Here is a 57671-nt window from a genome sequence, read left to right as displayed (position 1 = left end):
GTAACGACAACTACTCATAAAACACTTCGCGGACCACGCGGCGGAATGATCATCTGTAAAGAAGAATTCGGTAAGAAGATCGATAAATCCATCTTCCCTGGAATTCAAGGCGGTCCATTGATGCATGTTATATCAGCTAAGGCTGTTGCATTCGGAGAAGCGCTTCAAGATGATTTTAAAGTGTATGCACAACAAATCATCGACAATGCTAAACGTTTGGGCGAAGGTTTGAAGAAAGAAGGGTTCACACTTGTTTCTGATGGAACGGACAATCACTTGATTCTTCTTGATGTTCGCTCTACTGGGTTAACGGGAAAAATCGCAGAGCATGTTTTGGATGAAATCGGTATTACCGTTAACAAAAATGCGATTCCTTATGACCCGGAAAAACCATTCGTTACAAGTGGTATTCGTATTGGGACTGCGGCAGTGACATCACGTGGCTTCGGATTGGAAGACATGGATGAAATAGCTGCAATCATCGGACTTGTTTTGAAAAATAATGAGGACGCAGCTAAACTTGAAGAAGCAAAACAGCGTGTTGAAACATTAGCGAACAAATTTGAATTATATCCTTCATTGTAATATTCTTGAGCCGCTTCCTTCTAAAGGGAGCGGTTTTTTTATACTTTATGGGAGTCAGTATGTGAGAAGAATCCGAATAGTGAAAATAGGTCTGACATCTAAACCTTTATTGAAGATTGAATCGTTTTTCTGTAAAATAGGTTGAAGTGAATTTAAAAAGACACGAAAATTTTTCTATTCGATTAGGGAAATCATAAAAAAGCGCAAAACTAAGCAATGGAATTGGAGAGATGCTAAATGGGAAAAGTTTATGTTTTCGATCACCCGTTAATTCAACACAAATTAGCCTATATACGTGATATAAATACAGGAACAAAAGAATTCCGTGAACTAGTGGATGAAGTCGCTTCATTGATGGCATTTGAAATCACGAGGGATATGCCGCTCGAAGAGGTGGAAATCCAAACGCCTGTAAGCACGGCGAAAGTGAAAATGCTTTCTGGTAAAAAAGTGGGAATCGTCCCGATTTTACGTGCAGGCATCGGGATGGTGGACGGAATCATTAAGCTGATTCCTGCTGCAAAGGTCGGACATGTTGGCCTTTACCGTGATCCTGAAACTTTGAAACCTGTTGAATATTATGCGAAAATGCCAAGTGATTTGGCAGAAAGGGAATGCATTGTCGTTGACCCGATGTTAGCCACTGGCGGATCAGCCATCGAAGCGATCCATTCCATTAAAAAGCGCGGTGCAGTGAATATTAAATTCATGTGTTTGATTGCAGCTCCAGAGGGTGTGGACGCATTAAAAGAAGCCCATCCAGATGTTGATATTTATATTGCTGGCCTTGACGAAAAACTGAATGAACATGGTTATATCGTTCCAGGTCTTGGAGACGCAGGAGATCGTTTATTCGGCACAAAATAAGGAAAGAAGCTGAGGTGTCACGAATGAACAAACCGATAAAAGTCATGACCATTTTCGGGACGAGACCAGAAGCTGTCAAAATGGCTCCCTTAGTACTCGAATTTCAAAAACACCCAGAACATTTCAAGCCGATCGTTGCTGTTACGGCTCAGCATCGTCAAATGTTAGATCAAGTTCTCGAACTATTTTCCATTCAGCCGGATTATGACTTGGACATAATGAAGGAAAGGCAAACGCTTGCTGACATTACAACAAGGGCATTAAATGGTCTTGATTCCGTAATGAAGGAAGCTAAGCCTGATATTGTTCTTGTACATGGAGATACAACCACAACGTTCGTCGCAAGCCTGGCTGCCTTTTATAATCAGATTGTCATTGGGCATGTAGAAGCAGGGCTGCGCACCTGGAATAAGTATTCCCCTTATCCGGAAGAGATGAATCGACAGCTTACCGGTACGCTGGCGGATTTGCATTTTGCACCGACTTCGAAGGCGGAGGAGAATCTGCTTAACGAAAACAAGAAGGATAATATTTTCGTGACGGGAAATACGGCAACCGATGCATTAAAAACGACTGTACGGTCCACTTATTCACATCCGGTTTTAAATGGACTTGGAGAAGACAGGCTCATTTTGCTTACCGCCCATCGCAGGGAAAATCTAGGTGAACCCATGAGGAATATCTTCAGGGCCGTGAAGAAAATCATTGCTGAGCATGATGATGTTCAAGTGGTATACCCTGTCCATTTAAATCCTCTTGTTCAGGAATTGGCGAACGAAATTCTCGGCGACGATCCGCGGATTCATTTGATCGAGCCGCTGGATGTTCTGGATTTCCATAACTTCGCTTCAAGAGCCTATCTGATTTTGACTGATTCTGGAGGAATCCAGGAAGAGGCACCGTCACTTGGTGTACCTGTCCTGGTTTTAAGGGATACGACGGAACGTCCTGAGGGGATTGCGGCTGGAACCTTAAGGCTGGCGGGTACTGATGAACAAACTATTTATAATTTGGCACATGAATTGCTCACGGATCAAGAGGTGCACGAAAAAATGTCCAAAGCTTCAAATCCATATGGGGACGGAAACGCTTCGGTCCGCATAGCTGAAGCCATCCGTTACTATTTTAAGCAAATAAATATGCCACCAACTAGATTTGACTCATAAAAAAGGAAAAGCCATGCGCTTTTCCTTTTTTTATTTGCATACTCCAAGGTTGTTGAGAAAAGATAACTGCTAAGGGGATGATTATGTTGGGAAAGAAAACGTTTCTAGTGTTTGTTTTCCTTTTTGTATTTATTTATCAAAATGAAAAGGGATTGGCATCCGTCATTCTAACGCCTTTACCAAAACTATCAGAATCTAAGGAAGTAACGGTTGTTGTCACGATGGATAAGGCGTTTCAACGGGAAAAGATCGAAAAACTGCTTGAAAAATACCCATCCCTCCAATTACGGAATGTTTATTCGGTTGCCCTGAATGGATTTTCCCTTCACGGGAAGATGAATGAGATAGAACAACTTAAAAAGGAGGACGAAATTCAGGCTGTAACGGAAGTATCCGTTTATCAAGCCGTGTTGGATGAAAGTGTCCCGTACATAGGAGGAGGCAGGGTCAGGGGTTTCTTTGATAAGGAGAATCACCGGATAACCGGGAAAGGGGTAAAAGTAGGGATAATCGATACTGGCATTGATTATACACATCCAGATTTGCAACGAGCATATAAAGGTGGCAAGGATCTGGTTGATGGTGATGAAGACCCGATGGAAACCAAAAATCAAGGCGACCTGAATACATTACACGGTACTCATGTGGCAGGCATCATTGCAGCCAATGGAAAAATGAAAGGTGTCGCACCAGAGGCGGAGATATATGCATATCGAGCTTTGGGACCAGGTGGAGCAGGAGATACGGATCAAGTCTTGACGGCTATTGAGTCAGCCATGAAGGATAAGGTGGATGTATTGAACCTCTCTCTTGGCAATAACGTCAATGGCCCTGATTTGCCTATCTCCCTTGCATTGAATAAGGCTGTGGAAAGCGGAATAGTTGCCGTGACATCAAATGGGAATTCCGGTCCGGCTGTATGGACCGTCGGCTCACCCGGAACAGCGGAAAAAGCGATTTCCGTTGGGGCATCGACTCCTCCCTTAAGGGTTCCGTATATGATTTACGGACTTGGATCGAAAAAGCATCAATCGCATTTAACCTTGTTTCAAGGCTCTAAAAAATGGAACCTGACGTTTTCCGAGGATGTCATATATGGGGGACTGGGTAATGAAAAGGACCTGAAACATGTTCGGGATAAGATTGTTTTGATGGAACGAGGCACACTTACCTTCCAGCAGAAAGTATCCAATGCAGAAAAGGCAGGTGCAAAGGGGGTAATTGTTTATAATAATACGAGCGGTACCTTTACTGGAAGCTTGGAAAAGGAAATGAACATCCCAGCTGCTTCTATTAATAGAAGAGATGGAATGCAGCTTAAGCAAATCATGGAGCAAGGGCAAAGCAAAACCGTTCAATTTGTTTATAAGAACGAGCAGGATAGGCTCGCTGATTTTAGCTCAAGGGGACCGGTAACTGTATCATGGGGAATAAAGCCTGACGTATTGGCACCGGGAGTGGAAATTGAAAGCACCGTTCCTAAAGGATATATGTCCTTGGATGGAACAAGTATGTCCGCACCGCATGTTGCAGGAGCAGTCGCGTTAATCCTGCAAAAACACCCGGATTGGACTCCTGATCAAGTGAAATCTGCATTGATGAGCACTTCAAAGCCATTGAGGAAATCTGCAAATCAATTTTATCACACATATGAACAGGGGGCTGGACGCATTCAGGTCGACGAAGCATTAAAAGCGGACACGCTCTTGAATCCTAGCTCATTGTCCTTTGGAATGTACACAAAGAAAGAAGGAATTGAAGAGCATCATGAAACGATAGTCATAGAAAATACCGGAACGAAAATGAGAAAGTACTCTTTTATGGTCCCATTAAAAGAGACAGGGCTCACTTGGGAATTGCCGAAATCCCTTACATTAAATCCAAAGGAAAAGAAACAGATTAAAGTGGGACTGCAGGTCAACCCAGCCGAGCTTAAAAAGGGAGTCTTTGATGGATACCTCATAATAATGGAAGGAACCAAAAGAATATCACTTCCTTATTTATATGTAAAAGAAGAGCCTGATTATCCAAGGGTAATGGGATTTGATTTTGGCCAAGGGGACCAGGCTGGCACATATCGATACGAAATGTACCTTCCGCGGGGGGCTGAAGAATTCGGTATTGCCCTATATGAGGAGGATAGCTTGAAATTCGCTGGATATTTGGATTGGTCGAGATCGGCACCTTCCGGTTTGATCAAAAAAGATGTATTGAAAAAGGACTTGCCGCCTAAAGGAGTGTATAAAGCGATAATATTTGCGAGAAGGGGCGGAAGGGAAGATCGGATAGAAAAGACGTTACTTATTGAGTGAACAGAGGACAATAAGTAAAATAAAACGGATGTCAATAGAAGAAAAAAGATAATTTGTGAACAATTCGTTAATAATTACAAACCTGTGACAAATTTCACTAACCACTCATTGACATTGATTCTAGCCTATTGTATGCTAACAAAGGATGTAAAATGAGAGGGTTTTCAGTAGCCCGGCATGCAGATTTTTACAGCATGAAATGTTTTCTATCCTCCACCAAATTCAACCGCGAGGATGCAACTTGCGTCAAATGATTTGCCGGCTAAAATGGCTATGACTTTGATGTCAGCGATTCTTTCTCAAATAGTCGGATCAGTTTTGTTCGGTATCTTCATTTACTTGTCAGAACCTAAGATTCGAACCGCTGCTATTAGTAATTGGCCTTCTTTGTGGACTTGCTATGTTTACAAGCAATGCTTCATTCAGTACGAAAATATTTCTCAGGAGATTAAATGAAAAATGCCAGAAATGAAAATCATGTTCAACAGGCAGAGTAAATATATAATTTTTCTTCTGGCGGTTTATGTTGTTGGATGGGGACTTACGAGTTATCAAGCCGTTTTTGCTGGGCTTATACTGGGTACGGGTTTGAGTTTATACAATTTATGGCTGATCAATCAGAAAATGAAAAAGTTCAGTCAGGCGCTCGATGAAGGAAAGAAAACTAAATCTCTTGGGACGATGACTCGAATGGCATCCGCAGGTCTAGCGGTACTCATTGCATTGGAATTTCCGGAGCATTTTCATCTGATAAGTGTTGTATGGGGATTAATGACAGCTTATATTGTCATTTTTATAGATTTTTTCATCCAATTAATACGTCGATAGCGGGGAAGAGAGGTGAATATAGTTGAATCATGAAGCACCCTTACAAGAATTTATGGGTCTTACCTTTAACTTGAGTAACGTCCTAATGATTACAGTTGCCAGCCTAGTTGTGTTCATACTTGCTGTGCTTGGTACACGTAAGCTTGCAATGAAGCCAACTGGCATGCAGAATTTCATGGAATGGATTATGGATTTCGTTAAGGGTATTATTAATAGTAACATGGACTGGAGAACAGGTGGTCAGTTTCAACTGCTTGGTATGACTTTGCTGATGTACATTTTTGTGTCCAATATGCTAGGTCTTCCGTTTGCAATTAGTTACGATGGTGTGCTTTGGTGGAAATCACCAACAGCCGACCCAGTTATCACATTGACTCTTGCAGTCATGGTTTTAGGTTTAACGCATTATTATGCTATAAAAATGAAAGGCGCCAAGGGTTACTTTAAAGCTTATAAAAACCCAATGACACTTGTAGAGGAATTTACAAACTCCTTGACACTTGGTCTGCGTCTATATGGTAACATTTATGCTGGTGAAGTTTTGCTTAGTCTATTAGCGGGATCTCTAGCATTTAGTGGAGCTGCCGGATTTATTGGTGCAATTGTGCCTACATTAGTATGGCAAGGCTATAGTATTTTCGTCGGTAGTATCCAAGCGTTTATCTTTGTCACGTTAACAATGGTTTATCTGTCTCATAAAGTCAGTGACGACCATTAATTATAAGTTCATTTAGAACTAAAAAAATAATAAATTTTGATACAATCTAAGGAGGATATTTATAATGACAGGTTCAGTAGGTCTTCTTGCAGCAGCAATTGCAATTGGTTTAGCAGCACTAGGTGCAGGTATTGGTAATGGTCTTATCGTTTCAAGAACAGTAGAAGGTATCGCTCGTCAACCAGAAGCTCGCGGTATGCTTCAAACAACAATGTTCATCGGGGTAGGTTTAGTTGAGGCGATGCCTATCATCGCGGTAGTAATTGCGTTTATGGTATATGGTGGTTAATAGAACCTTCAAAAAGTTCAAAAATGGCGAAGTTCGTTCCATGTGAACCTTCGCCTTTCCTTTATGTCCACAATCCTGTTTTTATACAGTTTAAGAGCATAGTTTTCTAAAGTTCATATATAATGAACGCTTTAAGAAGTGAAACTCGTGAAGGGAGTGAACCAAGCGTGTTAACAAGCAGCTTTGTACTTGGGTCAACGTCTCATGGCTTTAATGGCGGAGACATGTTATACCAATTAGTAATGTTTATCATTTTGTTAGCGTTGCTGAAGAAATTTGCATGGGGTCCTCTAATGGGCATCATGACTCAACGTGAAGAACATGTTGCAAATGAAATTCAAGCAGCTGAAGCTAGCAGACAAGAAGCACTTAAATATTTAGAAGAACAACGTGAAATCGTAAAACAATCTCGCACTGAAGCGGGACAACTTATAGAAAACGCGAAACTTCAAGGTGAAGCACAGCGTGAAGAAATCGTGAATCAAGCACGTCTTGAAGCAGAACGCGTCAAAGAAACAGCTAAGCGCGAAATCGTACAGGAAAAAGAAAAAGCCATTACGGCATTACGCGAGCAAGTGGCATCTTTATCCGTACTTATTGCTTCTAAAGTAATAGAAAAAGAATTATCCGAAGCAGATCAAGAGCAATTGATTAATGACTACATTCAAGAGGCAGGAGAAGGGAAATGAGCGATATAACAGTAGCAAAGCGTTATGCCGTTGCCCTTTTCCAAATTGCGAAAGAGCAAAATCTCATTAACCAACTTGAAGAAGAGCTTCGCATAGTGAATGAAGTTTTTACAAAAGATAATGAGCTATTAAGCTTTCTGGCTCATCCTAAAATGACTAAAGATGCAAAAGCCGCTTTGATTGCAAATGCATTTGCAAGCCTTTCTTCTTCCGTTCAAAACACTGTGATGTTAATGGTGGAGCGTCATCGTACAGATGAGGTGACAGCAATGGCACAAGAGTTCATTGAACTTGCGAATGAAGAAAACTCAGTAGCTGATGCAACGGTCTATACAGTACGTCCATTGACTGAAACGGAAGTGGAAGCTGTGTCTTCATCTTTTGCAGCGAAAATAGGCAAAAGAAATTTACGCATTACTAATATTACGGATAGCAATATCCTTGGCGGCATCAAATTACAAATCGGTAACCGCATTTATGACGGGACGATTAGCGGTAAGTTAGATCGCCTTAGCAAACAACTATTAGGTTAATATTCACAGATAGGGGTGAAATTCATGAGCATCAAAGCTGAAGAAATCAGTGCGCTGATTAAAAAGCAGATTGAAAACTATCAGTCGGAAATTAAAGTAAGCGATGTTGGTACGGTTATCACTGTTGGTGATGGTATCGCACGCGTTCATGGTTTAGATAATGCAATGTCTGGGGAGCTCTTAGAATTTTCCAATGGTTCAATGGGATTAGCACAAAACCTTGAGCAAAATAACGTGGGTGTTGTTATTCTTGGACCATTCAGAGACATTAAAGAAGGCAGTGAAGTACGCCGTACTGGCCGCATCATGGAAGTGCCAGTTGGAGAAGAATTAATCGGACGTGTCGTGAATCCGCTTGGACAGCCTTTAGATGGCCTAGGCCCGATCGCTACGACAAAAACTCGTCCAATCGAAAGCCCTGCAACAGGTGTAATGGACCGTAAATCGGTACATGAACCTTTACAAACAGGTATTAAAGCAATCGATGCATTAGTTCCAATCGGTCGTGGACAACGTGAGTTGATCATTGGTGACCGTCAAACTGGTAAAACATCAGTTGCGATCGATACAATTCTTAACCAAGCTGACCAAGATATGATCTGTATCTATGTGGCTATCGGTCAAAAAGAATCTACGGTTCGTGGAACTGTTGAAACGCTACGTAAAAATGGTGCTTTGGATTACACAATCGTTGTATCTGCATCAGCTTCTCAACCAGCACCACTTTTATACCTAGCTCCATATGCTGGTGTGACTATGGGTGAAGAGTTCATGTTCGCTGGCAAGCACGTTCTTGTGGTTTACGATGATCTTTCTAAGCAAGCATCTGCATACCGTGAACTTTCCTTGCTACTTCGCCGTCCTCCAGGTCGTGAAGCATTCCCAGGGGATGTATTCTACTTGCACTCCCGTTTACTTGAGCGTGCAGCAAAATTGAATGACACTTTAGGTGCCGGTTCGATCACTGCGCTTCCGTTTGTTGAAACACAAGCAGGCGACATCTCTGCTTACATTCCAACAAACGTAATTTCCATCACTGATGGACAAATCTTCTTGCAATCCGATTTGTTCTTCTCAGGTGTACGTCCTGCGATTAACGCTGGTCTATCCGTATCCCGTGTTGGTGGATCTGCACAAATTAAAGCGATGAAAAAAGTTGCCGGTACATTACGTCTTGACTTGGCTTCATACCGTGAATTGGAGGCATTCTCTCAATTCGGTTCTGATTTGGATGCTGCTACACAAGCAAAACTTAACCGTGGTGCCCGTACAGTTGAAGTCCTTAAGCAAGATCTAAACAAACCGATCAAAGTAGAAAAACAAGTCATGATTTTCTATGCATTGACTAAAGGTCATTTAGATGATATTCCAGTATCGGATATCCTTCGTTTTGAAGAAGAGTACTATGTGTTCCTAGATCGTTCTCATCCGGAATTATTAGATCACATTCGCACAACAAAAGGTCTTCCTGAAGACGCTGCTATCGTTGCTGCAATTAACGAATTCAAAAAGAACTTCGTTATTTCTGAATAATAAGGTCTAACTAATTTATAAAGGGTGGTGAGAATGAATGGCCTCTTTACGCGATATTAAGTCTCGGATTACTTCAACGAAAAAGACGAGTCAAATTACAAAAGCGATGCAGATGGTATCTGCTTCTAAAATGAACCGTGCAGAAGCTAATGCTAAAGCATATGTTCCATATATGGAAAAAATTCAAGAAGTGGTATCTAGTATTGCGAACGGAAGCACGGATGCATCTCATCCAATGCTTACTTCACGTCCAGTTAAGAAAACCGGTTACTTGGTAATCACATCGGACCGTGGATTGGCTGGGGCTTACAATAGTAGCATCCTTCGCCACGTTCATAAAACTATTCTTGAACGCCATAAATCCAATGATGAGTTCGTCATTATCGCAATCGGAAGGGTTGGCCGTGATTTCTTTGTCAGCCGTAACATGCACGTAGAGCTTGAAGTAATTGGGGTTCCTGATCAGCCGTCTTTCGCTGACATTAGCTCCCTTGCAAAATCGACAGTGAATTTATATCTGAATGAGCTGTGTGATGAGCTTTATATGTACTATAACCATTATGTCAGCCCAATCCAGCAGGATGTAACGGAAAAGCAAGTCCTTCCGTTAGCTGACTTCAATACTTCCAATGCAACATTGACTTCTTATGAATTTGAACCGAATGCAGAAGAAATTCTTGAGGTATTACTGCCTCAATACGCAGAAAGTTTGATTTATGGTGCTTTATTAGATGGTAAAGCAAGTGAGCACTCTGCACGTATGACTGCAATGAAAAATGCGACCGATAATGCAAAAGAGTTGATCGACTCACTTTCATTACAATATAACCGTGCACGTCAGGCAGCGATCACTCAAGAAATTACAGAGATTGTCGGCGGTGCAGCAGCTTTAGAATAAAATCATTAAAGGGGCGGTCGGCCCGGACGAAGCTTGGCCGTTCCATAAACTCGATAGTCGTTATAAGCAACGTTAGGAGGGAAAACGATGAATATAGGACGCGTTACTCAAGTTATGGGTCCGGTTGTTGACGTGAAATTCGAAGACGGACAACTTCCTAAGATCTATAACGCGTTAAGAATCGAAAATACAGCGTCTGGTACAGGACTAACTCTTGAAGTGGCCCTTCAACTAGGTGATAATACAGTTCGTACTGTAGCAATGTCTTCCACTGATGGTTTAACTCGTGGTGCAGAGACTGTTGATACAGGAGCTCCAATTTCAGTACCTGTAGGTGAAGTTACTCTAGGTCGTGTTTTCAACGTATTAGGGGAAAACATTGACCTATTTGAACCACTTACAGCAGAGGTGCGTCGTGATCCAATTCACAGACAAGCACCAACTTTCGAGGAATTATCAACATCAGTTGAAATTCTTGAAACGGGTATTAAAGTAGTAGATTTACTTGCACCTTACATCAAAGGTGGTAAGATCGGTCTCTTCGGTGGAGCCGGTGTTGGTAAAACTGTACTTATTCAAGAACTTATCAATAACATCGCACAAGAGCACGGCGGTATCTCGGTATTCGCTGGTGTAGGTGAGCGTACTCGTGAAGGGAATGACCTTTTCTACGAGATGACTGATTCTGGTGTTATTAAGAAAACGGCGATGGTATTCGGACAAATGAACGAGCCACCAGGTGCACGTATGCGTGTTGCCCTAAGCGGTTTGACAATGGCTGAATATTTCCGTGACGAACAAGGACAAGATGTTCTTTTCTTCATCGATAACATCTTCCGTTTCACACAAGCAGGTTCTGAGGTTTCCGCCCTACTAGGACGTATGCCTTCAGCGGTTGGTTACCAACCAACGCTTGCTACTGAAATGGGTCAATTACAAGAACGTATCACTTCAACAAATAAAGGTTCTGTTACATCCATTCAAGCGATCTATGTACCTGCCGATGACTATACGGATCCGGCTCCAGCTACAACTTTCGCTCACTTGGATGCTACAACTAACCTTGAGCGTAAGCTTTCTGAAATGGGTATTTACCCTGCAGTTGATCCATTGGCGTCTTCTTCTCGTGCCCTTAGCCCAGAAGTCGTTGGCGCTGAGCACTATAAAGTTGCTCGTCAAGTGCAATCAACTTTACAGAAATATAAAGAACTTCAAGATATTATTGCCATCTTGGGTATGGACGAACTAAGCGAAGACGAAAAAGTAATCGTTGCCCGTGCTCGTAGAATTCAAAACTTCTTGTCACAAAACTTCCACGTGGCTGAACAATTCACTGGTCAAAAAGGATCTTATGTACCAGTTAAAGAAACAGTCCAAGGATTCAAAGATATCCTAGCTGGAAAATATGACGAACTTCCTGAAGATGCTTTCCGTCTAGTTGGCCGCATCGAAGAAGTTATTGCTAAAGCAAAAGAAATGGCTTAATTAAAGGGACCTAGGAGGGAATGAAATGAAGACCATTAAAGTCAATGTTGTTACTCCCGATGGCCCAGTATATGATGCAGAAGTTGAAATGGTAAGCACTAAAGCTAAAAGCGGTGAGCTGGGAATCATGGCTGGACACGTTCCAACTGTAGCCCCGCTTACCATTGGTGCTGTCCGTCTTAAAAATGGAAGCAACACAGACTATGTAGCTGTAAATGGTGGCTTCTTAGAAGTTCGCCCTGATGTGGTAACCATTTTGGCTCAATCTGCTGAAAGAGCTGAAACTATCGATCTTGCACGTGCTCAAGCAGCAAAAGCCCGTGCTGAACAAAGATTGCAGAACAATGATGGATCAAATGATGCCAAAAGAGCTAATTTAGCGCTTAAACGTGCCATCAACCGAATCCAAATTGCAGAAATGCGATAACTTTAATTGATGAAAACACCTGATCGAGCCATTCGTGGTAAGATTAGGTGTTTTTTTTTACCAAAAGGTTTTTGAGGATAGTAATTTTAATAAAAAAGGTTGTAGGATGAAAAAAAAGTCGAATTATTGAGTAAAGTATTTTCCATTTTAATCCTTAACTCGTCGACATGCTTTTAGCCTAATGTTATAATGTATACGCTTACAATTATTGCTTCATACCCCCTCCTTTCACGTTGCTTCTAAAAGAATGTCACCCTGCATAATATTTAAAAGGTATCCAAAAAGAAGACAAGCAAATCTAAATTGAACCCATTTAACATGATTTATCCATAAAGGGAGATGAACATGGGACAGCTGCATATTTACCAAAATAATTATTTAATTGTATTTGTTTTCCTTTGTCTCGGCATTTTATTGCCTGTGATTGCTTTATTTCTTGGTAGACTGCTAAGGCCTTATAAACCGACAGATATGAAATATACGACTTATGAAAGTGGAATCGAACCTTTTCAGGATTCGAGGGTTCAATTCAATGTCAGGTATTATCTTTTCGGATTGATGTTCGTCATATTTGATGTGGAAACGGTTTTTCTTTACCCATGGGCGGTCGCTTATGATGAACTCGGACTGTTTGCATTGATTGAAATGCTGTTTTTCGTCCTGATCCTTATGCTCGGGCTAATCTACGCTTGGAAAAAGAAGGTGTTAAAGTGGAATTGAAATTGGATGAACTTACCCCCGCAGAAATGGAAGAAATGCGACACAGTATTTTTTTATCCACACTTGAACAAATAAAAGGCTGGGCTAGAAGTAACTCACTCTGGCCAATGACTTTCGGTTTGGCATGCTGTGCAATTGAAATGATGGGTGTCGGCTCATCACATTATGATTTGGACCGATTCGGTTCATTTTTTCGGACATCACCCAGGCAATCGGATGTCATGATTGTTTCAGGAACTGTAACGAAAAAAATGGCTCCAATAATAAGTAGATTATATGAACAAATGCCAGAACCTAAATGGGTAATTGCAATGGGATCCTGTGCAACTGCTGGGGGGCCTTATGTTCACTCATACTCAGTGGTCAAAGGGGTAGATCAAATTGTACCTGTCGATGTATATATACCGGGTTGTCCCCCAAACCCAGCCGCACTTATTTATGGAATCAATAAGTTAAAAGAAAAAATCCGTTACGAGGCGAAAACCGGAAAGCGGGTGATATAGATGAGTGAAAAGGAAGACTTAGCGAAACAGAAGGCAGCGGCAGCGGCCAAGGCGAAGGCTGTAGCTTTGGCCCGAAAACAGGCGAAAGCTGAAAGTGCGGATGCAGAAGATGAAACGGATATTGCGAAGCAAAAGGCAGCGGCAGCTGCCAAAGCGAAGGCTGTAGCTTTGGCCCGAAAGCGGGCGAAAGATGAAGCTGCGGAGAAGCCGGAAGATGAAATGGATATAGCGAAGCAAAAGGCGGCGGCAGCGGCCAAGGCGAAAGCGGCAGCATTGGCCCGAAAGCGGGCGAAAGAAGAAGCTGCGGAGAAGCCGGAAGATGAAATGGATATAGCGAAGCAAAAGGTGGCAGCGGCGGCCAAAGCGAAAGCAGCAGCATTGGCCCGAAAACAGGCGAAAGAGGATGCGACTGAAAAACCGGAAGGCGAAATGGATGTAGCGAAGCAAAAGGCGGCGGCAGCGGCCAAGGCGAAAGCGGCAGCATTGGCCCGAAAACAGGCGAAAGCTGAAAGTGCGGAGAAGCCGGAAGATGAAATGGATATAGCGAAGCAAAAGGCGGCAGCGGCGGCCAAGGCGAAAGCAGCAGCATTGGCCCGAAAACGGTCGAAAGAGGATGCGACTGAAAAACCGGAAGGCGAAATGGATGTAGCGAAGCAAAAGGCAGCGGCAGCGGCCAAGGCGAAGGCAGAAGCGGCGGCCAAAGCGAAAGCTGCTGCTGCTGCAAAGAACAGGACTGCTGTAAAGGAAAGTGAAGAAGTTATCATCCCTAACGAGCTTTCCCCAAATCAGTCAAAACTCGATCAAATTGTTTCTGCTATTGAAAGCCATTTAGGACAAGGGGCATTATTAGAGCACTATATTAATAGATTATCAAAAGATGTACCCACTTTAGTGGCTAATCCGGATACATATTTCTCAATAGCAAAATTTATGCGATACGATGAACAGCTTGACTTTTCGTATTTATCGGAACTTCATGGTACGGATTTTGAATCCCATATGGAAATTTATGTACATTTACATTCATTTAAAATGAACCAATCAGTTGCCTTGAAAGTGAAGCTTGATAGGGAATCTCCCGTTATTCCATCTTTGGTCTCATTATGGTCAGGAGCAAATTGGCCAGAATGTGAGGCATATGATTTATTAGGGATTAACTTTTATGAACACCCTGATCTAAAACGGATTTTACTTGGTGATGATTGGAAAGGGTATCCCCTTAGAAAAGATTATCAGCCTTATGATGTGGAGGTGTAAGCCCAATGTTAAGGACGGAAGAAATGCTTCTCAATGTCGGGCCGCAGCATCCGAGTACACATGGTGTTTTTCGGCTTGTCATCAAGATTGACGGTGAAATTATAAAAGAGGCTACACCTGTTATTGGGTATCTGCATCGCGGTACGGAAAAATTAGCGGAAAATCTGCAATATACACAAATAATCCCATATACCGATCGGCTCGATTATCTAGCGGCAATGACAAATAATTATGTGCTTTGCCATGCTGTTGAGACAATGATGGGGGTGGAGATCCCCGAAAGGGCAGAATATTTGCGGGTTATCGCAATGGAATTGGGCAGAGTTGCAAGCCACCTTGTCTGGTGGGGTACATACTTGCTGGATATAGGTGCGACGAGCCCTTTCCTATACGCCTTTCGAGAACGTGAAATGATCGTTAATTTATTGACTGAATTGTCAGGGGCACGCCTTACATTCAATTATATGCGTGTTGGAGGCGTGAAATGGGATGCTCCTGAAGACTGGATTGCGAAGGTTGCCGAGTTTGTCCCTTATATGAGGGAGCAGCTTACCGGTTACCATGAGCTTGTGACAGGGAATGAAATCTTTGTTAATCGGGTTAAGGGGGTGGGCATCTATACGAAGGAAGAAGCCCTGCAGTATTCGCTTAGCGGTGCCAACTTAAGATGTACAGGTGTGAAATGGGATTTACGAAAAAATGAGCCATATTCCATTTACGACAGGTTCACATTTGATGTTCCTACAAGGGAAGAGGGTGATGCCTTTTCTCGCTATCACTGTAGAATGGAAGAAATCGAGGAATCACTGAAAATCATCGAGCAGGCGGTTGAGCAATTTCCAGAAGGGCCTATCCTCGCTAAGGTCCCTAAAATAATAAAGGTTCCTAAGGGTGAAGCATTTGTCAGAATTGAATCGCCAAGAGGGGAAATAGGCTGTTATATCGCGAGTGAAGGGAAAAAGGAGCCATACCGTTTGAAATTTCGCAGACCTTCATTTTATAATCTGCAAATTCTTCCGAAATTATTGGAAGGGGAAAATATGGCGAACTTGATAACGATATTAGGTGCAATCGATATCGTTTTAGGGGAGGTGGATGGATAAATGATCAAGGACCTTCTCCACTCCGCTCCAAGCCTGCTGAATTTTGGCATTTTTTTTGGTTTGGCAGTCCTGCTCCTGTTCGTCGTATTAGGGTTTGTAACCTATGGAATCCTTTCAGAGCGAAAAATCATGGGATTCATGCAGATGCGTGTCGGCCCAAACCAAATTGGGGGGAAATGGGGTCTCTTGCAGACCGTTGCCGATGTTTTGAAACTTCTGATCAAGGAAGATACGATACCCAAAAAAGCTGATAAGCCGTTATATATTTTAGCTCCGGTAATTGCTTTTGCTCCTGCTTTCATGGTCCTTGCCACCTTGCCGTTCACCGATGCCTTCCAATTTGCGGATATAGGTGTCGGACTGCTTTATTATATGGCAATTTCCGGCATATCGACCATCGGCATCGTCACTGCGGGTTGGGCATCCAATAATAAATATTCTTTGATTGGCGGAATGAGGGCAGCCGCGCAAATGATATCTTATGAAATCCCATTGGTGATGTCACTAGTGGGAATCGTCCTCCTAACAGGCAGTTTAAACTTGAATGATATAGTTGCAGCCCAGGAAAGGGTTTGGTTCATTTTTCTTCAGCCGATTGCGTTCATCGTGTTTTTCATTGCATCGGTTGCCGAGTTGAACAGGGTTCCTTTTGACCTTCCGGAAGCGGAATCCGAACTTGTTGCAGGCTATCATGTTGAATACTCTGGATTTCGCTGGGCCTTCTTTATGTTATCTGAATATGTGTATATGTTTGCAATGGCAACGCTAACCACTGTATTATTTTTAGGGGGATGGAATTCTATTCCGTTTTTGGATTTTATTCCGGCAGCCATCTGGTTCGGTCTGAAGTTCAGTGCCGTATTCTATGTATTGGTCTGGATTCGTGTAACCTTTCCTCGTATAAGGGCCGATCAATTGATGGAATTCGGATGGAAGGTGCTGCTTCCGGTTGCATTGGCTAATATATTTTTGACGGCACTTATAAAAGAATTGATTAACCTTTTTTAGAAACTTAAGCTGGTCGGAAAGCGAGGGATTTATATGCTTGGTTTAGCAAAAGGTTTAACCTATACATTAAAGAACTTGACGAGGAAAAAAGTGACCTATGACTACCCGAATGAGCCGCTTCCACTTCCTGACCGATTCCGCGGAATCCAGAAATTCTATCCTGAAAAATGTATTGTATGCAATCAGTGCGTGACGATTTGCCCAACGGATTGTATTCAATTAACAGGTAAGAAGCATCCGGACCCGTCGAAAAAAGGGAAAATCATCGATACGTATGACATCAATTTCGAGATTTGCATTTTATGTGATTTATGTACGGAGGTCTGCCCTACAGAAGCAATCGTGATGACGAATCAATTCGAGCTGGCCGAATATAGCCGTGATCATCTATTTAAAAATCTGGAGTGGCTGGATGAAAATGATGAAAATGTCCGGAAGGTGAATAAAGTATGAGTTTGTCGGGTGAATTAATTGCCTTCATTGGTTTGGCACTCGTCTCGATAGTAGGCGGGGTGCTGCTGATTACCTTAACAAAAGTGGTGCACATGGTAATTGCACTTGTTTTTACTTTCTTGGGCATTGCAGGCATTTATATGTTGCTTTCGGCCGAGTTTGTCGCCATTGTTCAAATCCTTATTTATTCAGGGGCTATTACGATCGTGATGCTATTCGGGATTATGCTGACAAAACACCAAGAAAATGATGCACCCGCTAAAGGGGGCTGGGGGAATTTCTCCTTGCTGGCGGCGATTGCTGGATTTGCCGTGGCGGTGTATCTGGGGATTTATAATCTTGATATACCTGTACAGCCAACGGCCTTGCATGAGGAAAATACAAAGCAAATAGGAATCGAACTTTTTTCAAAATATGTAATTCCATTTGAAGTGATGTCGGTACTCCTGCTTGTTGCTTTAGTCGGTGCCATCGTATTGGCTAAAAAAGATGATGAGGAGGGAGATCGATCATGACGGGAGTTCCCTTGTCGGCTTACCTTGTATTGGCACTCGTTTTATTTTGTATAGGGCTGTATGGTGCCTTGACGAAAAGAAATGCGGTCATTGTTTTGATTTCAATCGAGCTGATGCTGAACGCTGCAAATATCAATTTAGTTGCCTTCAGTAAATTGGGGGTAACACCATCCATTACGGGTCAAGTTTTTTCCTTATTCACGATTACGATCGCTGCGGCCGAGGCGGCTGTAGGGCTGGCTATACTAATGTCCCTTTATCGCAATCGGAAGACGGTCAATGTCGATGAAATGGAAATTATGAAGAATTGAAGGTTTATATAAATGAAGAAGGGGATTTGATACGATGATGGAGTACGCATGGCTCATACCGGTCTTTCCACTCGTCACGTTTCTGGTTCTGCTTCTATCAGGCGGGCGGTTGCGGGAACGAGGGGCATTTATAGGAATAATATGTACATTGGCTTCGTTTGTTTTATCGTTGCTCGTCCTGATGGAACGATTTAAAGAACCTACTTATAATATATCGATAGATTGGCTTTCCTTCGGGGGGACGCAACTTTCAGCTGGATTCGAAATCAATCAGCTTAATGCCTTGATGCTTGTGGTCGTTTCCCTTGTCAGCCTGCTTGTCCAGATATATTCGAAGGGGTATATGAAGGGTGAAGTGCGATTCTCCATTTTTTATGCTTATCTGGGCTTCTTCACCTTTGCCATGCTTGGACTTGTCATGGCACCCAATTTATTACAACTTTATATCTTCTGGGAATTGGTCGGGGTGGGTTCTTTCCTGCTCATTGGGTTTTACTTTTATAAACATGAAGCTAAGGCTGCAGCGAAGAAGGCATTCATCATGACCAGGATTGGGGATGTAGGGCTCTTAATCGGCATCATTCTGCTATTCTGGGAAACAGGCAGCTTTGAATATGGAGAGATCTTTCAAGCCGTTCAATCGGGCATGATATCAAGCGAAAAACTGACTTTAATCGCTATTTTGATTTTTATCGGAGCGGTTGGGAAGTCTGGACAATTTCCTCTTCACACGTGGCTTCCGGATGCAATGGAAGGACCGACTCCGGTTTCCGCATTGATACATGCAGCAACCATGGTTGCTGCAGGGGTTTACCTGGTGGCGGCCATGTTTCCGCTATTCATGGCAAGTTTTGCTGCGATGCAGGTCGTAGCGATAACAGGTGGAATTACAGCCATATTCGCCGCAAGCATTGCCATCGTGCAAAAGGATGTTAAGCGTGTATTGGCATATTCGACAATCTCTCAGCTTGGCTTTATGATGCTTGCTTTGGGTACTTCGGGATATGTGGCCGGGGTGTTCCATTTAATGACCCATGCCTTTTTTAAAGCATTGCTGTTTTTGGCAGCAGGCAGTGTTATTCACGCTATACATACACAGGATATGGAAAAGATGGGCGGCCTATGGGGTAAGTTGAATTGGACTGGGCCGCTGTTCTTGACTGGCACGTTGGCGATATCGGGGTTTCCGTTACTCTCAGGTTTTTTCAGTAAAGATGAAATTCTAATGGCAGCCTGGGAGAATGGTAGTTATATATTGTTTGGTCTAGCGGTGGTTACCTCCTTTTTAACTGCTTTTTATATGTTCCGGCTGTTTTTCATGATGTTTGCAGGCGATTCGCGCAGTCAAGTAAAACAGGTCAAGGAATCACCTTCCATCATGCTAATTCCCATGCTCGCATTGGCTTTGCTTGCTGTAATTGGCGGGTATATCCAAACACCGTGGTTTGGAACTTTCCTTGGGGAGTGGCTTGTGGAGGGAAATGAAGCTGCTCTAGGCGCCAGCCATAGTGAGGGACCCGTTTGGATAATGTTGCTGGCCGTGCTTGTATCGCTGGCCGGGATATACCTTGCTTATATGATATACGCTAAAAAGAAGTTACCTCGGGACTGGCTTGTCAAAGAAAACTCCGGGGTATATCGGGTTTTGGAAAATAAGTATTATATTGATGAGATTTACTATTACACTGCAGGCTATGCAGTCAAGGGCTTTAGTATATTCCTATCTTATATGGAAAGGTTCATTGTCGGCGGCCTGGTTTCCACTGTAACAAGTTCGATAGAAGCATTAGGAAAAATAGGGTCTAAACTGCAAACAGGACAGGTACAGCAATATGGCATGATAGCCTTTCTGGGACTTGCGGTACTGTTGGTGATTTTTGCAGTAACTGGGGGGTATCTAAGATGAATGTCTATTTGCTCTCGCTTTTAGTGTTTTCACCGCTGCTGGGCATAGTGATGGTTGCCCTCATGCCGAAAAAAGAGGGAAGGACGATTAAACAATTTGGCTTTTTCGGAACACTGCCTCCTCTTTTCATATCGTTCTTTCTATGCAGTCAATATTATTCGGGTGTGGGCCTATCCTTATTTGACATTAAGTTGAATTGGATCAGGTTTGGGAATTTGGAGATGTATGATCCCAAGCTCTTCACGGTTGACTTTGAGTTGGGGCTGGATGGATTAAGTCTCATCTTCATATTACTGACAACAATCATTTCAACACTGGCCGCAATCGCATCCATTTATATAAAAAAGGAATGGAAAGGGTATTATTTGTTATTTTTGATCCTGGAGATTGGGATGCTTGGTGTCTTCACCGCAGAAAATTTAATCCTTTTTTTCATCTTTTTTGAAATGACTTTGATTCCTGCTTTCTTTTTAATTGGCAGATGGGGCTTCCTGGAGAGGGAGAAAGCTTCTTATAGTTTTCTGATTTATAATGGCATTGGTTCGGCTGTTTTATTAGTGGCTATTTTGATTTTGTTTGCCAGGACGGGTACGACCAACATTGCAGCATTGACACAGATGATGACAATGGGCGGTGTTTCACTTTTTGCACCAATATCCGGTTCGATGAAATATGGTTTATGTCTCGCCTTTCTCGTAGCATTTGCGATAAAGCTGCCCGTCTTTCCCTTTCACAGCTGGATGGTGCGGGTCCATGCAGAAGCACCTCCATCCATAGTCATGATACATGCGGGTGTCCTATTGAAAATAGGGGCGTACGGAATCATCCGGTTTGGAATGGGGATATTTCCTGAACAATATAAAAGCTTGGCCTTTACCATTGTCCTATTTGGGGTCCTCAGTTTTTTATATGGTGCATTTCTAGCTTTGGTACAAACGGATTTCAAGCTCGTTTTAGCCTACTCATCAATCTCACATATGGGTATCGTCATGATGGGGCTGGGAGCCTTGAATGAAGCGGGCATTCAGGGAGCTATTTTTCAAGTCATCTCACACGGGCTAATTGCTGCTTTGTTGTTTTTCTTGGTGGGAGTGTTGTATGAGCGTACGGGAACCACGATGCTTCCTAAGCTTGGGGGGCTGGCCAAGTCGATGCCGATTTTTTCAGGGTTTATGTTAGCTTGCGGGATGGCTTCACTCGGTTTGCCTGGCATGTCGGGCTTCATCAGTGAATTCATGGTATTTCTTGGCTTATTCAAGAGTCAGCCGTTGCTTGCGGCAATTGGGGTGATCGGGCTGGTTTTAACAGCTGTTTATGTATTGAGGGCGGTCATGCAGATGACTTTCGGGAAAAATGATAGTTTGATAGAAAAAGAGAAATGGGACCTAAGGGGCTGGGAGTTTTTTCCCGCGTTGGTTCTTCTCGCTTTGATAATATCTGTTGGGGTATACCCAAATTTGTTAGGCGGGCCTCTTCAAGGAACGATTGAAGCCATGATGCTTGCTCTAGGGGGGCGATGAAGGATGGATTGGAACACGATGCTTTCTTATGATTGGGGAGCGATGATGCCAGAATTCATCATCCTTGGAACAACCATGATTCTTTCGATATTGGATTTATTCTGGCCAAAGCACTTTAATCGGAGAAAACTGGCATGGCTCGCGCTAACCGGAATCATTTTGGCATGTTTGTCACTGATTAGCCTGCTATCCTTTGAGACAGTCAGTATCTTATCCGATACGTTTCGTTTGGATTCATTTGCAAAAGCTTTTAAGCTGCTGCTGTTATTAGGAGCGGCCCTAATCATCCTTCTGGCTGAAGGATATGAACCGCAAGAGGGGCTGCGGGAGCACCGGGGGGAATTTTATTATCTGTTCCTGACCGCTTTGCTTGGAGCGATGGTCATGTCCTCAAGCGGTGATTTGATAACGCTGTTCGTTGGACTGGAACTGCTTTCACTTTCATCTTATATATTGGTCGGAATACGCAAGCATGATCGGAAGTCCAACGAAGCGTCCATGAAGTATGTAATAAACGGAGGCATTTCCACAGCGATCACTTTATTTGGGATGAGCTATTTATATGGAGTGACCGGTTCCGTCAATCTAGGCGAAATGAGCCGGACGATGGCTGCGATGACGGACGGACAGCTGCAATACATCATGGGCCTCGCTTTCTTCATGGTGTTTGTAGGTATAGCCTTCAAGATAGCTGCCGCTCCATTTCATATGTGGGCGCCGGATGTGTACGAGGGGGCACCGACACCGGTCGCAGCCTTCTTGAGTGTAATTTCGAAAATGGCGGGTTTCGTCATCATCCTGCGCATTTTTCTCTCATTGTTCCTAACAGCTTCCGGTGATACGTTCGGAGCGCTCGACTTTTTGGAAAAAAATAATATCTATATAGCTTCGTTGGCGGGCCTGACGATCATCATTGGAAATGTGGTTGCGTTAAGGCAGCAAAATTTAAAACGATTATTCGCTTATTCAAGCATCGCCCATGCGGGTTACCTGCTTGTAGCAGTGGCCACATTGGGCGGGGGATATTTTCTCCTGGATACTGTCTGGTTTTACCTGATGGCTTATGTATTAATGAATATCGGTATATTCGCAGTCATTCAGCTTCTATCCAGCCAAAGTGGGTCAGAAGATATTAGCATTCTTGCAGGAATGGGGAGGAAATCACCTTATCTTGCCATGGCATTCACCGTATTTATCCTGTCGCTTGCTGGAATCCCTGGTACGACAGGTTTCATTGGCAAACTTAATATTTTTCTTGGAACATTCATAACGGAGCCTGGACATTTTGTCCTTGCGGGAATCATGATTGCAGGTACCATTGTATCCTATGTGTATTATTTCGGCTTATTGGTTCAGGTCTTTTTCCGACCGATTCATTCAGAGAAGGTCATTAAAATCCGTCCGGGTCTTTACATTGTGTTGATCATTTGCGTAATAGGCACCATACTTTTCGGGGTGGCGCCCAATATTGCCTTTGATTTTATTCATGATCAATTTGGCGAATTTACAGACTTTATTTCAAGTAAATGATATAATGCCTGTATCAGAGGCTTGTTCCATTGGATCAAGCCTCTATTTACAGTTTTAAAAAGATATTTTGCAATTCTTCCTTTTAAATTCCAAATATGAAGGGGTTTTGTGTTAGAATAGAATTCGGGTGTCTTTTAGGAGGTATGTACATGTTTTCAGCAATGGGACAGCAGGCTTTAACAGGAATAATTGCACACTTGTTTTTCATCGCAGTTACCTGGTGGGCTCTCCAGGCATTACATTTTGATAAAATATTAAGATCCAATTCTGTCATCAAGGCAAGGGTTTTATATATTTTATTAACGGTTGCCATCGGTTCAGTTGTAAGTAATTTCTTCCTCGACTACCTGGGATTTGCAAATCAACTTCCGTATATGTTTAGTAATGACTGATATGCTGTAAGAATTTTCTTATAGCAAAATATGATTCTACTCTTGTATTCGCTTTTGCTTCCTGCCAGTATAAGGGGAAGTTGTCACCAATTGTCGGAAAACTCGAAGTATGATCTCTCTCCTTATGGAAAGAATGTGTAAAAGGGGAGGGATTTAACATGTTTAATTTAAACAAAAAAATGTTATCATACATAGTATTTCTCGGTTTGATGGTGATTTTAATAGGGAATAGTACGATTGTGGCAGAAAGCAAACCAGATATAGTTAAATTGGTGGGACTGTTACAAAAAGATAAAGATTTAGACATAGGCGATTGGTCTGTACTCACTAGAGAAATAAATAAAGAGATTACAACTAAACAAGAGTTTGAAAACGAAGTTACAGCTTTAAAACGAAAATACCCTCAATTTCAATGGCACCGGAAAGATGATGCTTCCGGCTGGAAGGCAGAGGCGTTAACTTACAATGTCGATTCAGGTCTGACCGAGTCTATCAAAATAATGACAACGGAAGAGAAATTTGATAAAGTTACCTATGTTATTTACGAAGTGGAGGGGAAAAAGTGGAAGAAAGCCAATGCGGCATTTTTTACTGCTACGTTCCAAAACAGGGTGAATGACCTATTTATAGGAACTCCTTCAATTTTTTCTTGTATTAAAGGGTCTATCAATGATAATATGGATTCGGTTTTAAGCTCTAAAACTGAAGACCTGTTAGATATGTTCCAAGCAAGGGAAATTGAGAGTGTGCATGAAACAAACTTTACATCTATATCTGCACATTCAACATTGTTTAAACAACCTTTGACAAAAGAAAAATTAAATTTGCAGTTTGGGCTACGGACAGAAGGATTGGGTGACCGAACGAACTTTGTAGTTGGCACACCAATCATAACGTTTGAATATTAATATAGAGAAAATGGACGCGGAGGGGAATACTTTTGGAAAAAATCATCGTCCGCGGCGGAAAAAGGCTTAGCGGGACAGTTAAAGTAGAAGGTGCTAAAAACGCCGTTTTGCCAGTTATCGCTGCAACATTATTAGCAAGTGATGGGAAAAGTATCATTAAAGATGTTCCTACGCTCTCCGATGTATATACAATCAATGAAGTATTGCGCAACTTAAATGCAGATGTTGCCTTTCATGACAATCAAGTAACTGTAGATGCATCAAGAGAGTTATTAGAAGAAGCACCATTTGAATATGTACGCAAAATGAGAGCTTCCGTTTTAGTGATGGGCTCATTACTAGCAAGGAATGGCCGGGCCCGCGTTGCTCTTCCTGGTGGCTGTGCCATCGGATCACGTCCTATCGACCAGCATTTAAAGGGCTTTGAAGCGATGGGAGCAAAAGTGAAGGTCGGCAATGGTTTCATTGATGCCGAGGTTGAAGGCAGACTTAAGGGTGCAAGAGTGTATCTTGACTTCCCGAGTGTGGGTGCCACTGAAAACATCATGATGGCAGCAACACTTGCTGAAGGTATAACTATTCTTGAAAATGTGGCCAAAGAGCCTGAAATTGTAGATCTTGCGAATCTCCTTAATAAAATGGGTGCCAAAGTCAGAGGTGCCGGTACTGGTACGATGAGAATCGAAGGTGTCGATAAATTATATGGCACTGAACATACGATTATACCTGACCGTATCGAAGCTGGTACATTCATGACTGCGGCCGCTCTTACTGGCGGAAATGTTCTTGTTCAAGGAGCTGTACCTGAACACCTTACTTCCCTTATTGCCAAAATGGAGGAAATGGGTGTTGAAATTCTTGAAGAAGAAGATGGATTACGCGTTATCGGTCCAAAAACCTTGAAGGCCATTGATATCAAAACAATGCCACATCCTGGTTTCCCGACTGATATGCAATCGCAAATGATGGCATTACTACTTCGTGCTGAAGGAACAAGCATGATTACGGAGACCGTTTTCGAAAACCGTTTTATGCATGTTGAAGAATTCCGTCGCATGAATGCCAATATTAAAATAGAAGGTCGTTCCGTTATCGTTAACGGACCAACTAACATTCAAGGTGCTGAAGTAGCTGCAACAGATTTACGTGCCGCGGCAGCGCTCATCCTGACTGGATTGGTTGCAGATGGCATTACACGTGTTACAGAATTGAAGCATCTTGACAGAGGGTACGTGAATTTCCATGGTAAATTGGCATCTCTAGGTGCTGATGTGGAACGTATTAACGAAGATGTACCTGCTGAAACAAAAAAAATCGCAGATTTAAACGCATAAGTTAGCTTATGAAACCATTCACGTTCGAGTCATTGAACCGTGAATGGTTTTTTTTGTCTTGTTCCTGGTTCATCGCCTACAGTTAAATAGTTGTCGTTTTTCTATTCATAAAAGCTTGTCCTTCGACATACATTTGTTATGTAAAGATGATACCTGCTGAATGCGATTTACGGCAGAGAAAACAAGTGTAGGGAGGCTCAGGAATTTGAAAGCAATCAAACCGATGATCGTACTATTCATAGCAGTAGCATTCGTAATTATCATGATTCCAGCAGTGCTTGTGCTTCCATTTTCAAATGAAAAGACAAGTGGGCAATTGACCGAAGAGTTGGAAAAGAAAGTGAAGAATGAGGGTAAAGAGGTAGCTGCAAATGAAATGAGTTCCGTAGAAGTTGCCGTTTACCGCACATCTGCAAAAAAGATTGAAAAACTGCCGATTGAATCGTACTTGACTGGTGTGGTTGCAGCTGAAATGCCAGCAGATTTTGAAGAAGAAGCGCTGAAGGCACAAGCATTGACAGCGAGAACCTACATTGTCAATCAGCTCATAAGCGAAAGTCGATTAGGCTTGCCTGAAGGTGCCGATGTAAGCGATACGGTCATGCACCAAGTTTATAAGAATAATGATGAGCTGAAAAAACAGTGGGGCTCTGATTATAAATCGAAGATGCAAAAAATCAACAAGGCTATAAAGGAAACGGCCGGTCAAATCTTAACCTATGAAGGAAAACCGATTACTGCCACTTTTTTTTCGACCAGCAATGGCTATACGGAGAATTCAGAGGACTATTGGCAAGCTGAATTTCCCTATTTAAAAAGTGTATCCAGTCCATGGGATAAAGAAGAATCACCAAAATTTTATAATAAAGTTGTTGTCGATACTGCAGATTTTGAAAAAAAGCTGGGTGTAAGTCTTTCTTCGGGAACATCTATAGGGACTGTCATTGAAAGAACATCGGGTAATCGCGTAGGTGTAGTGGAAATCGGAGGAAAGAAAATGACAGGAAAACAGATTCGTGAGAAGCTCGGGCTGACATCGTCCGATTTTGACTGGGAGCGTCAAGGCAACCAGATTGTCATCACGACAAAAGGATCCGGACACGGAGTTGGAATGAGCCAGTACGGTGCTAATGGCATGGCCAGGGAAGGAAAAACCTATGAAGACATCGTTAAATATTATTATAAAGGCGTCAAAGTTCAGTCTTCAAGTAAGTGGCTGAATACGATGACGGCAAAAAAATGAGAGATGGGGATCCCATCTCTCATTTTTTTTCGTTTAATTTTTCTATAATCGTCAAAAAGCCCCGTTTACGCTTGAAATAATGATATTGGACATGAAAATAGACTGCAGCCACTCCAATGATATCCTTAATGACATCTATTAAGGTAGAGGAGCGGTATGGGACGAAAGATTGGTGGTATTCATCAATAACACCGTAAAGGCAAGCTACAAGGGCAGCCAACAGGCTTAAACCTGCTTTCATTTTTTGGTTTGCGGCAAGGGCCGAAACTAATAATATATACAAAAGGGCAAATTCGACCAGATGAAGTGCCTCTTTGATAAATCGGTCAATTGAGGATGAGGGAAGATCAAGAATCATATCATCGGGGTTGCTCGACATTATCCAAATGGCAATCATATATAGGAAAGGCAATAACGTTAACACAAGTTTAAAAGCTTTTTTCATGATTTAAACATCCTTCAACAGTAAGATATCAAACATTTTACCATTCTGCGAATAAAATCGGTTTCATTTCCACAAAATAAATCTAAAAAATTTTTTTCCTGAATGTATATAATCTTGGCAAAATGTTCAGAATGATTGCTGAGGTGATTAATATGAGAGAGGAAGAAAAGAAACCAACTTCCACAATCCGACGTATACTAAAACAACGTTGGGCATTATCAGCAATCTATATCGCAAGTGCAGCCATAATCTTAGCCGCGGCCTTCTTATTACAAAATAGTTTTAATGATTCAGCTAAAGATGGCAATGAGGAATCAGCTGAAACAGGAAAAAACTATGGTGAGCCTTCTGTAGAGGTTAATAGTAATCTTGAGACAATCAAGATGCCTGTAGCCAATGCAGATAAAACGGTTATCAAGAAACAGTTTTATGATGTGAATGCGGATGAAAAGGCACAAGAAGAAGCATTGGTTTTCTACAACAATAGATATGAGCAAAATAAAGGTATAGACATTGCAATGGAAGATGGAAAGTCTTTCGATGTAAAAGCTTCCTTAAGTGGAAATGTAACGAAAGTTCAAGACGATGCGTTGCTTGGAAATTTAGTTGAAGTTGAGCATGAAGATGGTGTCGTTACCCGTTATCAATCTGTTAAAGACATTAAGGTTGCAGTCGGTGACAAAGTGAAACAAGGACAAGCAATTGCTACAGCTGGAAAAAGCCAAATCAATGAAGAGGCTGGCGTACATGTCCACTTCGAAATCAGAAAAGATAACATTGCGTTAAACCCACTTGATTTTGTTGATAAACAAGCTTCTGCGATCCAATCGGCAACTGAAGCCGAGGGCAGTGAACTTGAAAATTCAGGTAATAAAGAAGAAACACCTGCAGTCGAAGGATCTGAAGCTGATAAAGAAGAAACGCCTGCAGTCGAAGAGTCTGAAACTGGCACAGAAGAAGCTCCTGCAGTCGAAGAGTCTGAAACTGGCACAGAAGAAACTCCTGCAGTTGACGAATCTGAAGAGGGCACTGATTTAGAGAATGGCACTGATGAGGAAGGCTCTGTCCCTGGTGAAGATACAACTGAAGAAAGCGATTCCTTAAAAGATTCGTTAAATCAATCTAATTAAAATTAAGATTTTTAATAAAATCAAAACAAAAACCTAGAACGTTACGAATGACAACAACTGAAAATTTGGTAAAAGGAAGCCGTTCACTTTGAACGGCTTCCTTTTTTTCTTTCGAGGAAATATTGGACAATATGCTGAAACCTTTGAATTTCTGACAAATTTCTCGGGAAATAATTTGCTCTTAAGGAAAAGAAACAGATGAAAATCATAAATAAATCCAAACCTCCTGTCCCATTAGGCATATATTCTTAACCAAGCTAATAAGATGTTATAAACCATGCAAAGAGAGTGTTTGAGGTGAGGAATCGTTTATTACAAATTATCTAATAGGTGAATAATTCTATCTTTCATTGTTTATAGGGCAGCGGTATTCGATTCGAAAAATACGAATCTCATTTCACACTTCTCACATCCAATTTGGGGAGGTCGAGTGGTGTGCACGATTACATCAAAGAAAGAACTATCAAGATAGGAAAGTATATCGTGGAAACTAGAAAAACAGTCCGCGTCATTGCAAAAGAGTTCGGGGTCTCTAAAAGCACAGTGCATAAAGACTTAACTGAGAGGCTGCCAGAAATTAATCCTGATTTGGCTAACGAAGTGAAGGATATATTGGATTATCATAAATCCATTCGTCACCTTAGAGGCGGAGAAGCGACAAAATTAAAATATAAACGTTCTGAAAGAGAAGAAGAAATCGTTAAATGATACTTGAATCATTCCGGCAATTGGAAGTGAATCGGGCAATCGGGTAATGAATGAGGGGACATGAAAGTGAGTGTCAGCTCTTTTCTCAACCTTGTTGCGGTTCCGTGCCGGGATTTTTTTATGGGTAAATAAGGAAATGTAGTACATAAGGCACCGGATTTTTTTACATATTGGCAAATTAGGAAATAATAGTCTATATTAGTGTTTATTTATAATTCATACTTACTTGTGTCAATGCAATATGGTAAAATAAACAATTAGGACAGAAGTAGGTTATATGTGAGGATATTCAAGGAGGATTTAAGAAATGTTTGCTAGAGATATTGGGATAGACCTTGGAACAGCCAATGTTCTTATACATGTCAAAGGTAAAGGAATTGTGTTAAATGAGCCTTCGGTAGTTGCGATTGATAAGAATACGAACCGTGTTCTTGCCGTCGGTGAGGAAGCTCGTAAAATGGTAGGCCGTACTCCAGGAAACATCATCGCAATCCGACCTTTAAAAGACGGTGTCATTGCGGATTTTGATGTAACAGAATCGATGCTTAAGCATTTTATCAATACATTGAATGTGAAAGGCTTCCTTTCAAAGCCTAGAATTTTAATCTGCTGCCCGACCAACATAACAAGTGTCGAACAAAAGGCGATTAAAGAGGCTGCCGAAAAAAGCGGTGGAAAGAAAGTATTCCTTGAAGAAGAACCAAAAGTGGCTGCAATCGGTGCCGGCATGGATATTTTTCAACCAAGCGGCAATATGGTCGTGGACATTGGCGGAGGTACAACGGATATTGCCGTTCTTTCAATGGGGGATATCGTTACATCTTCTTCTATCAAAATGGCCGGTGACAAATTCGATAATGAAATTTTAAATTATGTCAAACGGAAGTATAAGCTCCTCATTGGTGAACGTACAGCGGAAAACATTAAAATCCAGGTTGCGACCGTCTTCCCTGGATCTCGTAATGAAGTCATCGATATCCGTGGGCGCGATATGGTATCGGGATTGCCTAGAACCATTTCGGTCAATTCAGAAGAAATTGAGGAGGCTCTCCGCGAGCAGGTTTCCATCATTGTACAAGCTGCAAAAAGCGTACTTGAGCGGACGCCGCCAGAACTTTCTGCTGATATCATCGACCGCGGCGTCATTTTAACAGGCGGGGGAGCATTGCTTCACGGGATTGATTTACTTCTTGCCGAAGAGCTTAAGGTCCCAGTACTCGTTGCCGAGCAGCCAATGGATTGTGTAGCAATCGGAACCGGTATCATGCTTGATAATATGGATAAATTGCCACGGCACAAGTTCAACTAAAAAGCGGATGGAAATCCGCATCATAAGATAGGGGTCTAAGGTTCAGACAAACGTGAGGCATAGTGAAAGTCGTGCAGTTCTAGTACTGATGAGCAATAGGCCCTCTTCTTTTAGTCGAAAATTTAACACCATTCCTTTAAATTTGACCTTGCCTACGATATAGACAAATTCTTCTGCCTAATGCTTTTCCTTTTCCTTAACATACTGATGTTCATGTCCGATAAGATAGATATGAGAAATCGAACGGAATAAGTTATGTAGATTGAGGAGTGAAGAAGATGTTAAGAGGTTTTTATACGGCTGCTTCCGGGATGCTTACACAGCAAAGGCGCACAGAATTGCTCACAAACAATATGTCCAATGCGAATACAACAGGGTATAAAGCGGATCAAATGAGCGTAAGGTCTTTTCCGGAAATGCTCATAAGCAACATAGGTGGTAAAACGGTTCCTACGGAGAACAAATTGAACATGACTAACTTATCCCAGGTTGGAGGGCTCAGTACGGGTGTTTACGTACAGGAGGCGAATCCTTTATTTACCCAGGGTACATTGGAGGAAACTCAGCTTAATACGGATATTTCCTTAGTTGATGACAATCTGCCGATCAATGTAGAAACGGGTCGGCAAGGATCGGTGTTTTTTACTGTCCAGGATGGGGATGGTGCTATCCGTTATACGCGTAACGGCAGTTTCACCCTGGATGGGCAAGGTTATCTGACCACGCCTTCGGGTCATTATGTATTGAACGAAAATAATGAAAAGATCAAGCTTGATAGCGATCAGTTCACAGTAGCGGAAAACGGTGTTATTTTAGAAGGAAATGTTCAAACCGCACGTATGGGCATCGGTTATTCGAATGCTCCGTCATTAGAGCTCATGAAGGATGGGGAAGGCCTATATAAGGCTGTGAATGATGGGGATTTACCTAGCGCATACGTGGCTGCAGATGTCGGTTTTTCTACTAAGCAAGGCTTTCTTGAAGGCTCCAATGTTGACCAATCGAGAACGATGACAGAAATGATGTCGGCATACCGCTCTTTTGAAGCGAATCAGAAGGTTCTTCAAGCCTATGATAAAAGTTTGGATAAAGCAGTCAATGAGGTTGGCAGGCTTTAATTGAACAGTAGAAAAAATGATTTTGGAAATTTGAACATGTAAGGGGAAAAACCATGAATCGGACGATGATGACGGCGACGAATACGCTGAGCCAACTTCAAAGTAAAATCGATCATATAAGTAATAATATCGCGAATGTGGACACGACTGCCTACAAAAAGACCCAAACGAGCTTCAATGACTTATTGACACAGAGTTTCAATAATCAACCGAGTGAGACCAAGGAAAAAGGAAGGTTGACCACACCGGGCATCCGGCAGGGAACAGGTGCCAAGATAAGCCAATCTCAATTGGTGCTTTCACAGGGACCCTTAAAGACGACGGATCGCAACCTTGATGCTGCATTCACCCGTGAGGACCAATTCTTCACAGTAAGCGTTCAGGGTGAAAATGGGGTCAATACAAGGCTAACAAGGGATGGTGCCTTTTATTTATCTCCTAATGGTAACGACCAAATGTTGCTCGTTACCTCTGCAGGACATAAAGTCCTTGATGAAAATGGTGAACCGATCCTCATTGAGGGAAATATTAAAGACATTAAGATTTCGGAAACTGGTTTATTGATAGTGGATACAGAAGAATATGGAAAACGTAGTTTTGGTCTCGGGATCGTCTCGGTAAAAAACCCCCAATTTCTTGACCGCTTAGGCGGAAATTTACTTGGTATGCCCGAAAACTTCAATGCCTTGGGTGTTACTGAAGACGATATCATGACTGCGCTAACAGGGGATTCCCGTAACCAGGCAGCAGTTCAACAAGGCACTCTGGAGTCCTCGAATGTCGATCTTTCCAAAGAAATGACGGATCTAATCAATGTTCAGCGGTCTTACCAATTTCAATCCCGAGCGGTAACGATGGCTGATCAAATGAGCGGATTAGTCAATGGAATACGTTAAGGTATCTGGTAAATAAAATGTCTCCCTGCGGAATTAGAGCAAATCGGTTATAATGAATTCATAACAAATGAAATCATCGTGCCGATCATTTTGCATAGCTGCTGAATTTCTGATTGTGAAAATCAGTCGGCGAGTTTTCTTAAAAGGAGCTTTCACATTCTATATGGAACAAAATCGTGTAATGAGACAACAAATTGAAGAAGAGATAAAGGAAGTTGAGGCGAAACCGAATCGAAGAGTCAAGGTCCGTCTTTTACCGATTTGGCTTCGTTTACTCATTGTTATCGGATTGATTTTCATTGCTGTATTATCCGGGGCACTATTAGGATACAGTGTGATTGGTGGAGGACATGCAATGGATGTTTTCCAAAAATCCACATGGACCCATATTATTGATATAGTGAACAAGGGCGCGTAGTTCCATGTTTTTTTTGAAGTAGTTGCTGTCGTTAGCGGATTTATATTACATGGCAACTACGCCTCTGTCTTCATGACAGGGGCGAGTTTACGTTATGTTTGAAATATTTAAGTCATAGGAGGAACAAGTATGCTTGACATCACACAAATAAAGGAAATTATTCCGCATCGTTACCCATTCTTATTAGTCGACCGTATCATTGAAATAGATGAAGGGAAAAGAGCGGTAGGATTGAAGAATGTCACAGCAAATGAAGAATTCTTTAATGGCCATTTCCCCGATTATCCAGTTATGCCTGGAGTTTTGATTGTAGAGGCATTAGCGCAAGTTGGCGCTGTAGCCGTTTTAAAACAGGAAGAATACAAAGGGCGGCTTGCATTTTTCGCTGGGATAGATAATTGCCGCTTTAAAAAGCAAGTAAAACCAGGTGATCAGCTGCGTCTGGAAGTGGAAATAGTGCGTATGAGAGGTTCAATGGGTAAAGGGAAAGCAGTGGCAACGGTAGATGGAGAAACAGCATGTGAAGCCGATATCATGTTTGCTTTTGGTGACAAATAGGATTCATTTTACGCGAAAGGGAAATGGGGTATTTTAACTATATATTTCAAATTTCAAAAATGGTTTAAGGAATCGTGAAGCGGTGTATATAAATAGCGCCGCATGCTTTTTTAAAGCAAGCGTGGTTTTAAGAACTATCTATCTCCCTTTGAATGCCGGACATTTTTATGTCCGGCATTTTTTAATGATTAAATTCAAATTAGAGGATTTTCTTTTTAAATTTAAAATAGGACGCAAGTTATTTTCACATTCGGGCAAAATAACTAATGATAAAGAAAGAAGGGAGGTTGCCAAAAATGATGAAGAAAATTTTTGCACTAATTGGGGGATCTTTATTATCTATTATGTTCCTTGCTGGATGTGGAACGGATAATGATGACAACAACAATCCCGCTCCAGAAGAAGATAACAACATCATTGAAGATGATAACAACAACGATAACGATGATGGCATGCTTGATAACGACAACAATAACGATGATGACATCCTTGAAAACGACGATAATAACAACGATAATAACGTCGATAATGATGCTGATGACTTGATTGAAGACGCCGAGAAAAAAGGCGACAACAATAAGTAATTAGCACGGAATGACAAAGACTGGCTTAGGTAAGAAGAGGATTAATATCCTTCTTCAGCTAAGTCAGTCTTTTTATATGCATTCGTTTAGGGGATGGGAATTAAAGGAAGGTTTTTATTTATTGGTTGCTAATTTAGGCTTTGAGCGGATTTTTTGCTTGAACTCATTTATTAATTCATCGCCGACGAGACCTTTTTGAACCAAATCTTCAAGAAGAAGTTCTGCATATTTGCTCCGTGTTTTTTGGATGTGACCAACGAATAGAAGGCTATAATGGCTGCCGACTTTTCTTATTGTGCGTAGTACAGTGTGAAACAAAGCCGGTTCATTATCCTTGTTGGTAATGACGGCCTGGATATACACCTCTCCGTTTATATCGGGAAGTGAAGGTTCAAGCTCTTTGAAATGATTTTCATCTACAAAGGCTTCCAGTAACCACGATCTAGCGTCGTTTTCTTTATTTATAATCAATCCATCTGTTAATACAATATCAATCAAGTTAAAATTTTCAGTTACAATTTGCAACGAGATCAATTTAAATGATTTCATCTAATTCCTCCGTTTCTTGCAAGAAAGAGCGGTAATTACCTCTCTTAAACGTAAATTTTGAAATAGTACATATCGATAAATCCTTTTAAAGGTAATTATATCATACTAAAAAAAAGTTCCTTAATGAAATGAATACCCAACATTTGTCTAAATTATGAAGGATAGAATAAAAATTTGCAAAATATTTAATTTTGTTAACTATTCGTTTTTCACTTAATTTTAATCAATAAAAAATGGTTTTGCATCATTTCAAACGGTTTTTTATGAAGAAAAATGGTGTATTAAGGCTATTTCCTTCATTTTTAGATTGATGGAAGAAAGAGTATGATAAAAGCATATTAAAGAGGAAGGAGTGAAAAAATGATTAACCAAGTTACCCTCGTCGGCAGGCTTACGAAGGATCCCGAATTAAGACACACACCTGATGGCAAGGCTGTTTCCAATATCACTTTAGCAGTCAACCGGAACTTTCGTAATACTGTCGGTAACTATGAGGCCGACTTTGTACAGTGTATCATATGGAAAAAGTCTGCTGAAAATACTGCTCAATATTGTAAAAAAGGTGCCATAATCGGCATAACTGGCAGAATACAAACAAGGAGATATGAAAATCAGGAGGGTAAATATGTATATGTAACTGAAGTGGTCGCCGAGAGGGTTCAATTCATTGGGTCTAAACAAAATGATGTTAAGCCCAAGGAATTTGAACATATTGGTTTATAGTTTTGGGCATGACGACAGGACAGGAGCAAGATTGTTATGCAGTAGTGGAAAAAAACATTAGTGATATATTCCGTCAATAATAGGAACGATCAATTTATGCTTAAAACATAGGAACAAAAAAAGTATTTATATGACCATAATGAAAAATAACTGTACAGAATTTCAACATTATTTATAAAATTCATTTTCATCAATTCATTCCCCCTAAGCTAATATAGCCTCTTCCTCGCCTGGAAACCCCGATTTACCCTCAATAAAATCGATTTATCTGTTTCCCCTCTTGTAATGACTGTGAATTTGCAGTCATTTTTTTTGTGCCAAAAAGTGCGTAAATAGGAAAAAATAAAAAATAATTCTGTTAAATTAGAATTTTTAGAAAATATATTGTAATATTTTAATTTTGATGCAATAATAAACCCAATAATATAATTGGAAAAAAAGTTATATATAGGAAGTGATTTGATGGACGAACCAATTATTAAGGTGAATGGGCTGCAAACCAGTTTTCGTACGGACGATGGGGTGATCCCTGTCGTGAATTCAATCGATTTTCATGTCAATCCTGGTGAGGTTTTAGGGATAGTGGGAGAATCGGGGTGCGGAAAAAGCGTTACTTCTCTGTCCATCATGGGTCTCGTTTCTTCACCGGCTGGTAAGGTGGAGGGAGAAATCCTTTTTAAAGGAGAGAACATCGCAAATGCCTCTGAAGCAAAAATGAGAAAAATTCGCGGGAATGATATAGCGATGATATTTCAGGAACCGATGACAAGCTTGAATCCCGTGTTCACTATTGGCGAGCAGTTGGTTGAGACGCTTCGGATACATAAAAAATGGAACAAAAAACAGGCCCGCCAAAGAGCGGTGGAAATGTTGAAGCTGGTTGGGCTTGGCCGTGCCGAGGAATTGCTCGATGAATATCCTCATCAGCTTTCAGGCGGAATGAGACAAAGGGTCATGATAGCAATGGCCATGATCTGTGAGCCGAAACTCCTAATAGCCGATGAACCGACAACGGCTTTGGATGTGACGATCCAGGCACAAATTCTAGAATTAATGAAGAATTTAAATAAAGAAACAGACACGGCAATCATGATGATTACCCATGATCTTGGGGTAGTTGCGCAAATGTGTGAACGTGTCATTGTCATGTATGCCGGCAAGGTAATAGAGGAAGGAAATGTGCAAACGATTTTCCAAAATCCTAAGCACCCTTATACGGTCGGTTTACTACAATCGATTCCGGATATGCGAATAAAGAAAGAGCGCCTTTACTCAATACCTGGTAATGTGCCAAAACCTGGGACAAGCAACCTCGGGTGCCAGTTTGCCCCTCGATGCTCACATGCCATGGAGCAATGTATAAATGAGACCCCGTCTCTATTGAAATTCGATGAGGGTCAGCATGTTCGCTGCTGGCTGTATGAAGATGGGAAAGGAGCTGCCTTGCATGAGTCAAACATTGGTTAAGGTAGAAAACCTAAAGAAGCATTTTCCGATTAAAGGAGGGGTTCTGGGAAAGACCATTGGAGAGGTCAAGGCAGTTGATGGTTTGTCTTTTTCCATTTATAAAGGGGAAACTTTAGGCCTTGTCGGTGAAAGCGGTTGCGGAAAGTCGACGACGGGAAGATTATTGCTTCGATTGCTTGAGCCAAGTGAGGGTAATGTTTATTTTGAAGGAAAGGACCTGACGGCTTTATCTGCCGGTGAAATGAGAAAGATGCGCCGTGAAATGCAGATGGTCTTTCAGGACCCATTCGCTTCTCTCAATCCCAGGCATACAATTGAAAAAATATTGGAAGAACCGCTCATCGTTCATGGGGTTAAAGATAAAAAGGCACGAAAATCCCGTGTACAGGAACTTCTTAGGGTTGTTGGCTTAAGCAGTTACCATGCTAAAAGGTATCCTCATCAATTCAGCGGGGGCCAGCGGCAGCGTATTGGCATCGCGAGGGCACTTGCAGTCAACCCTAAACTGATCATTGCAGATGAGCCGGTATCTGCACTGGATGTGTCGATTCAGGCCCAGGTCTTGAATCTGTTGCAGGATTTGCAGGAAGATTTTGATTTGACCTACTTGTTCATTGCCCATGATCTTGGGGTGGTAAGGCATATCTCCGACCGTGTCGGCGTCATGTATCTTGGACATATAGTTGAATTGACGGAAAGTGAAGGACTTTATGAAGATCCGCTTCACCCATATACGCAGGCTTTATTATCAGCGGTGCCGATCCCGGATGTGGAATACAAGGGGGATAGGGTAATCCTGCAGGGAGATGTTCCAAGCCCATCAAACCCGCCCGGCGGCTGTCCATTCCATACGAGATGTCCGAAGGCGATGGAAGAATGCAAAACGGACAAGCCAATTCTGAATGAACATAAACCTGGTCACTACGTTGCTTGTCATTTATACAATTGACACGACGTATACATAAATTCGCAAATAATAAGGGGGAAGAATATGAAGAAAACATGGGCATTATTGCTGACTGGTATCCTTGCTCTTTCACTAGCGCTTGCGGGATGCTCCTCGTCTACATCAAAAGAGAAAGATGATGGTAAAGGGGGATCGAGTGAAGCGAAGGGCGGCGTATTGATATACGGTAAAGGCGGAGACGCTGTCGGTCTTGACCCAGCCATCGTAACCGATGGTGAATCATTCATCGTCACACAGCAGATCTTTGAAACGCTTGTGAAATATGGGGAAGATGATACGGAAATCAATCCGGGTCTTGCAGAATCATGGGAAGTGTCCGATGACGCAAAAACATACACATTCAAATTGAAAACCGGAATCAAGTTCCATGATGGTACGGATTTCAATGCAGATGCTGTCGTAAAAAACTTTCAACGTTGGGCAAAAAGTAAGGATGAGGGTAAATTTGCGTACTATGCCTCCATGTTCGGAGGATTTGAAGGTGATGAAGGCCATGTTATCAAAGAAGTAAAAGCGATCGATGCCAGCACGGTGGAATTCACTTTGAACCGTCCGCAGGCGCCGTTCCTGAAAAACCTTGCCATGCCTACATTTGCAATAGCCAGTCCGGCTGGAATTGAAAAAGAGGGTGACGATTTCACTAAAAATCCATCTGGTACAGGTCCTTTCAAATTCAAATCATGGAAACCTGGCGATACGATTGAAGTGGTGAAAAACGATGACTATTGGCAAGATGGACTGCCAAAACTTGATGGTATCACGTTTAAGGTCATTAAAGATAACTCTGCGCGTTTAAATGCTGCAATCAAAGGTGAAATCGACCTGATGGACGGGTTGAACCCAAGTGATATCAGTAAAGTTACAGGAGATGAAAACCTGCAAATATTCGAACGTGCATCCATGAATGTCGGGTACTTTGCTTTCAATGTTGAGAAGGCACCATTCGACAAGAAAGAAGTGCGTCAAGCCATCTCGCATTTGATCAATAAAAATGAAATCATTGATAATTTTTATGAAGGCACAGCAGAGCCTGCCAAGAATCCTATGCCGCCATCCGTTTCTGGCTACAATGACAAAGTCGAAGACTATGATTACGATGTAGAAAAAGCGAAGGAACTGCTGAAAAAAGCTGGACTTGAAGACGGATTTAAAATGGACCTATGGGCAATGCCGGTACCGCGCCCATATATGCCAGATGGTCAAAAAGTGGCTGAAGCCATTCAAGCAAGCCTAAAACAAGTCGGCATCGAAGCGAATATCGTTTCATACGAATGGGCTGCATATTTAGAGAAAGTGCAGGCCGGTGAAGCCCAATCCTTCATGATGGGCTGGACAGGCGATAATGGGGATGCGGATAACTTCCTTTATACATTATTGGATAAAGATAATATCGGCTCCAACAACTATGCCCGTTACGCTAACGAAGAAGTCCATAAACTGCTGATCGAAGCTCAGTCCACGGCAGATGAAGCCAAGCGTAATGAGTTGTATGGAAAAGCCCAGGAAATCATTCATGATGAAGCTCCATGGGTTCCGCTTGTACATTCTTTACCGCAGTTAGCCGGATCTAAGACGGTCAAAGGGTTTGTTCCACACCCAACTGGTTCACAATCCCTTGTTAATGTTTCTCTAGAAAATTAACCGTACGAACCGGGTAGTATGGAGTCTTGCATGCTTCCCGGTTTTGTTATGGAATGCATTTCAAAATGATCGAGGGCGCTTTTAAGGCCCCTTATTTAAAAGGCGGGTGATTGTTTTGTTTTCCTATACCGTACGACGTTTAGGATCTCTCATTCCAGTGTTACTAGGAATGGCGTTTATTGTATTCATGATGATCCGGGCTATTCCAGGAAATCCAGCACAGGTAATTTTAGGGCAGCAAGCAACGGAAGAGGCAGTCGCTGCAATGACAAAGGAACTTGGTCTGGATAAACCTTGGTTCATTCAATTTTGGGATTACTTATCAGGCCTGTTAAAGGGAGACCTGGGTGTTTCCTTAAAAACGAATAGTCCGGTTTCCGAAGAAATTGGGCCATACCTCATGGCTACGATAGAACTGGCCTTGATCGCCATGATCATCGCCGTGGTCATAGGCGTTAATGCAGGGATTATATCAGCTTGGTTCCAAAACTCATGGTTTGATTATGTCGCCATGGTGATTGCGTTGATTGGTTTGTCCATGCCTATTTTCTGGCTGGGATTAATGGAACAATATATCATTTCAATTCAATGGGATTTACTTCCGACGACAGGGCGGGACAATATCAGGGATCCCGTTGATGCCATAACCGGACTGTATTTGATAGATACACTCATGGCGGGCAGGGTGGATCAGTTTTTCGAAGTGATAAAACATCTCATCTTGCCGGGAATTGCGCTGGCGACCATTCCGATGGCCATTATTGCAAGGATGACACGTTCTTCCATGCTGGAAGTTATGAGATCGGATTTCATTCGTACGGCTCGTGCTAAAGGAATGAGAATGTTTTGGGTTGTTTACAAGCATTCCTTTAAGAATGCCCTGATTCCAGTGGTGACGGTTATCGGACTGCAAACAGGATTACTTTTAGGCGGCGCCATATTGACGGAAAACATTTTTGGGTGGCCAGGTATCGGTACATATATTTATGATGCAATCCTATCTCGGGATTATCCGGTGATACAGTCCGGAATTCTCGTCATCGCCTTTTTGTTTGTCATGATCAATCTAGTTGTGGACTTGTTGTATGCAGCGATCGATCCTAGGATTAAGTATAAATAGGGAGGGAAACTCATGCCTGAAATAGCAACGAATACTTCGCCAATCCTTCCTCCAAAAGAGGCAGAGGAAAAAGTCATCTCTCCCTGGAAGGAAGGCTGGAAAAGTTTTAAGAAAAATAAGGTAGCCCTTGTGGGTCTGGGGATTGTTTCATTTTTCATCCTAATCGCCATCTTCGCACCCGTTATAGCACCTTATTCATTTGAGGGGCAAAAGCTAAGTGATAAACATTTGGCCCCGTCTGCGGAGCATTGGTTCGGAACGGATGAATTTGGCCGGGATATTTTGAGCAGGGTCATTTATGGCTCGCGCATATCAATAGGGGTCGGCTTTTTATCTGTTGCCGGATCTGTTGTGGTCGGGTCTTTTTTAGGAATCATTGCCGGTTATTACGGCAGGTGGATAGATACGATCATATCGAGGATCTTTGATATTATTCTGGCCTTTCCAAGTATCTTGCTTGCCATTGCTGTCGTTGCCGTTTTGGGGCCCTCCCTTCGCAACGCACTTATCGCCATAGCCATCGTCAATGTCCCGATATTCGGCCGGCTTTTACGTTCACGGGTCTTAACGGTGAAAGAAGAGGAATATGTAACGGCTGCAAAGGCAATTGGAATGGGGGATGGCCGCATTCTCCTTCACCACGTCCTTCCGAATAGCCTTGCACCGATTATCGTTCAAGGTACGTTAGCGATTGCAACTGCCATAATTGAGTGTGCAGCACTCGGCTTTCTCGGTCTTGGTGCACAGCCGCCAGCACCAGAGTGGGGAAAAATGCTCGCCGATTCCAGGGCGTTCATCATTCAAGCACCATGGACGGTTCTTTTCCCTGGGCTTGCAATCATGCTTACGGTACTCGGCTTTAACCTAATGGGGGATGGGCTGCGCGATGCTTTGGATCCAAGAATGAAAAACTAGAAGTTAAAGGGTGATGTTAGATTAACATCACCATCTTTTTGTCGTTTATCTGTAAATATATCAAAATATGAAAAATAATAACAAAATCCTAGTTCGGAATAGGAAAATAGTGACTATTATCTCTTAAAATCACCCCAAAAGTTGTGATACTTTTATACTCAGTAAGAATATTCCAAAAATTGCTTATTTTAGAGGAGGAAAGTTCATTGATTAAACGTAGCTTGTCCATTCTAGCAATCTTTCTATTAGTATTTACTGCAAGCGTTTCCGCAGCCAAGCTCCCAGACCCCCCGGCAGGTTCGGGCGGTGCAGGTAAGAAGAATCAGGAAAGTATTATAAAGCTGAAGAAAAATGATTTGGATAAGAAATACAAAAGCAATGAGAAGGTCAGGGTCATCGTAGAGATGAAGGAAGCCCCGGCAATAGAAACAGCTTCAAAGGAAGGGAAACTTTTTAAACAGTTATCGAAAAATAAGAAACAACAATTAAAGTCCGAAAAGCTAGCTAATCAGAAGAAATTGAAAAAAAAGGTGAAAGAGAAAAAAATAGCTTTCAAGGAGCTTGAAAGTTTTACGACAGTCGTCAATGGATTCAGCGGTGAACTTCAGTATGGTGAAATCAAAAAGGTGGAAGCCATGCCGGAAGTTGCTGAAGTACATATTGCGAATGAATATGAACGTCCTGTAGAAAAACCCGAAATGCTTTATAGTAAAGAACTAGTCCAAGCCCAGGAAGCTTGGCGGGAATATGGATATAAAGGGGAAGGGATGGTCGTCGGGATTATCGATACTGGAATCGACCCATCTCACCGTGATATGGTCCTGAATAATGATAATAAGGCAGAACTGACTGAAAATGAAATTAGCGGAATGAAGGAATCTAACCATCTATTAGGCAATTATTATACGGCGAAGGTTCCTTATGGATACAATTACATGGATGAAAATGAAGAAATCCTTGATCTTGGTGAAGGGGCGTCAATGCATGGAATGCATGTAGCAGGTACAGCCGGTGCCAATGGAGATGAAGAGAATGGCGGCATTAAAGGGGTTGCTCCTGAAGCCCAGCTGCTTGCTTTAAAGGTCTTCGGGAATGATCCCGACATGCAGACAACATGGGGCGATATATATATCAAGGCAATTGACGATGCCATCATCCTTGGGGCGGATGTGTTGAATATGAGCCTTGGCTCCACTGCAGGTTTTGTATCTGCAGAAGATCCGGAGCAGCAGGCGGTATCCAGGGCTGTTGATAATGGGATCCTTATGTCGATCTCAGCAGGAAACTCAGCACATTTTGGAAATGGATTTGCAAACCCATCAGCGTCGAACCCGGATATTGGCGTTTCAGGTTCACCTGGACTTGCATACGATTCTGTACAAGTGGCGTCGGTAGAGAATAACTATATGGATTTGGATGCAGCGACTTATGATATAAACGGACAAGTAGGGAAAGCTCCGTTCATGTCGGCTTCAAGCGTACATCCCAATACTTTAAAGGAAAAAACACATGACTTGGTGGCTGCAGGTCTTGGGACGCCAGAGGAGCTTTCCAAAGTGGATGTTAAAGGCAAGTTCGCCCTCATCGAACGTGGCACGCTTTCTTTTATAGAAAAGGCGCAAAATGCCCAGGCAGCAGGTGCGACAGGAGTCATTATTTACAATAATGCTGACGGATATATTTCCATGGCCACAGATCCAAGCATCACCATTCCCCAGCTGTTCATGTTGAAATCGGATGGTGCAAAGCTGAAAGCGGCCTTAACGGATGGAGAAAAGGTGAAGATTACCTTTAATGGTGATAAAACAAAAGCTGTAAATCCAGAAGCAGGGAAAATGAGCTCATTCAGTTCATGGGGAGTCGCACCAAACCTGGATTTTAAACCGGAAATCACTGCTCCGGGAGGACAAATTTATTCGACGCTGAACAACGATGAATATGGAATGATGAGTGGTACTTCGATGGCGGCACCACATGTTTCCGGCGGCTCGGCACTTGTTCTTGAAAGAGTGGATAAAGAATTTAAATTAAATGGTTCTGCCCGGGCAAATTTAGCGAAGAACCTGATGATGAATACTTCAAAACCACTAGCGGATCAAGGTGTTGTCAATAAAGCCCTTGACTGGGAAAACCCTTACTCGCCTCGCAGGCAGGGAGCCGGGGTCATGCAGCTGCAATCCGCATTGTCCACACCTGCTGTCGTGACCGAGGCATTCACGAAAGAAGCGAAGGTTGCAATGAAGGAGATTGGCAATAAGTTCGCCTTTACTTTAAAGGTTGAAAACTTCAGCAACAAAGCGGTCAAGTATGATGTTAAAGGTAATATCCAAACAGACTATGCAATCCAGGGACAACTCGGTTATACCGCTAACGAACTGGAAGCACAGGAAATTAAGAACGCTTCGATTAAGATCAATAATAAAAGCACAAATAAGATTACCGTTCCCGCAAAAAAATCGGTTACATTCGAAGTGAAAGTTGACATATCCGATGCAAAAGTACTCGGTGATGACCTTCAGACTCTTGTAGACATTGACGAGGTCTTTCCAAACGGATATTTTGTTGAAGGGTTCATTTCTTTGAAGGATTCTGCCGATACGAATCCGGAACTGAATGTACCGTATGTAGGGTTTAAAGGGGAGTGGGACAAAGCCCCTATCCTGGATGGCACTAAATATGATAAAGAGTCCTTCTATGGCATGGCAGGTGGAGTTTCTACAGCAGGTGAGGATTTCACTTATCTTGGCTATGACCCTGCGGGAAAAACATTCAATGGCAAAAATATTGCGATTTCCCCAAATAATGATGGTGCACAGGATGACTTCGTGCCTGTCCTATCATTCTTAAGGAATGCGAAAAAGGTAGAATACAATATATTGAATGGTGAAAACAAATCAATCCGGAAACTTCGCACAGAGAATAATGTGCGCAAGGACTATTATGATGGCGGACAAGGGACCGCGTACACCCTTGATCCGGCCCGTAAATGGGACGGTAAAATCAATAATGCACTCGCTAAGGATGGGGTCTATTATTTTGAAATCAAAGCGATGATAGATTACGAGGGTGCAAAATGGCAGACGTTTAAAATGCCTATCAAAATCGATACGGTAAAGCCGACAGTCAAAATTTCGAAAAAAGGCAATGTATTAACCATCCAAGGCAAGGATAATTTGAATGGTTCAGGACTTGCTTATTACGATGTACAAGTCGATGGAGCATCCATCATGGAAGAGCCGCTCCCGGCGAGTGCGAAGCAATTCACTTTACCTGATGTAAAAGGGGAAAAGGTTCAGGTTGTGGCAATTGACTATGCAGGTAATGAAAAAACGGCTGAAACTGAATTAGCCAGTGATTCAGCTCCAATCGATAATCATGCACCAGCTGTAAAGATCAAGAGTCCTGAAGCCTTGAGCGTGAACAATAAAAATAAAATCAAAATAACAGGGGAAATTGAAGAAGCGTCGGAAATAAAGGAGTTTAAAATCGACAATAAAACGGTACCTGCAACGTATAACAAGGCGAATAACAAATATGAATTCTCATATGAAAAGAAATTTGAAGAGGGTGTTCAAAGCTTCACTGTTAAAGCAACAGATAAATGGGATAACACGGTTTCCTTTAAACGGACGATTATGGTCGATGCAACAAAGCCAAGTTTAAATGTGAAGGGTGTACCGAAAACTGTGGGAGCCAAAGGGAAAAATCCAAAAGTGGACGTGACAGTGGAAGATAATTTCGATGAAATCCGCCTTTACCTGAACGGAAGCGAAGTATTCTATCATGAATTCAAGGAACCATACAAAATGCGTGCCTATAAGAAGAAGATAGAGGATTTGGAACTGCCGCTTAAAACAGGCAACAATAAGATTGAGTTTAAGGTGACCGATCTTGCAGGAAATGAAATGAAGAAATCCTTTAACATCAATAAAGCAAAAAAATAACGAAAGGAAGCCCTCTTACCCAGGAGGGCTTCAGTTTGTAGACATACTTGATTTGTACCTACAGTTTTTTTGAGGGTTTGTACAATTCGAACATTGGTTGGGATGTAGGGCACTCGCTTTCAGCGGGCGGTCCGCTCTCGGCGCTCGTTGCGCCTTGGACACGCCATTCCCGCATGAGTCTTGTACACCCGCTCCAATCAACTGGAATGTCTTTCAAAATAATACTGTAGGCAAACTTGCCTTCCTTCGTACAAAAAGGGGGTTCCGAATGGACTACCCCGAACCATGACTATAAAAAGAAGACTTGGTTATCCTTCATGAATTTTTACCTTTTAATATGGAATGAAACCACCATTAAATTGAAGAAATTTGCGACACTCCTGCCGAATACCTGGCTAGCCGAGACCCCCACAGACGCTTGCGTCGAGGAGGCTTGGCAGACAGTCGGCGGCGGAAAGGGAGCGGATTTCTGAAATAAACTGGACGTTTTCAAAGAAAAAACTGCGGGCAAACTCGTTCGAATTTGTCTACAGTATGAGCCCTCTTATCCAAGAGGGCTGTTTTTGCATAATAAGCTTTCCTGAGTATGGATTTGATGAATGAATTCTTTAGTAGATTATGGTGTAGTTCCTTGCGTTTTCACCGTGCTAATATGGAAATCTCTTAGTGAGGAAGTTTTTTCATTATCCGGCAGGTATATCGAATAGGATAAAAGAATTAGGTATAAAGGTCTTATTGGAAGGAGGGTATCTATGAATTATAAGAAGAAATCTAGCAATAAAGTAACTAGTATTGCAATTACAGTGAAATTCGAAAGGAGAGGAAGCGACAGGTCATATCTTACAAAACCGAGTTTCTTTGATGCACTTCAGCACGTCCATTCTCCCTTTGAAAAGGATCTCCGCTCTGATTCACCTTATCAGGATTTTCCTCTATGTCAGGAGGTAACCCTTTCTTTTTTTGAAGAAGGTGCTAAAACATCTATTAATTATGACCCCCACCAAGAAAAAATCATCATTGAAGAAAGTTCAGAGACATATCAGCCGAATAAGGGTGAGGCGCTTACTGCAATCCTCGATCATATCATGATCAATCATGGCTATCACCATTCTTTTTTCATCATCCAGCAAAAAGAGAGGAACGTAAAGATGAAAGCTGCTACGCCATGAAATCCCTAACATTTTTAGGCAGGACGTTGTAAGGTATGAGATTTCCGAATAATTCATACGAAAAGTTACTTTACTCAATAAGGATGGAGCTGCCACGGCAGCTCCATTAATGCCTCTCCAATCCTTCAAGATGTCAAACCAACCGCCGAATGATCTTTGAAAGGGTTTGGATGCCATAAGCTAATTGTTCCTCCGAGGCGTATGAATATGAAAGCCGTATATGTGTATGGTTATTTGGTTCGTATATGTATCCCGGATTAAGAAGTATGTTTTCCTTTAACGCTTGCCTGAAAAGGTTTGAATTCACGATTGGTTTACATAATTTTAACCATATATAAAATCCTCCTTGAGGTATTTGCCATTCAGCCAGTCCCTTAAAATATTGATTGAGAAGAGTTAATATAAAATCTCTGCGTCCTATCAACTCATGCCTTAGCCACTCTAAATGCTTTGAATATTGCCCATTTGCTAACCATTCCGCCACAAGGTGCTGGGAAAGTGCACTTGAACCATAATCCATTTGCATTTTAATGTCCGCTAAACGTTCAATCACAGTTATTGGGCCAGCAATCCATCCGATACGCAATCCTGGGCTTAATGTTTTGGACATGCTGCCAATATGCAATACAAGGCCATCTGCATCAAGGGATTTTAATGGAGGCGGTGGTTCATTATCAAACCACAAATCACTATATACGTCATCTTCAATAATCGGGATCTGTTCCTTTTTGCATAGTGATAGGAGGTTAAGTCTTTCTTCTTTTGACCATGTAGTATTCGTTGGATTGTTAAACGTTGGAACAGTATAAAATAGTGACGCTTTCTTCCTTCCGTTGATGTGCTTTATTTGTGTCGGGATACTTTCCCGGCCTTGTATTGATAAACCTACTAAGTGCATGCCCGCAGATTGAAAAGGGTGAACGGAATTTAAATAGGAAGGGGATTCATGTAAAATCATCGATCCCTTTTGAAGTAAACCGACTGATATCAACTGGAGTGCCTGAAGCCCGCCAGAAACGACCATGAGGGAGCTGGGACTCGCGTTGATCCCTTTTGTTTCTAAATAAGCACTTATACATTGACGAAGTCTCTTATCACCCTTGGGTTCGGAATAGCCTAAAGAGTGGGCATCAAAAGAAGTGGATCGCAACGTCTTTTCGATTTGTTTTGCAGGCAATAGATCTGGAGATAGTTCGCCCGTGCCTAATCTGATGATGGCAGTGTCCGTTTCATACTGATTAATGTCCTGAATCGTTTTTAAATTAGGTTCATAGAGTCCATTCCGGACATAGTTTTTCCAGTCGGGCTGTTTGCTTGAGACGAGCATATTCCATGTATTATTGGAAACGAATGTGCCTGACCCAACCTTAGTTTCCAATAATCCATCAGCAATCAACTCATCAATGGCTGTGATGATGGTACTTCGGTTTACCCCAAATGAGTCGGCCAATGAACGTTGTGATGGAAGCTTGGTACTAACTGGCCATTCCCCTCGTGTAATTTGTTGTTTGATCCAATCCACTATTTGCAGGTGAAGTGATTGGTCGGAAGTACGGTTTGGTCTCCATTCGATAAACATACGAAAACCACTCCTTTCATGTTCTGTATTCAATATAAATTGGTTGGTTTGAAAGCCAACCAATTGGATGGTCAATTCCTTTGTTTTTTTCATTATACTGAATTTGAAAGGAGGGGGTATTCGTATGGGGCCATTTTTTCATGGATTATTATTGGCATTGGGGCTGATACTTCCGTTGGGAGTGCAAAATGTATTCATTTTTAATCAAGGAGCAATCCAACCTACAATAAAAAAAGCATTGCCAGCAACGATAACAGCTGCAATTTGTGATACACTGCTCATTTTGTTAGCTATTTTAGGTGTTTCGTTGGTTGTCATGCAATATGATTGGTTGCGCCTTACATTAATCATAATCGGAGTTATATTTTTATTGTATATGGGTTTTCAGATTTGGTTTGCCAAATCGAACTCACAGTCAGGTGCCCAATCCATGCAGATGTCGACCAAAAAACAAATTGTATTTGCTCTATCCGTATCACTACTGAATCCGCATGCAATCTTGGATACGATAGGTGTAATCGGTTCGAGCTCACTTGTTTATTCAGGAAAAGATAAAATGATTTTCACCGCAACGTGCATTTTTGTGTCATGGTGCTGGTTCCATGGATTATGTCTTGCGGGACGATTGCTGAAAAAGGTTGATACATCTGGTAAATTCCTTGGAATATTAAATAAAATTTCTGCAATCATCATTTGGATCACAGCTCTTTATATGGTTAAATCGATTTTTTGATAAAAGACATGCATTTGAACCTAGCCATACCAGGTATTCAATAAAGTTACAGGACGCTTATGTATAAAAAAGGGGAATGCATATCGAATTGCATTCCCCTTTTTTTCCTTATAAGTTAACAACCTGACCTCATTCTTCTTCAAATCGTGAGAGCGGGTTTATTGAAGAGCAACCAGGTCCTTGATTTCCTCTGTGGAAAGTTCGGTGATCCAGTTGTCACTGCTGATGATCTCGTCGTTCAGGGCTTGCTTTTTATCAAGCATCTGGTCGATTTTTTCTTCCAGGGTCCCTGTACAGATTAGCTTATGAACGTGAACGAAACGCTGTTGCCCAATTCGGTAAGCACGGTCGGTGGCTTGATTTTCAACAGCTGGGTTCCACCAGCGATCATAGTGAATCACGTGGTTTGCTTCTGTAAGATTAAGCCCAGTGCCGCCTGCTTTCAACGAGAGTATGAAAATAGGGAAATCCCCATCCTGGAATCGCGTGATCATTTCATCACGCTGCTTCTTGTTCGCACTCCCGTTCAGGAATGGCACTTCAAAGCCATATCGTTTTTCCAGCAATTCTTTAATCATATTGCCCATCCCGATATATTGTGTGAAAATGAGACAGCTTTCATCCTGTTCGCGGACAGCATCGATAAGCTCGGTCAGCTTCTCGAGTTTGCCAGATCGGTTAGGTGCCTTCATGATGTTTTCCTTTTCCATTTCTTTTAAGTAAAGAGCTGGATGATTGCAAAGCTGCTTTAGCTTATTCAGCATCTGGAGGATGATGCCTTTTCTTTCAAAGGCAGATAGTTGTTCGATATCAGTGAATGTATCTTTAATCAGTTGCTCATACAACGATGCTTGCTCGGTGGTAAGCGGTACGAATTCCTTTTGTTCTTGCTTATCCGGAAGATTAAGAGCGACTTCTTTATCACGCTTTGTACGGCGAAGCAAAAATGGCTGTATCAAACGCTGCAATTCCTTGATTTTATCCTTCTGATCATCACGCTCGATGGTCGCCACATATTTTTCCTGAAACTGACCTAGCGTTCCGAGATAACCTTTGTTGATGAAGTCGAAAATCGCCCATAGCTCACTTAAACGGTTTTCCATCGGCGTACCCGATAGGGCGATATGATGTCTGCCATTTAGCTTGCGGACCGCTTTGGATTGCTTCGTTTGGGCATTCTTGATGTTTTGTGCTTCATCAAGGATAACACTGCTCCAATGGATGGAGGTCAGTTCAGCCACATCTTGGTGGGTCAGTCCATATGATGTTAAGACAATATCATGATCGGCTGCCAGTTTAGTAAATGCCTCACCTTTAGCACGATTCGATCCGTAGTGTAGGTGAACTTTAAGTGATGGAGCGAATTTTTCCAATTCTTTTTGCCAGTTGCCAAGTACCGATGTCGGGCAGACGATGAGCGCCGATTGTACAGGGACGGATTCAGGGGCAGTGGTAATGACTTCACCCTCATCACTGCTCTCCGCGCTACTATCCTCTTCGACGATGATCGGTTCACTCTTTTGTTCATCCTTGGGCGCAGTGGGCAGCTCTTTACCGACCCTTTCTTTGCCTTTAACATGAAGTAGGTAGGCAATCATCTGGACGGTTTTTCCAAGTCCCATATCGTCGGCTAGACAAGCACCAAAACCATGCTCCCTTAAAAAAAGGAGCCAGCTCATGCCCAGTTTTTGATAGGGGCGTAAATCACCTTGAAGTGCATTAGGGACGGGCAGGATGGATATGTTTTTGGTTTCCCGGAGCCTTCCCACCATTTTACGGAGCTCCTGGTTCAATTCAAATTGAATCCGGAGCATTTCGTCGTTTTCAGAATCGGCATCGCCATCTTCATTCACGCCATTCAACAGTTCCTGCTGCAGCAAGTCAGTCAGTTGGATGCCTTTTTCATTCGCTGTTTCCATCAGCTCCTGAATTTGCTTAATGAAAGCAGGGTCAAGCTTGACCCATTGGCCGCGGATGAAGACAAGCCGCCTTTTTTCATTGACGAGCTCCTCGAACTCCGCCTCAGTGAGCTCCTTGCCATTTAATGAGAACCGCCAATCAAAGTCCATTAAAGCTTTTAACCCGACATAAGAAGGGCCGCGGTTCGATTGGCTCTTCACTTTCGCTTTGACCTTCAATGAGGACTCCTTCAAGGCAAGCCACCACGATGGAAGGAGAATTTCGACGCCAAGAAACAGGAGCTTTTCGCTTGCATCGGTCAAGAACTCCCATGCATCAGTTTCTGAAATCTCCCTTTTCAGACGGCCATTCTCCCCAAGCCAGGGCACGACGAGTTGCCAGCGTTTCGTAGCACGCACCACATCACTTGCATACTTATTCCAGCCGCGCGGAAGTTTTTTTCCTGTATATGTTTCAATGATATTCTCATCCCTTTTGGAACGAAGGGTAACATCGAGCATCCAAGGCCCGTTTCCATCTGGAGGCTCAGTTAAACGGAGACCTATAGTGAATGGTTTGGGATCGGGCAGGGTACCGAGCCATTCCTGCCAGCTGTCCTTGTCAAAAAAGGCCTGCAATTCTTCGGGAGAAAGTCGAGTATCCTTTAATGCCCCGACGGCTTCACTCCATTTATGCTGCATGGGTGAATAGTTTTTTAAATACATATTAGCTGCACCGTTATACCACTTTTCGATAAAAGTACGGTTGGTTTCCAGTTCAGGTGAAGGAAGATCCAAAGATATTTCTTCTTCCCAAAAGGAAGGGACGAATTCCTCTTCCACTTCCTCCGGCAGCTTCCAGCCGATGGAGTCCAATTGAAGATTGGTGAAATCCGGTACGGGGATTCCAGCTTCAATGGATTCATGAAGAACGGGAGCTGCTGACAGGCAAAGGGAGGATATCTCGGACCATTCCCATTCTATGAAGGAGTTGAAGCTTTCCCTCGCAAAAAAATTGAGAAGTCCCCAAGCGTCAAGAATGAATACTTGATTTCCATCCACTATATCCGTAGTCATTTTAGTGCCATAAAAGCTTGCGTCATCCCAGTTGAATAACAGCCTGCGTATATAATTCGTGGTGAGGAAGGTATTTTCTTCATTGACGACACCAAGGGCGTAAGTTCCGTTTTCGAGAGCGGCTATTTTGATTTTTAATTTCCCTGGATTAAACATCGATAAGCTTACCCCTTTTTAGTTCTTCTTGGAAAGCGCGAAGCCGTTTGGTCGAATCTGCTACATAAAGTATATAACGTTCGAATACGTCTTCCTTTTTGCTCTTCTTATAGATGGTGCGCATCCTTTTCAAATAACGGACAGCTTGCTTATAAGCAGGCCGATTTTTCAAAGAAACTTTTTCCTGGACCGCATGATAATAAAGCGGCAGGATTAGTTCCGGTTCTTTTGAGACCACTTCTTTGATGGATTCACTGCTGATTAAGTCAATGCTGATTTCTGAGTAAATATGCATCTCCACCCATTTTTTATATTGTCCTTGTTCAAAAAGGAAGTTTGCATAGTTCCAATAGCTGTGCGGAAGGGTGGCCCTGTAAAATTTCTCAAGCAAATCGGTCCGTTTTAATTTATAACAGCAACTGTTAATTAAAGTCGTAAAGGTACGGACGAAATCTACCCGTTTATAATAATCGGATAAACCGGCAAGGAACTCCTGGACATTATTATTGATGAATTCAATGAAAGGGATAGCCCGTGCCCGGTTGTCGGATTCAGCCAAGAGATTCAGCCAATAAAAAATGTATGGACAGGCTTCGTTCTTCAATTCAGAAAGAAGCCCAATCGCTTGTTTATCATGGTTCTCCAAAAGGGATAGGTGAATCGCTGCGAGGGAATAGGACGTCCTCTCAGTGGTGCCCATATACTTCTCGGGAAGTTCTTTATTGATTCGTTCCAGTTCCTCTTTACGCCATGAGGAGTTGGAGAATAAGTAGCTCCATATCTCCCGGTAAAGGTCGATCTTTTCGTATTCGAGGCCTTCTCCTCCATCCAGCAGTTTAGCTACATCTTCCTTGATGCTAAAAACGAAGGGATCAAAGGCGAAGGGCCTCGCTTGCCTGCTAAGCGGCTGTACCGTTTCATGAAGCTCCTCTGCAAGGTCGACGGCAAGTGCATAAAAGACCCTGATCGTTTGCGTCTCACTTTTATGCAGCTGAATCATTCTCAGTGTCTGCTGCATCGTGCAAAATTGGGTAACGAAATGATAAAGTAATTTCCATTCCCTTTCCATTGGAGCTTTTGAGCTAAGGCGTTTAAAGTAAGTTTGTATGTGATTTTCAATCATATAAGTAGCCTCGCCTATATGAGGCTCCACATGTTCAGCAAATTCATCATTCACGAATTGCTTCCATGATGGATAGCTTTTATCTAAGATGATGGATTTCCCTGCCGCCTGTTTAAGTAATTCACTTGCAGGTTTCACTTGCTGCAGTGCTTGGGCCGTTGAGGTTTTTTTTGGTGCTTTCCAATCGCTCAGCCATTCGGAAACACTAGCGTGTTCAGAATATGCAGAAAAGAAAACGGCCATTTGATGCCGGCAAATGAACCTTGAATCACATGTACAGCTTCCATCCTGAGGGAAGAGCAGATTCAGCCTGGCCTTAAAGCGTGTCACATCCTGTACCTCAGCTGCAATCGTATCCGCCGCTTCTTCTTTAATATCAACGAGCCCCTGACGGTATAACTGGAGCCCTTGATTCACCACATCCGAATCTTCCGGATCCCCGGCCTCCAAAAATTCCGCCAGCCGCTCCCCAACTAACAACAACTCCCGCTCCATACTCTCCTCCTTCAGGGACAAGCCCTGTATACCAAAATTATATTTTTGTATGATCATGAACCATCAGTTCTTTAACTTATCGTTGGGTGCATAAATTACATCCCAGATCGAATGCCGGACTATGGCCGTTCTCTTTACGTTCTAATCCATTTAATCGAACAAACCATCAATGCTTCTAGCCGTATATTCATAAAAACCCTGTAAAAGTCAATATCGTCAAAAATCCCCTTGAATATAAGCGGTTCGGATATAAACAGGAATAACTGGCAATCACTTTAACATGCCTCAAATCCTTCATCCTCATCACGCTTCATAATACCAAGTGATGAGGCAGGAATCTTTTTTAAAATTGCTTTTTTGAAGCATCTCTTTATTATACTTCATTTTGGCTTGGAATTTAAAATGTAGATTAGAGGTTTTGGAAATGATGAGTGTGAGAAATTATATACTCCTGTTGAATGGCTCAATTTGTAGACAAAAGGGGTTCTATATATAAATTTAATACAAAGTAGATTGGAACAATGTGCGAGACTCCTGCGGGGGAAGAGCGTCAAGTGGAGACCCGCAGGCGCATAGGACCCGAGAACGGACCGCCCGCGGAAAGCGAGTGACTGGAGGCATCGAGTTTGTCTATAATTTGGAGCCATTCCCGGGGAAATGGCTCCAAATTATAGAATTAGTTTATTTTCATTTCGTTCTTCCAACTGTCCAGCTTTTTGTTGATGAATGTAACAAAGGTATGGTTTTTTTGTAATTTGAATAGAAACGCAGATTTTTCCAAGTACTCTTTTGCCTCTTCAAAGTTACCTACGAGTTCAAAATTGTATCCTAAATGGTAATGTAAATCCGCTAAAGCATATAATTGATCATGTTCGAGGCACCACTTTATGGCATCTTGGCAGCAGGCAATGGACTCTCCGTATCGGCCAAGGCGTGTTAGCACTCTGCCAAAATTATAGGATAGGCGCGTCTTTAGCGTTTTATCCGTCAAGAAGGGCAGGGCTTTCAAGTGATCTAAAGCTTTCCTTAACAAGGCAAATGCATTTTCGTATTGTTCTTCGGCAACATACATTACACCAAGACTGCTTAGGATTTCAAGCTCCCGTTCCGAATAAATTTTATCGGTCGTATGAGTAATGGAGATGGCCTTATTGATGAATTCTATGGCTTTATCTAAATCTTTATTTTTTTCATATTCGTATATTCCCTTGTGCCAAAGAATCAATTGATGATTCTTTTTATTTTGAAGAAAGAGGGGACTGTTTTCCTCAGCCTTTACAATTTGCTGCATTTCCTCATAATTTCGGGTTCTTCTGGCTATTTTTAATTGATAAATCACTTCTTCCACGTAATCCAGCCTAGGGGTCATTCCAATATCGAAAAAATAGTTTACATCAACGCCTAAACGTTGGGAAATTAAGTAGAGAGTGGATGCATATGGATAGACATCGCCCTTTTCAATCTTACTGATCTGTGCTTGTGTACAAATACCGGTTGCCAACTCTTCCTGGGAAAGCCCGATTTGTTTACGTAGCTCTTTGATCTTTTGTCCAACTGCAAAAAAATCCATTTTGATTCTCCTTAAAATATGCCTAGAGTTATATTTTGTTATGAAAAATCGGTGAAAGCGGTATGTACAGGTCCTGAACGGTTTAAATAGATTCTTTAGTCGAAATATATGACTTTAAGAATTGTGGTTAAATATAACTATAGAATTATTTTCTATTTTAACCAATATTTTTTTAAAAGAAAAGGAGGAATGACCTATGAAAAAAAGTACTAAAGCATTAGTCGTATCTTTTCTTATCATCGCTGCTTTTGTTATTGTCCCAAGCGAATTACCAGGCCTTTACGCAGAACTTCCAGGTTTATATAAATAAATAAATAAATAAATGAAGCTTCTTATCAATCATTCAAGCATCTTCAATTGAAGATGTTTTTTTTATTATTATTAAATGATGATTATTCTTTTGCGCATATTCCTGTAGTTATAATTATCTATGAATGGGGGGGTGTAAGGTCCATTTGGTAGGTGTTGAAGAAACGTGAGCGTAGTTTGTAACGCCTATTTCCTTTTAATGCTTTTGTTATAGTGTATATAACAAAACGGAGAGAGGTGTAAGGTTAATGATTGATATTAATATGAAAGTTCAACCCTCTTTTTACGATGATGAATGTGCCATTGTGTTTTCTTTTTATTTTGATAAGGCAACCAGGAAAATTGGTGAAGCTGTGGTGTACACATGCAAAAAATCAGATGATAAAGAATCCAGCCAAGATCATATAGATACAGATGTACAAGAAAAAATCGCTTATCTTAAAGAGTTTTCCATTGTAGATGAATATCAGGCGACCTCGATGAAGAAGATTCAACATTTTTTGAATGTAATCGGTATCAAGAAATGTGTGAAGCACAATCTTCAAGGTAATGAAATCGCATTTTAAAAGATAAAAACTCATGACATCCCACATGTCATGAGTTTTTGCCATTTAAATGACTGTTTTGAGCATTCATTTTCTTTTTAATGAAATCGCTCATTTGTTTCCGCTTACTTGGTTTAGCGTTATTTGTTCTTTCAAAAAATTTAAAATGTTGTTTATTGCTATCGGATTTCATTATGTCTCTCCTTTGCTTTTTTTTATTTACCCATTTTTTTCTTAGTTAAAACGTGATTTTAATGATAAAGGGATGAACAGAAGATCTTGCAAATATTCCTGTAGTTATATTTTCTTCTGTGAATGCCTGCATATAAGGATTTATTAGATGATAATAAGAGGTAAAGCCCAAATATGGAGGAATTTCGTATTTTATCATACTTAAAATAAATGTTAAAATGGTCCGAATATCGGATTTTTCATTAGAAACATCAGTTTCTAGTACCCTAAAGTGAAGAGGGTTGAAGAACTCTTTTCGATGGCCCCCATGCATATGCTTGGGGGATCTTTTTTATTTGGATAATTTGTCCACTTTTTTTCTATAATATGTTTCGTTTTGTTTGTATATACATGGGTAAATATAAGAAACAAGATGAATTAAACCTGTGTTAATCGCAGTTTAATCGGAGGAATATATTTTATGGATGTGAAAGTAAAGAATGATCCGACGAAGCGAACTTTCCAGCAGTACATTTTTCCATTTACGCTTGAAGGAAATAAGATTGAAAAGTTTGTGGAAAAGTTGTTTGAGGACAATTTCGTTTTTTTGAACTTGAAAGATATGGAACAACAAAATCAATTTTACGGTGGCCATAAAGTTTCGCACCGTAAACTGGAAAAGTATTTCATGCCTTACATCGAGCCAATTTTATTTCCGAGTAATGCCAAACAGAAGGAAGGCTTGCGGCGTTTCACGAAAAAACTGGATATTGATTGTACCTTCGAATCACCCTATCTAAATACCCCATTCATTATTAACTCTATCGATATCTTCATATGCCCATTTCATATTGGCATGATGAACCTACGTGTTACTTTACCTAAAGGGCTTTCACATGATGATGTGCTCTATTTTGGCGATACATTCCGAATCCTTGAACCGATTGCTGATGATGAGGAAAAAACGAAAGTCGGCTGTCGGGAAAATCAGTATGAACAAGTGAAGGATTTCATCTTCAATGAACTATTGCCGCCAATTGAGGAATATATGGATGAAGAACAAGCGGACCCGACTTATTTTGGCAGTTTGCCCTTCTTCATCGATGAAAGGATGTACGTGATCAGTTATACGGCATTCCCTGAGGATCGTGATATATCTAAAAATGACTTATTCCGGATCAGTGAACTGAATGGGTATGACAATGATGGTGAACCATATATAGGTGCATTAAATCCTGATTATATAGAAAAGTATTATCAAGAAAGAGTATATGACAGGTGGGGCAAGGAAACCTATTATGTAACCAGCATGTATCATTTC

Annotated in this window: 55 protein-coding genes (2 of these 55 only partly in view); 48 read left to right on the top strand and 7 right to left on the bottom strand. The window is 41.8% G+C overall.

Annotated elements, in window-relative coordinates; translation table 11 throughout:
* From ACWF5P_RS05725 to spoIID, 28 genes are all read left to right on the top strand, one after another.
* Nucleotides 1–585: the final stretch of a serine hydroxymethyltransferase gene (locus tag ACWF5P_RS05725; RefSeq protein ID WP_434168148.1), read on the top strand. Its footprint begins 657 nt before the window's first position; only the last 585 of its 1242 coding nucleotides appear in the window; its start codon lies off the left edge, out of view; its stop codon occupies nucleotides 583–585.
* Nucleotides 586–822: 237 nt separating this feature from the next.
* A complete protein-coding gene (upp, locus tag ACWF5P_RS05720) occupies nucleotides 823–1452 on the top strand; it encodes a uracil phosphoribosyltransferase (protein ID WP_101223839.1) in 630 nt (209 codons plus the stop codon).
* A 23-nt stretch (nucleotides 1453–1475) separates the two neighbouring features.
* On the top strand, nucleotides 1476–2618 hold the full coding sequence (gene wecB, locus ACWF5P_RS05715; RefSeq protein WP_452444705.1) for a non-hydrolyzing UDP-N-acetylglucosamine 2-epimerase: 1143 nt from the start codon (nucleotides 1476–1478) through the stop codon (nucleotides 2616–2618).
* Between the two features lie 86 nt (nucleotides 2619–2704).
* The gene (locus tag ACWF5P_RS05710; protein ID WP_452444704.1) at nucleotides 2705–4930 is read left to right on the top strand and encodes a S8 family serine peptidase; all 2226 of its coding nucleotides are present in this window, start codon (nucleotides 2705–2707) and stop codon (nucleotides 4928–4930) included.
* A gap of 459 nt (nucleotides 4931–5389) precedes the next feature.
* Nucleotides 5390–5758 (top strand): ATP synthase subunit I, encoded by a 369-nt coding sequence (locus ACWF5P_RS05705; RefSeq protein WP_101223836.1) that lies wholly within the window; start codon nucleotides 5390–5392, stop codon nucleotides 5756–5758.
* A gap of 22 nt (nucleotides 5759–5780) precedes the next feature.
* The gene (atpB, locus tag ACWF5P_RS05700) at nucleotides 5781–6476 is read left to right on the top strand and encodes a F0F1 ATP synthase subunit A (RefSeq protein WP_137017338.1); all 696 of its coding nucleotides are present in this window, start codon (nucleotides 5781–5783) and stop codon (nucleotides 6474–6476) included.
* Between the two features lie 64 nt (nucleotides 6477–6540).
* Nucleotides 6541–6765, top strand: a complete 225-nt coding sequence (atpE, locus tag ACWF5P_RS05695) for a F0F1 ATP synthase subunit C (protein WP_048685857.1) — start codon at nucleotides 6541–6543, stop codon at nucleotides 6763–6765.
* A gap of 167 nt (nucleotides 6766–6932) precedes the next feature.
* The gene (atpF, locus tag ACWF5P_RS05690) at nucleotides 6933–7454 is read left to right on the top strand and encodes a F0F1 ATP synthase subunit B (RefSeq protein ID WP_048685855.1); all 522 of its coding nucleotides are present in this window, start codon (nucleotides 6933–6935) and stop codon (nucleotides 7452–7454) included.
* Nucleotides 7451–7987, top strand: coding sequence for a F0F1 ATP synthase subunit delta (locus ACWF5P_RS05685; protein ID WP_434168145.1), 537 nt, complete (start codon nucleotides 7451–7453; stop codon nucleotides 7985–7987). Before atpF ends, ACWF5P_RS05685 begins: the two co-directional genes overlap by 4 nt.
* A 24-nt stretch (nucleotides 7988–8011) precedes the next feature.
* Nucleotides 8012–9520 carry a F0F1 ATP synthase subunit alpha gene (atpA, locus tag ACWF5P_RS05680; protein ID WP_048685849.1) on the top strand — a complete coding sequence of 503 codons (1509 nt, stop codon included), beginning with the start codon at nucleotides 8012–8014 and terminating at the stop codon, nucleotides 9518–9520.
* Between the two features lie 37 nt (nucleotides 9521–9557).
* Nucleotides 9558–10418 carry a F0F1 ATP synthase subunit gamma gene (locus ACWF5P_RS05675; protein WP_101223833.1) on the top strand — a complete coding sequence of 287 codons (861 nt, stop codon included), beginning with the start codon at nucleotides 9558–9560 and terminating at the stop codon, nucleotides 10416–10418.
* Nucleotides 10419–10505: 87 nt separating this feature from the next.
* Entirely contained in the window at nucleotides 10506–11903 is a 1398-nt protein-coding gene (gene atpD, locus ACWF5P_RS05670) for a F0F1 ATP synthase subunit beta (RefSeq protein WP_101223832.1), read from the top strand.
* Between the two features lie 25 nt (nucleotides 11904–11928).
* Nucleotides 11929–12330: a F0F1 ATP synthase subunit epsilon gene (locus ACWF5P_RS05665; RefSeq protein ID WP_048685840.1), complete on the top strand. Its 402-nt coding sequence runs from the start codon at nucleotides 11929–11931 to the stop codon at nucleotides 12328–12330.
* Between the two features lie 345 nt (nucleotides 12331–12675).
* Nucleotides 12676–13050, top strand: coding sequence for an NADH-quinone oxidoreductase subunit A (locus ACWF5P_RS05660; protein WP_076368347.1), 375 nt, complete (start codon nucleotides 12676–12678; stop codon nucleotides 13048–13050).
* Nucleotides 13051–13076: 26 nt separating this feature from the next.
* Nucleotides 13077–13553 (top strand): NuoB/complex I 20 kDa subunit family protein, encoded by a 477-nt coding sequence (locus ACWF5P_RS05655; protein ID WP_170946902.1) that lies wholly within the window; start codon nucleotides 13077–13079, stop codon nucleotides 13551–13553.
* Entirely contained in the window at nucleotides 13554–14810 is a 1257-nt protein-coding gene (locus ACWF5P_RS05650; RefSeq protein WP_452444703.1) for an NADH-quinone oxidoreductase subunit C, read from the top strand.
* Between the two features lie 5 nt (nucleotides 14811–14815).
* Nucleotides 14816–15913 (top strand): NADH-quinone oxidoreductase subunit D, encoded by a 1098-nt coding sequence (locus ACWF5P_RS05645; protein WP_452444702.1) that lies wholly within the window; start codon nucleotides 14816–14818, stop codon nucleotides 15911–15913.
* Nucleotides 15914–16921 carry an NADH-quinone oxidoreductase subunit NuoH gene (gene nuoH, locus ACWF5P_RS05640; protein WP_427573438.1) on the top strand — a complete coding sequence of 336 codons (1008 nt, stop codon included), beginning with the start codon at nucleotides 15914–15916 and terminating at the stop codon, nucleotides 16919–16921.
* 33 nt (nucleotides 16922–16954) lie between these two features.
* The gene (nuoI, locus tag ACWF5P_RS05635) at nucleotides 16955–17374 is read left to right on the top strand and encodes an NADH-quinone oxidoreductase subunit NuoI (RefSeq protein WP_101223827.1); all 420 of its coding nucleotides are present in this window, start codon (nucleotides 16955–16957) and stop codon (nucleotides 17372–17374) included.
* Entirely contained in the window at nucleotides 17371–17889 is a 519-nt protein-coding gene (locus ACWF5P_RS05630) for an NADH-quinone oxidoreductase subunit J (RefSeq protein WP_101223826.1), read from the top strand. Before nuoI ends, ACWF5P_RS05630 begins: the two co-directional genes overlap by 4 nt.
* Nucleotides 17886–18200 carry an NADH-quinone oxidoreductase subunit NuoK gene (nuoK, locus tag ACWF5P_RS05625; RefSeq protein WP_101223825.1) on the top strand — a complete coding sequence of 105 codons (315 nt, stop codon included), beginning with the start codon at nucleotides 17886–17888 and terminating at the stop codon, nucleotides 18198–18200. Before ACWF5P_RS05630 ends, nuoK begins: the two co-directional genes overlap by 4 nt.
* A 34-nt stretch (nucleotides 18201–18234) precedes the next feature.
* Nucleotides 18235–20106, top strand: a complete 1872-nt coding sequence (gene nuoL, locus ACWF5P_RS05620) for an NADH-quinone oxidoreductase subunit L (RefSeq protein WP_452444701.1) — start codon at nucleotides 18235–18237, stop codon at nucleotides 20104–20106.
* Nucleotides 20103–21626, top strand: coding sequence for a complex I subunit 4 family protein (locus tag ACWF5P_RS05615; RefSeq protein WP_452444700.1), 1524 nt, complete (start codon nucleotides 20103–20105; stop codon nucleotides 21624–21626). Before nuoL ends, ACWF5P_RS05615 begins: the two co-directional genes overlap by 4 nt.
* 3 nt (nucleotides 21627–21629) lie before the next feature.
* Nucleotides 21630–23156 (top strand): NADH-quinone oxidoreductase subunit NuoN, encoded by a 1527-nt coding sequence (gene nuoN, locus ACWF5P_RS05610; RefSeq protein WP_101223822.1) that lies wholly within the window; start codon nucleotides 21630–21632, stop codon nucleotides 23154–23156.
* Between the two features lie 149 nt (nucleotides 23157–23305).
* A complete protein-coding gene (locus ACWF5P_RS05605) occupies nucleotides 23306–23548 on the top strand; it encodes a DUF1146 family protein (RefSeq protein ID WP_101223821.1) in 243 nt (80 codons plus the stop codon).
* 158 nt (nucleotides 23549–23706) lie between these two features.
* Complete coding sequence (locus ACWF5P_RS05600; protein WP_230176119.1) at nucleotides 23707–24456, top strand: YwmB family TATA-box binding protein; 750 nt, start codon at nucleotides 23707–23709, stop codon at nucleotides 24454–24456.
* Nucleotides 24457–24488: 32 nt separating this feature from the next.
* Entirely contained in the window at nucleotides 24489–25790 is a 1302-nt protein-coding gene (gene murA, locus ACWF5P_RS05595) for a UDP-N-acetylglucosamine 1-carboxyvinyltransferase (protein WP_098371638.1), read from the top strand.
* Nucleotides 25791–25995: 205 nt separating this feature from the next.
* On the top strand, nucleotides 25996–27033 hold the full coding sequence (gene spoIID, locus ACWF5P_RS05590; RefSeq protein ID WP_230176120.1) for a stage II sporulation protein D: 1038 nt from the start codon (nucleotides 25996–25998) through the stop codon (nucleotides 27031–27033).
* Nucleotides 27034–27052: 19 nt separating this feature from the next.
* On the opposite strand, the gene ACWF5P_RS05585 is transcribed toward spoIID, so the two are convergent.
* Complete coding sequence (locus ACWF5P_RS05585) at nucleotides 27053–27478, bottom strand: VanZ family protein (RefSeq protein WP_101223818.1); 426 nt, start codon at nucleotides 27476–27478, stop codon at nucleotides 27053–27055.
* 152 nt (nucleotides 27479–27630) lie between these two features.
* Between ACWF5P_RS05585 and ACWF5P_RS05580 the strand changes: the two genes are divergently transcribed.
* From ACWF5P_RS05580 to ACWF5P_RS05545, 8 genes are all read left to right on the top strand, one after another.
* Nucleotides 27631–28608 carry a peptidoglycan DD-metalloendopeptidase family protein gene (locus ACWF5P_RS05580; protein WP_434168139.1) on the top strand — a complete coding sequence of 326 codons (978 nt, stop codon included), beginning with the start codon at nucleotides 27631–27633 and terminating at the stop codon, nucleotides 28606–28608.
* Nucleotides 28609–29043: 435 nt separating this feature from the next.
* Nucleotides 29044–29316: a sporulation transcriptional regulator SpoIIID gene (gene spoIIID, locus ACWF5P_RS05575; RefSeq protein ID WP_034315767.1), complete on the top strand. Its 273-nt coding sequence runs from the start codon at nucleotides 29044–29046 to the stop codon at nucleotides 29314–29316.
* Nucleotides 29317–29623: 307 nt separating this feature from the next.
* Nucleotides 29624–30625: a rod shape-determining protein gene (gene mreB / locus ACWF5P_RS05570; protein ID WP_101223816.1), complete on the top strand. Its 1002-nt coding sequence runs from the start codon at nucleotides 29624–29626 to the stop codon at nucleotides 30623–30625.
* A gap of 278 nt (nucleotides 30626–30903) precedes the next feature.
* The gene (locus ACWF5P_RS05565; protein WP_434168138.1) at nucleotides 30904–31743 is read left to right on the top strand and encodes a flagellar hook-basal body complex protein; all 840 of its coding nucleotides are present in this window, start codon (nucleotides 30904–30906) and stop codon (nucleotides 31741–31743) included.
* Nucleotides 31744–31796: 53 nt separating this feature from the next.
* Nucleotides 31797–32639 carry a flagellar hook-basal body complex protein gene (locus tag ACWF5P_RS05560; protein WP_434168137.1) on the top strand — a complete coding sequence of 281 codons (843 nt, stop codon included), beginning with the start codon at nucleotides 31797–31799 and terminating at the stop codon, nucleotides 32637–32639.
* A 163-nt stretch (nucleotides 32640–32802) separates the two neighbouring features.
* Complete coding sequence (locus ACWF5P_RS05555) at nucleotides 32803–33057, top strand: DNA-directed RNA polymerase subunit beta (protein ID WP_101223813.1); 255 nt, start codon at nucleotides 32803–32805, stop codon at nucleotides 33055–33057.
* Between the two features lie 129 nt (nucleotides 33058–33186).
* Nucleotides 33187–33615 (top strand): 3-hydroxyacyl-ACP dehydratase FabZ, encoded by a 429-nt coding sequence (gene fabZ / locus ACWF5P_RS05550; protein WP_230176123.1) that lies wholly within the window; start codon nucleotides 33187–33189, stop codon nucleotides 33613–33615.
* Nucleotides 33616–33911: 296 nt separating this feature from the next.
* On the top strand, nucleotides 33912–34199 hold the full coding sequence (locus ACWF5P_RS05545; protein WP_434168136.1) for a hypothetical protein: 288 nt from the start codon (nucleotides 33912–33914) through the stop codon (nucleotides 34197–34199).
* 114 nt (nucleotides 34200–34313) lie between these two features.
* Here ACWF5P_RS05545 and ACWF5P_RS05540 read toward each other — a convergent pair whose 3' ends face one another.
* Nucleotides 34314–34748, bottom strand: coding sequence for a YwpF family protein (locus ACWF5P_RS05540; RefSeq protein WP_101223810.1), 435 nt, complete (start codon nucleotides 34746–34748; stop codon nucleotides 34314–34316).
* 360 nt (nucleotides 34749–35108) lie between these two features.
* Here ACWF5P_RS05540 and ssb point away from each other — a divergent pair, with 360 nt between their 5' ends.
* From ssb to ACWF5P_RS05495, 9 genes are all read left to right on the top strand, one after another.
* Complete coding sequence (gene ssb / locus ACWF5P_RS05535) at nucleotides 35109–35471, top strand: single-stranded DNA-binding protein (protein WP_101223809.1); 363 nt, start codon at nucleotides 35109–35111, stop codon at nucleotides 35469–35471.
* 462 nt (nucleotides 35472–35933) lie between these two features.
* Nucleotides 35934–36938 (top strand): ABC transporter ATP-binding protein, encoded by a 1005-nt coding sequence (locus ACWF5P_RS05530; protein ID WP_157831068.1) that lies wholly within the window; start codon nucleotides 35934–35936, stop codon nucleotides 36936–36938.
* On the top strand, nucleotides 36919–37887 hold the full coding sequence (locus ACWF5P_RS05525; protein WP_402943378.1) for an ABC transporter ATP-binding protein: 969 nt from the start codon (nucleotides 36919–36921) through the stop codon (nucleotides 37885–37887). Before ACWF5P_RS05530 ends, ACWF5P_RS05525 begins: the two co-directional genes overlap by 20 nt.
* Nucleotides 37888–37929: 42 nt before the next feature.
* Nucleotides 37930–39546 (top strand): ABC transporter substrate-binding protein, encoded by a 1617-nt coding sequence (locus tag ACWF5P_RS05520; RefSeq protein ID WP_452444699.1) that lies wholly within the window; start codon nucleotides 37930–37932, stop codon nucleotides 39544–39546.
* A gap of 115 nt (nucleotides 39547–39661) precedes the next feature.
* The gene (locus ACWF5P_RS05515) at nucleotides 39662–40666 is read left to right on the top strand and encodes an ABC transporter permease subunit (RefSeq protein WP_434168134.1); all 1005 of its coding nucleotides are present in this window, start codon (nucleotides 39662–39664) and stop codon (nucleotides 40664–40666) included.
* A 12-nt stretch (nucleotides 40667–40678) separates the two neighbouring features.
* Entirely contained in the window at nucleotides 40679–41581 is a 903-nt protein-coding gene (locus ACWF5P_RS05510) for an ABC transporter permease (protein ID WP_101223804.1), read from the top strand.
* Nucleotides 41582–41787: 206 nt separating this feature from the next.
* Nucleotides 41788–45525, top strand: coding sequence for a S8 family serine peptidase (locus tag ACWF5P_RS05505; RefSeq protein ID WP_452444698.1), 3738 nt, complete (start codon nucleotides 41788–41790; stop codon nucleotides 45523–45525).
* Between the two features lie 317 nt (nucleotides 45526–45842).
* On the top strand, nucleotides 45843–45998 hold the full coding sequence (locus tag ACWF5P_RS05500; protein WP_434168132.1) for a hypothetical protein: 156 nt from the start codon (nucleotides 45843–45845) through the stop codon (nucleotides 45996–45998).
* Between the two features lie 279 nt (nucleotides 45999–46277).
* On the top strand, nucleotides 46278–46694 hold the full coding sequence (locus tag ACWF5P_RS05495) for a hypothetical protein (protein WP_402943391.1): 417 nt from the start codon (nucleotides 46278–46280) through the stop codon (nucleotides 46692–46694).
* 133 nt (nucleotides 46695–46827) lie between these two features.
* On the opposite strand, the gene ACWF5P_RS05490 is transcribed toward ACWF5P_RS05495, so the two are convergent.
* Nucleotides 46828–48273, bottom strand: coding sequence for an aminotransferase-like domain-containing protein (locus ACWF5P_RS05490; protein WP_452444697.1), 1446 nt, complete (start codon nucleotides 48271–48273; stop codon nucleotides 46828–46830).
* A gap of 124 nt (nucleotides 48274–48397) precedes the next feature.
* Between ACWF5P_RS05490 and ACWF5P_RS05485 the strand changes: the two genes are divergently transcribed.
* Nucleotides 48398–49006 carry a LysE/ArgO family amino acid transporter gene (locus ACWF5P_RS05485; protein WP_101223799.1) on the top strand — a complete coding sequence of 203 codons (609 nt, stop codon included), beginning with the start codon at nucleotides 48398–48400 and terminating at the stop codon, nucleotides 49004–49006.
* Between the two features lie 158 nt (nucleotides 49007–49164).
* Here ACWF5P_RS05485 and ACWF5P_RS05480 read toward each other — a convergent pair whose 3' ends face one another.
* From ACWF5P_RS05480 to ACWF5P_RS05470, 3 genes are all read right to left on the bottom strand, one after another.
* Nucleotides 49165–52137: a DEAD/DEAH box helicase gene (locus ACWF5P_RS05480; protein ID WP_452444696.1), complete on the bottom strand. Its 2973-nt coding sequence runs from the start codon at nucleotides 52135–52137 to the stop codon at nucleotides 49165–49167.
* Nucleotides 52130–53755 carry a hypothetical protein gene (locus tag ACWF5P_RS05475; RefSeq protein WP_402943400.1) on the bottom strand — a complete coding sequence of 542 codons (1626 nt, stop codon included), beginning with the start codon at nucleotides 53753–53755 and terminating at the stop codon, nucleotides 52130–52132. The genes ACWF5P_RS05480 and ACWF5P_RS05475 overlap by 8 nt, the downstream gene beginning before the upstream one ends.
* Before the next feature lie 676 nt (nucleotides 53756–54431).
* Entirely contained in the window at nucleotides 54432–55325 is an 894-nt protein-coding gene (locus ACWF5P_RS05470) for a helix-turn-helix domain-containing protein (RefSeq protein ID WP_101223796.1), read from the bottom strand.
* Between the two features lie 557 nt (nucleotides 55326–55882).
* On the opposite strand from ACWF5P_RS05470, the gene ACWF5P_RS05465 reads away from it, so the two are divergent.
* Complete coding sequence (locus ACWF5P_RS05465) at nucleotides 55883–56200, top strand: hypothetical protein (RefSeq protein WP_101223795.1); 318 nt, start codon at nucleotides 55883–55885, stop codon at nucleotides 56198–56200.
* 28 nt (nucleotides 56201–56228) lie between these two features.
* On the opposite strand, the gene ACWF5P_RS05460 is transcribed toward ACWF5P_RS05465, so the two are convergent.
* The gene (locus ACWF5P_RS05460; protein WP_157831067.1) at nucleotides 56229–56372 is read right to left on the bottom strand and encodes a hypothetical protein; all 144 of its coding nucleotides are present in this window, start codon (nucleotides 56370–56372) and stop codon (nucleotides 56229–56231) included.
* Between the two features lie 459 nt (nucleotides 56373–56831).
* On the opposite strand from ACWF5P_RS05460, the gene ACWF5P_RS05455 reads away from it, so the two are divergent.
* Nucleotides 56832–57671 carry the 5' portion of a hypothetical protein gene (locus ACWF5P_RS05455; protein WP_452444695.1) on the top strand. It continues 597 nt past the right edge of the window, so the window shows 840 of its 1437 coding nt (coding positions 1–840); its start codon is at nucleotides 56832–56834; its stop codon lies beyond the right edge, outside the window.

Source organism: Peribacillus sp. NPDC055009, from assembly GCF_053608705.1.
Note: the sequence above shows the minus strand (reverse complement) of the source record. Positions and strands in the feature narration are given on the sequence as shown.

What these genes read in the sequence shown, in the direction of transcription:
- ACWF5P_RS05485 (WP_101223799.1), top strand. Translation starts at nt 48,398, where the DNA reads ATGGGGCCATTTTTTCATGGATTATTATTGGCATTGGGGCTGATACTT.
- ACWF5P_RS05510 (WP_101223804.1), top strand. Translation starts at nt 40,679, where the DNA reads ATGCCTGAAATAGCAACGAATACTTCGCCAATCCTTCCTCCAAAAGAG.
- ACWF5P_RS05490 (WP_452444697.1), bottom strand. Translation starts at nt 48,273, where the DNA reads ATGTTTATCGAATGGAGACCAAACCGTACTTCCGACCAATCACTTCAC.
- nuoK (WP_101223825.1), top strand. Translation starts at nt 17,886, where the DNA reads ATGACGGGAGTTCCCTTGTCGGCTTACCTTGTATTGGCACTCGTTTTA.
- ACWF5P_RS05660 (WP_076368347.1), top strand. Translation starts at nt 12,676, where the DNA reads ATGGGACAGCTGCATATTTACCAAAATAATTATTTAATTGTATTTGTT.
- ACWF5P_RS05495 (WP_402943391.1), top strand. Translation starts at nt 46,278, where the DNA reads ATGAATTATAAGAAGAAATCTAGCAATAAAGTAACTAGTATTGCAATT.
- nuoH (WP_427573438.1), top strand. Translation starts at nt 15,914, where the DNA reads ATGATCAAGGACCTTCTCCACTCCGCTCCAAGCCTGCTGAATTTTGGC.
- nuoN (WP_101223822.1), top strand. Translation starts at nt 21,630, where the DNA reads ATGGATTGGAACACGATGCTTTCTTATGATTGGGGAGCGATGATGCCA.
- nuoI (WP_101223827.1), top strand. Translation starts at nt 16,955, where the DNA reads ATGCTTGGTTTAGCAAAAGGTTTAACCTATACATTAAAGAACTTGACG.
- ACWF5P_RS05565 (WP_434168138.1), top strand. Translation starts at nt 30,904, where the DNA reads ATGTTAAGAGGTTTTTATACGGCTGCTTCCGGGATGCTTACACAGCAA.
- ACWF5P_RS05665 (WP_048685840.1), top strand. Translation starts at nt 11,929, where the DNA reads ATGAAGACCATTAAAGTCAATGTTGTTACTCCCGATGGCCCAGTATAT.
- ACWF5P_RS05555 (WP_101223813.1), top strand. Translation starts at nt 32,803, where the DNA reads ATGGAACAAAATCGTGTAATGAGACAACAAATTGAAGAAGAGATAAAG.
- atpA (WP_048685849.1), top strand. Translation starts at nt 8,012, where the DNA reads ATGAGCATCAAAGCTGAAGAAATCAGTGCGCTGATTAAAAAGCAGATT.
- ACWF5P_RS05685 (WP_434168145.1), top strand. Translation starts at nt 7,451, where the DNA reads ATGAGCGATATAACAGTAGCAAAGCGTTATGCCGTTGCCCTTTTCCAA.
- ACWF5P_RS05475 (WP_402943400.1), bottom strand. Translation starts at nt 53,755, where the DNA reads ATGGAGCGGGAGTTGTTGTTAGTTGGGGAGCGGCTGGCGGAATTTTTG.
- atpD (WP_101223832.1), top strand. Translation starts at nt 10,506, where the DNA reads ATGAATATAGGACGCGTTACTCAAGTTATGGGTCCGGTTGTTGACGTG.
- ACWF5P_RS05580 (WP_434168139.1), top strand. Translation starts at nt 27,631, where the DNA reads ATGAGAGAGGAAGAAAAGAAACCAACTTCCACAATCCGACGTATACTA.
- ACWF5P_RS05630 (WP_101223826.1), top strand. Translation starts at nt 17,371, where the DNA reads ATGAGTTTGTCGGGTGAATTAATTGCCTTCATTGGTTTGGCACTCGTC.
- upp (WP_101223839.1), top strand. Translation starts at nt 823, where the DNA reads ATGGGAAAAGTTTATGTTTTCGATCACCCGTTAATTCAACACAAATTA.
- ACWF5P_RS05480 (WP_452444696.1), bottom strand. Translation starts at nt 52,137, where the DNA reads ATGTTTAATCCAGGGAAATTAAAAATCAAAATAGCCGCTCTCGAAAAC.
- ACWF5P_RS05500 (WP_434168132.1), top strand. Translation starts at nt 45,843, where the DNA reads ATGAATTTTTACCTTTTAATATGGAATGAAACCACCATTAAATTGAAG.
- ACWF5P_RS05460 (WP_157831067.1), bottom strand. Translation starts at nt 56,372, where the DNA reads ATGAAATCCGATAGCAATAAACAACATTTTAAATTTTTTGAAAGAACA.
- ACWF5P_RS05645 (WP_452444702.1), top strand. Translation starts at nt 14,816, where the DNA reads ATGTTAAGGACGGAAGAAATGCTTCTCAATGTCGGGCCGCAGCATCCG.
- ACWF5P_RS05525 (WP_402943378.1), top strand. Translation starts at nt 36,919, where the DNA reads ATGAGTCAAACATTGGTTAAGGTAGAAAACCTAAAGAAGCATTTTCCG.
- wecB (WP_452444705.1), top strand. Translation starts at nt 1,476, where the DNA reads ATGAACAAACCGATAAAAGTCATGACCATTTTCGGGACGAGACCAGAA.
- ACWF5P_RS05605 (WP_101223821.1), top strand. Translation starts at nt 23,306, where the DNA reads ATGTTTTCAGCAATGGGACAGCAGGCTTTAACAGGAATAATTGCACAC.
- ACWF5P_RS05520 (WP_452444699.1), top strand. Translation starts at nt 37,930, where the DNA reads ATGAAGAAAACATGGGCATTATTGCTGACTGGTATCCTTGCTCTTTCA.
- ACWF5P_RS05545 (WP_434168136.1), top strand. Translation starts at nt 33,912, where the DNA reads ATGATGAAGAAAATTTTTGCACTAATTGGGGGATCTTTATTATCTATT.
- ACWF5P_RS05675 (WP_101223833.1), top strand. Translation starts at nt 9,558, where the DNA reads ATGGCCTCTTTACGCGATATTAAGTCTCGGATTACTTCAACGAAAAAG.
- atpE (WP_048685857.1), top strand. Translation starts at nt 6,541, where the DNA reads ATGACAGGTTCAGTAGGTCTTCTTGCAGCAGCAATTGCAATTGGTTTA.
- ACWF5P_RS05530 (WP_157831068.1), top strand. Translation starts at nt 35,934, where the DNA reads ATGGACGAACCAATTATTAAGGTGAATGGGCTGCAAACCAGTTTTCGT.
- ACWF5P_RS05560 (WP_434168137.1), top strand. Translation starts at nt 31,797, where the DNA reads ATGAATCGGACGATGATGACGGCGACGAATACGCTGAGCCAACTTCAA.
- ssb (WP_101223809.1), top strand. Translation starts at nt 35,109, where the DNA reads ATGATTAACCAAGTTACCCTCGTCGGCAGGCTTACGAAGGATCCCGAA.
- ACWF5P_RS05585 (WP_101223818.1), bottom strand. Translation starts at nt 27,478, where the DNA reads ATGAAAAAAGCTTTTAAACTTGTGTTAACGTTATTGCCTTTCCTATAT.
- ACWF5P_RS05615 (WP_452444700.1), top strand. Translation starts at nt 20,103, where the DNA reads ATGAATGTCTATTTGCTCTCGCTTTTAGTGTTTTCACCGCTGCTGGGC.
- ACWF5P_RS05655 (WP_170946902.1), top strand. Translation starts at nt 13,077, where the DNA reads ATGGAAGAAATGCGACACAGTATTTTTTTATCCACACTTGAACAAATA.
- fabZ (WP_230176123.1), top strand. Translation starts at nt 33,187, where the DNA reads ATGCTTGACATCACACAAATAAAGGAAATTATTCCGCATCGTTACCCA.
- ACWF5P_RS05650 (WP_452444703.1), top strand. Translation starts at nt 13,554, where the DNA reads ATGAGTGAAAAGGAAGACTTAGCGAAACAGAAGGCAGCGGCAGCGGCC.
- ACWF5P_RS05540 (WP_101223810.1), bottom strand. Translation starts at nt 34,748, where the DNA reads ATGAAATCATTTAAATTGATCTCGTTGCAAATTGTAACTGAAAATTTT.
- nuoL (WP_452444701.1), top strand. Translation starts at nt 18,235, where the DNA reads ATGATGGAGTACGCATGGCTCATACCGGTCTTTCCACTCGTCACGTTT.
- ACWF5P_RS05600 (WP_230176119.1), top strand. Translation starts at nt 23,707, where the DNA reads ATGTTTAATTTAAACAAAAAAATGTTATCATACATAGTATTTCTCGGT.
- ACWF5P_RS05465 (WP_101223795.1), top strand. Translation starts at nt 55,883, where the DNA reads ATGATTGATATTAATATGAAAGTTCAACCCTCTTTTTACGATGATGAA.
- mreB (WP_101223816.1), top strand. Translation starts at nt 29,624, where the DNA reads ATGTTTGCTAGAGATATTGGGATAGACCTTGGAACAGCCAATGTTCTT.
- ACWF5P_RS05705 (WP_101223836.1), top strand. Translation starts at nt 5,390, where the DNA reads ATGCCAGAAATGAAAATCATGTTCAACAGGCAGAGTAAATATATAATT.
- ACWF5P_RS05470 (WP_101223796.1), bottom strand. Translation starts at nt 55,325, where the DNA reads ATGGATTTTTTTGCAGTTGGACAAAAGATCAAAGAGCTACGTAAACAA.